The organism is Phocaeicola plebeius, from assembly GCF_003437535.1.
GTDB classification, from domain to species: domain Bacteria; phylum Bacteroidota; class Bacteroidia; order Bacteroidales; family Bacteroidaceae; genus Phocaeicola; species Phocaeicola plebeius_A.
This window is the reverse complement of sequence record NZ_QSQT01000005.1, coordinates 57672-115342: the sequence shown is the minus strand read 5'-3', so window position 1 is coordinate 115342 and position 57671 is coordinate 57672. Positions and strand designations below refer to the sequence as shown.

30 protein-coding genes (2 of these 30 cut by a window edge) are annotated in these 57671 nt (G+C 41.7%); 5 read left to right on the top strand and 25 right to left on the bottom strand.

Features of this window, described 5'->3' with window-relative positions; all coding sequences use genetic code 11:
* The 9 genes from DXD04_RS03970 to DXD04_RS03930 form a co-directional block, all read right to left on the bottom strand.
* A protein-coding gene (locus tag DXD04_RS03970) for a glycoside hydrolase family 97 protein (RefSeq protein WP_117671087.1) crosses the window boundary here: on the bottom strand, positions 1 to 345 show its beginning. 1596 nt of this gene lie to the left of the window's left edge; only the first 345 of its 1941 coding nucleotides appear in the window; it begins with the start codon at positions 343 to 345; its stop codon lies off the left edge, out of view.
* 166 nt (positions 346 to 511) lie between these two features.
* On the bottom strand, positions 512 to 1516 hold the full coding sequence (locus DXD04_RS03965) for an arabinan endo-1,5-alpha-L-arabinosidase (RefSeq protein WP_117671085.1): 1005 nt from the start codon (positions 1514 to 1516) through the stop codon (positions 512 to 514).
* Positions 1517 to 1604: 88 nt separating this feature from the next.
* Positions 1605 to 3542 (bottom strand): arabinan endo-1,5-alpha-L-arabinosidase, encoded by a 1938-nt coding sequence (locus DXD04_RS03960; RefSeq protein WP_117671083.1) that lies wholly within the window; start codon positions 3540 to 3542, stop codon positions 1605 to 1607.
* Positions 3543 to 3576: 34 nt separating this feature from the next.
* The gene (locus DXD04_RS03955) at positions 3577 to 5388 is read right to left on the bottom strand and encodes a RagB/SusD family nutrient uptake outer membrane protein (RefSeq protein ID WP_117671081.1); all 1812 of its coding nucleotides are present in this window, start codon (positions 5386 to 5388) and stop codon (positions 3577 to 3579) included.
* Between the two features lie 13 nt (positions 5389 to 5401).
* Entirely contained in the window at positions 5402 to 8599 is a 3198-nt protein-coding gene (locus DXD04_RS03950; RefSeq protein ID WP_373103771.1) for a SusC/RagA family TonB-linked outer membrane protein, read from the bottom strand.
* Between the two features lie 17 nt (positions 8600 to 8616).
* Positions 8617 to 10431, bottom strand: a complete 1815-nt coding sequence (locus DXD04_RS03945) for a RagB/SusD family nutrient uptake outer membrane protein (protein ID WP_259299511.1) — start codon at positions 10429 to 10431, stop codon at positions 8617 to 8619.
* A gap of 11 nt (positions 10432 to 10442) precedes the next feature.
* The gene (locus DXD04_RS03940; RefSeq protein WP_117671079.1) at positions 10443 to 13520 is read right to left on the bottom strand and encodes a SusC/RagA family TonB-linked outer membrane protein; all 3078 of its coding nucleotides are present in this window, start codon (positions 13518 to 13520) and stop codon (positions 10443 to 10445) included.
* A gap of 63 nt (positions 13521 to 13583) precedes the next feature.
* The gene (locus DXD04_RS03935; RefSeq protein ID WP_117671077.1) at positions 13584 to 15428 is read right to left on the bottom strand and encodes a LamG domain-containing protein; all 1845 of its coding nucleotides are present in this window, start codon (positions 15426 to 15428) and stop codon (positions 13584 to 13586) included.
* 196 nt (positions 15429 to 15624) lie between these two features.
* Positions 15625 to 19824, bottom strand: coding sequence for a hybrid sensor histidine kinase/response regulator transcription factor (locus tag DXD04_RS03930; RefSeq protein ID WP_117671075.1), 4200 nt, complete (start codon positions 19822 to 19824; stop codon positions 15625 to 15627).
* 238 nt (positions 19825 to 20062) lie between these two features.
* On the opposite strand from DXD04_RS03930, the gene DXD04_RS03925 reads away from it, so the two are divergent.
* Positions 20063 to 22042: an alpha-L-arabinofuranosidase C-terminal domain-containing protein gene (locus DXD04_RS03925; protein WP_117671073.1), complete on the top strand. Its 1980-nt coding sequence runs from the start codon at positions 20063 to 20065 to the stop codon at positions 22040 to 22042.
* A gap of 550 nt (positions 22043 to 22592) precedes the next feature.
* Here DXD04_RS03925 and DXD04_RS03920 read toward each other — a convergent pair.
* From DXD04_RS03920 to DXD04_RS03865, 11 genes are all read right to left on the bottom strand, one after another.
* Positions 22593 to 25940 (bottom strand): glycoside hydrolase family 2 TIM barrel-domain containing protein, encoded by a 3348-nt coding sequence (locus DXD04_RS03920; protein WP_117671071.1) that lies wholly within the window; start codon positions 25938 to 25940, stop codon positions 22593 to 22595.
* A 166-nt stretch (positions 25941 to 26106) separates the two neighbouring features.
* Entirely contained in the window at positions 26107 to 28332 is a 2226-nt protein-coding gene (locus DXD04_RS03915) for a GH92 family glycosyl hydrolase (RefSeq protein ID WP_117671068.1), read from the bottom strand.
* Between the two features lie 27 nt (positions 28333 to 28359).
* Entirely contained in the window at positions 28360 to 30633 is a 2274-nt protein-coding gene (locus tag DXD04_RS03910; RefSeq protein ID WP_117671066.1) for a GH92 family glycosyl hydrolase, read from the bottom strand.
* A 27-nt stretch (positions 30634 to 30660) separates the two neighbouring features.
* The gene (locus DXD04_RS03905; RefSeq protein ID WP_117671064.1) at positions 30661 to 32877 is read right to left on the bottom strand and encodes a GH92 family glycosyl hydrolase; all 2217 of its coding nucleotides are present in this window, start codon (positions 32875 to 32877) and stop codon (positions 30661 to 30663) included.
* Positions 32878 to 33023: 146 nt separating this feature from the next.
* Positions 33024 to 34790, bottom strand: coding sequence for a SusD/RagB family nutrient-binding outer membrane lipoprotein (locus DXD04_RS03900; RefSeq protein WP_117671062.1), 1767 nt, complete (start codon positions 34788 to 34790; stop codon positions 33024 to 33026).
* 19 nt (positions 34791 to 34809) lie between these two features.
* Complete coding sequence (locus tag DXD04_RS03895) at positions 34810 to 38232, bottom strand: SusC/RagA family TonB-linked outer membrane protein (RefSeq protein WP_373103767.1); 3423 nt, start codon at positions 38230 to 38232, stop codon at positions 34810 to 34812.
* 152 nt (positions 38233 to 38384) lie between these two features.
* The gene (locus tag DXD04_RS03890; protein ID WP_117671060.1) at positions 38385 to 39386 is read right to left on the bottom strand and encodes a FecR family protein; all 1002 of its coding nucleotides are present in this window, start codon (positions 39384 to 39386) and stop codon (positions 38385 to 38387) included.
* A complete protein-coding gene (locus tag DXD04_RS03885; protein ID WP_117671058.1) occupies positions 39379 to 39942 on the bottom strand; it encodes an RNA polymerase sigma-70 factor in 564 nt (187 codons plus the stop codon). Before DXD04_RS03885 ends, DXD04_RS03890 begins: the two co-directional genes overlap by 8 nt.
* A gap of 153 nt (positions 39943 to 40095) precedes the next feature.
* Entirely contained in the window at positions 40096 to 42201 is a 2106-nt protein-coding gene (locus DXD04_RS03880) for a glycoside hydrolase family 97 protein (protein WP_117671055.1), read from the bottom strand.
* A 260-nt stretch (positions 42202 to 42461) separates the two neighbouring features.
* Entirely contained in the window at positions 42462 to 43142 is a 681-nt protein-coding gene (locus tag DXD04_RS03870; RefSeq protein ID WP_117671140.1) for an SGNH/GDSL hydrolase family protein, read from the bottom strand.
* 22 nt (positions 43143 to 43164) lie between these two features.
* Positions 43165 to 45516, bottom strand: a complete 2352-nt coding sequence (locus tag DXD04_RS03865; protein WP_181977140.1) for a glycosyl hydrolase 115 family protein — start codon at positions 45514 to 45516, stop codon at positions 43165 to 43167.
* Between the two features lie 368 nt (positions 45517 to 45884).
* On the opposite strand from DXD04_RS03865, the gene DXD04_RS03860 reads away from it, so the two are divergent.
* Entirely contained in the window at positions 45885 to 48728 is a 2844-nt protein-coding gene (locus tag DXD04_RS03860) for a beta-glucosidase (protein WP_270526674.1), read from the top strand.
* Positions 48729 to 48738: 10 nt separating this feature from the next.
* Positions 48739 to 49788 carry a tRNA 2-thiouridine(34) synthase MnmA gene (mnmA, locus tag DXD04_RS03855; protein WP_117671051.1) on the top strand — a complete coding sequence of 350 codons (1050 nt, stop codon included), beginning with the start codon at positions 48739 to 48741 and terminating at the stop codon, positions 49786 to 49788.
* Here the strand turns inward: mnmA and DXD04_RS03850 are convergent, their stop codons facing one another.
* Together DXD04_RS03850 and DXD04_RS03845 are read right to left on the bottom strand one after the other, a co-directional pair.
* Entirely contained in the window at positions 49789 to 51285 is a 1497-nt protein-coding gene (locus DXD04_RS03850; RefSeq protein WP_117671050.1) for a DUF3843 family protein, read from the bottom strand.
* Positions 51286 to 51567: 282 nt separating this feature from the next.
* Positions 51568 to 52839, bottom strand: coding sequence for a peptidase U32 family protein (locus DXD04_RS03845; protein WP_007560223.1), 1272 nt, complete (start codon positions 52837 to 52839; stop codon positions 51568 to 51570).
* Between the two features lie 88 nt (positions 52840 to 52927).
* Here DXD04_RS03845 and dusB point away from each other — a divergent pair, with 88 nt between their 5' ends.
* Entirely contained in the window at positions 52928 to 53914 is a 987-nt protein-coding gene (gene dusB, locus DXD04_RS03840) for a tRNA dihydrouridine synthase DusB (protein ID WP_117671048.1), read from the top strand.
* Positions 53915 to 53929: 15 nt separating this feature from the next.
* On the opposite strand, the gene DXD04_RS03835 is transcribed toward dusB, so the two are convergent.
* Genes DXD04_RS03835 through DXD04_RS03825 form a run of 3 tightly spaced genes read right to left on the bottom strand, consistent with a single transcriptional unit; the run spans position 53930 to position 56818 of the window.
* Positions 53930 to 54904 (bottom strand): phosphatase PAP2 family protein, encoded by a 975-nt coding sequence (locus DXD04_RS03835; RefSeq protein ID WP_117671134.1) that lies wholly within the window; start codon positions 54902 to 54904, stop codon positions 53930 to 53932.
* A complete protein-coding gene (locus DXD04_RS03830) occupies positions 54901 to 55911 on the bottom strand; it encodes an NAD-dependent epimerase/dehydratase family protein (protein ID WP_117671046.1) in 1011 nt (336 codons plus the stop codon). Before DXD04_RS03830 ends, DXD04_RS03835 begins: the two co-directional genes overlap by 4 nt.
* Before the next feature lie 4 nt (positions 55912 to 55915).
* Entirely contained in the window at positions 55916 to 56818 is a 903-nt protein-coding gene (locus DXD04_RS03825) for a cation diffusion facilitator family transporter (RefSeq protein WP_117671044.1), read from the bottom strand.
* Positions 56819 to 56966: 148 nt separating this feature from the next.
* Here DXD04_RS03825 and rnr point away from each other — a divergent pair, with 148 nt between their 5' ends.
* Positions 56967 to 57671, top strand: the 5' end (the start) of a protein-coding gene (rnr, locus tag DXD04_RS03820; protein ID WP_022053793.1) for a ribonuclease R. The gene runs 1446 nt beyond the window's last position; the window shows 705 of its 2151 coding nt (coding positions 1-705); its start codon is at positions 56967 to 56969; its stop codon lies off the right edge, out of view.

Genomic DNA, 57671 nt, shown 5'->3' with positions numbered 1-57671 from the left:
CAGCTTCTTCTTGTCAGCATTTTCAAGGGTTACAGTCAGCTTGTTAGCAGAATAATTTACCGTAGAACACTTGATACGGTCCTGCGTGTATGTCTTTTCCACCTTATCCGCCTGCTGGCCGACAAAGCTCATCTGACGGCTGAAGTCGCCGATATTAGATACAAAGCCGAGGGGAGAGTTCTCCAGTACGGTCTTTCCGTCGTATGTCACCGAATAGACAGGCTTGCCATCCTGCAACTGAAAGTCGAGTTTCAAACGAGAATCAGGACCGGTAACCGCTGCCTGCTGGGCAAATGCCTGAGAGGCCAATAACGCCAATGTGCCAAAAAATACTTGTTTTTTCATAGGTGTTTTTCCAAATAATTACTAATCAAGGCAAAAATAGGGATTAGGTGTGAAATCAACAATAAAATTTTCGCTAAAAAGCTATCACAAATCATGCAATATCGACATAAAAAAGATGCCGCTCAGGAGAAAAATACTCCCTGCGGCATCCCTGCAAGCATCACTTTTAGAAGTTAACAACCGGCCATTCGTCAGGTGTCCAGGTCATTTCACGAATTATCAATTTGGGGGCTCCTTCTTCTGCCACAGAGTAGGCATGAGAGATAAAATAGTCCTTCCCGTCCAGATGATAGGCTGCATTATGGCCTACTCCGGCATAGTCCTTGTTGCCCTGAATCACTAATGAACCACCTCCCTTGTTCATAGCTTTTCCGTCTTTGTCTAAATAAGGTCCTGTGACAGTCTTCGAACGTCCAACCATGACTTTATAATCACTTTTCAAGCCCTTACAGCAATAGTCAAATGACACAAACAAGTAATAATAATCACCGTGCTTCATGATAAACGGCGCTTCAACTGCTCCATCACCTGCATTCTCTTCATCCAGATTAAAGGTACGTTGACGGCGAGAAAGTGAATACCACTCTTCCGGCTGAGCCACTCCATTCATATCAGGAGTCAGCTTTACCATCTTGATGCCATCCCAGAATGAGCCGAAATTCATCCAGGGTGTACCATTTTCATCAATAATGATATTGGGATCAATAGCATTCCACATATCCCGGTTAGGTACCGACTGAATTACTTTTCCATGGTCTGTCCATTTGAAATCAGGACTGGAAGGGTCGAGCGTAGGATTGGTTGCGTGACCAATAGCCGAAGTATTCTTTCCAAATGCCGAACATGAATAAAACAAATGATAAAGTCCATTGTGGAAAATAATATCCGGTGCCCACGTGTGCCCGTTATAGCCTTTCACAGTTTCCACTGCCCATTGAGGCGCTTTCTCAAATACCGGTTTTTCAAACTTCCAGTTCTTCAAGTCCTTTGAGGACATCACGGAAATTCCATGTCCGGTAGCGAAGAGATAATAAGTGTCACCCTGCTTAGCCAGCACTGGGTCATGGGTCATAACTTTACTGGTTGGGATGACCGACGACTTCTTAGGAGAAGAAGCGTAAGCTGCGCTTGCTGCAGCCAGGAAGATAAATGAGAAAATGATGTGTTTCATAATCCTAATCACGATATTATACACAAAAGAAACGCCTTGCAAACAAGAATTCCTTATCTACAAGGCGTCCAAACTAACATATTATAAGTCACTGTACTTTCTTTCCCCAATCTGTACGCCAAACACCGTTACTTTGATGATATCCAGCAAATACAATAGTCGGTGTACGAGGAATCATTTCCCAGTCTACTTCACGCTGTAAATACAGTTTTACGCCATTAGCTGTTAAAACCTGATTCTCTGCATCATAACTCCAGCTACCACCTTTCCAAGTACCCTCTGTAATTTTATGATCTGCAGAAAGAGTCATAATTGCAGAAGCATATTGCTGCCCCGGATGATTAGAAGACATTTGAATCATTTCCCAATCACCAATCAATTCTCCTTCTGTAATAGGAACCTGAGGAACAGCTCCATAGCGTTCAGGCATAACCAAAGGCCACCCGTCTTCCGTCCAACGGATACTACGTACATGTCCCATCATTACTGCATTAGATTCATAAACTCCCGGTACGTTTTCGGGTAAACGTCCTTGTGAAGAATAGAACCAGTTTCCATTGCCATCATCAAACACTGCACAGTGAGAAATACCCACCCATCCATAGCTATTACTGAATTTATAAGGATGAGTTACTACAGGCTCTGCCTGGATACCGTACGCTGCATCATTATTATTTATATCCAACCAAGGTCCATTCATACTCCGAGCACGTACTACTCGAGTGTTATATTCTACCGCTAATGACCCATAAGCAAGGAACATATAATAATAACCTGTTTCTGGGTTATACACAACTTCCGGACCTTCCGAGCCCTGCCAGCGAGAGGTACCACGGCGTGCTATCAACTTTCCGTAAGTATTTGTATTCCAAGTAGAAATCCCCCAAGGCTTTCCTAAACTTGTTTTAGGCAAACCCGTCTCCGGATTTAATTCCACTTCTGCAATACCACTATGCCAAGAACCATAAATCAACCAATGGGTGCCATCCTTATCAACTAAATAAGTAGGGTCAATAGCATTAAAATAGAAATACGCATCCCAGTTATTCAGGTTAGGCCGGCTCCAGTCATTCATTCCCCGGTCTGAAGATGAACAGACTACCATACCTTTGTCTTCCCATACATTAGAAGCCGGATCTGAAGTTTCCATCAAACCAATAAAAGCACGTTCTGTCCAAGAACCGTCAAAATTATCTGTTGTATTTGTTTTTCCAGTTTGAATATAATTATCTACAACAATACTATAATACATACGATACAAACCTGTTTTTACCTTACGTACTACAGGAGCCCAATAGCCATAAGAAGGAGACTCTATTGGCTCCAAACCCATTTCTGCACGATATGCATTCAGGTTTTCTTTTACCCATGCCGGAGCCTCCTGCATAGTAGCTCCCATGTACTCCCAGTTGACCAAGTCTTTAGAGCGACGACAATGGAAATGCCCATGTCCGTCATGTGCATTACCATACGAAGCGTCAGTCTGATACATATAATAATAGCCGTCATCAGCCAACACGACAGAAGGGTCATGTACATTAGCCAGGTTCCACTCATTCCGCTTATCCCATCCCGCAATAGAAGTATAATCGTCTTCATAATCAGGCGCTACATAGTCTGCTAGTTTATCATCCAAAGTAGCCGCAAGAGTAGTCACTTGTACCTCCTCCGAATACATGGGTTCATTATCAAGCACAGTTACAAAAGCACGTACATAATAAGTCGTACTTTCCGTCAATCCACTTAAGACAACATTGATATCACTACCGCTTCCTTCCACTTCTACAATTTGATTTTCAATGGTGGGAGAAGCTTCTGTTCCATAACATATTCCTCGTTTTAATATATAAGAGGAAGGATCTTTTACTTGAGCTGAAACATCTACCGACTTATATGTCACATTTGAAACAGAAGGCTTCTCTAAAGACATATTGCCAATGCTCACTCCATTTTCTTCGTCGCTACATGCACTCAATACACAAGCCAGTCCGACGAAAACATATTTCAATGCATTTTTTATATTCATATAACCATTCTTTTTATTAAAATCTTCATGCTGATTATTCTCCGGTTATTTCCCAGCCTGGGTTTTGCTTCAAGTTAGGAGCCATTTTGACATCAGAATCAGGTATCGGGAACAGATAATTTTTCGGGATATTGAACACACGTGTCTCTATTACCCCTCCATTCTGTGCAGAACGCGCTGGTCCATACTGGTAAACAGGAGCAGCTTCCGTTCCTGAGATTTCCACGCCATACAAATTCAACAATTGTTCATAATAAGGCTTAGACTGTTCTTCTGAAGCCGTTACATTATCGTATGCCCGCCAGCGGCGCAAGTCCCACATACGATGATCCTCAAAACTTAATTCAATACGACGTTCATTACGAATACGTTTCAGTAATTCTGTCTGGTCCGTATATTCATAATGAGGCATACCAGCACGATCACGAATTTCATTAATATATTGTTTTGCCTTGTCCAGATTACCAGCTTCACAATAAGCTTCAGCAGCATTTAACAGTACCTCTCCATAACGGAAAATAATCCATGAATGAGGATAGTTGGTAGGATTCTGACAAGAAATATTATTTACAAATTTCTTCAAATAGTATCCTGTACAAGTTCCTCCCATAGAGGCTGAATAATCTTTCCCTCCATCCGTACGCATGTCCAATTTACGTTGTTCATTATCTTTTGCACTACCCCATGTCATACCTTGATAGAAAACAATCTGAGCCAAACGTGGATCACGATTCACATACGGATTCTGTGCATCATAAGCATAATCACCACCTCCTTCATCAATTCGTTTTCCATCTAACATCTCAAAACAATCTACAAAGTTCTGAGTTGGACTTGTACGACCTGCAGCCGAAAATTTTCCAGTGAAACCAACAGGCAAGAATACTTGCTCCACTTTGTTTGTATTCCATACCGAACGAGACAAAATGATTTCATTGTTATACACCGGATTGGTAGTAAAACATTCATAATAATCATTTTCAGGATTTCCCGTAGCATATAACTGATAAGGATTAGACTGCTGCGCATTCTTATCAATAAAATCCTGCGCAGCTTGTGCGGCAGCCTGCCACCAAGACTGCTCTCCAGTAGGATTATTGAGAGCTGAAGCCTTATAAAGTAAAGCACGAGCTTTTAAAGCATAAGCTGTTGCTCCATTCACACGCCCCCAGTTTGTCGTTTCATTAGAGTATCGGAATGGTAAAGCATCTTTTACCTTGTCGCATTCATCTGCTACCCATTGCAAAACATCTGCCGCAGGAGTACGAGCCTGATTCATTTGTTCAAGATCTTCCATACTGAAAACAATATTCGTACCATCTTCATTCTCTCCTACAATCAGCATATCACCAAACCAGCACACCAAATCAAAGTGGAACAATGCACGTAACAATCTTGCTTCATTGCAATAACGTTCGTATAACTTATTATCATCACCCGACTTTTCAGCGTTACCAACAACAGAAGCCTGAGCATTATTTAAAAAGATATTGCATTTACGGATTCCTGCGAAATCTGTATTCCATTGCCCCAATAAAGGATGGTCTTTTGCTGTATACGAATCGGTAGCTACTTTCGTGTAATAATGTAACCCCCAATAGGAGGTTGCATTATCTGTCATACAATCACGAGAAGCACCTGTAAACTGATCATCATTTAAAGGAGCCAATCCATCAGGCAGATTTGTATAGATGTCTGTCAGGAACTCACGCGTCATAGTCTGATTAGTAAACACCTTTTCATCTGAAAGGGTTGCATCATACTCTTTATCCAAAAAGTCACTGCAAGCCGTACCAGAAAATAATAATACGGCTAACATTATATAAGTATATTTCTTTATCTTCATAATATTGCTTTATTTAAAATCCTACATTGATACCAAATGTAAACGATTTTGTTTTAGGATAATTCCAGATATAGTTCAATGGATTTTCAGGGTCAAAACCTTTCGGCAAATGACTCCAGTTACATAAGTTATAACCACTAAAATAAATACGTACTTTTGTCATATTGGCTTTTGCAATCCATTTTTTAGGTAAAGAATAACCCACTTCCACATTACGCAAAGAAAGGAAATCCCCGTTTACTACCCAGATAGTAGATTCATTATATGGATAGTTACGGTCGATATTACTAAATGAATTAGACAAACGAGGATATTTTGCATTGATATTACGCGGGTCAGTCGGATCGTCTGTATAATATCCCCATGTATTAACTACTTCGTGAGTAGAGGTACCTCCCCATCCAAAACCATAGTCCATATTCTCACGACAGCCTACCGTACGGTTCAAATAAGCAGTCAAAACTGCACGGGCATCCAATCCTTTCCACTCAAAACCGATATTTACAGTCGGAATCAACTCTGGAATCTTAGTATATCCCATCGGTTCTTTATCATAAGCATCTATAATACGGTCACCGTTTGTATCCTTAAAAATGGCATTACCCAACTGATATTTTCCCGCCGAATGCCAAGGATATTTTTCCGGATGGTCAATAGCATCCTGATGAGATTCAGGAATTAAGGCAGGATCACTTGCCCATTGTACCCATGTTAACAACTGGCTTTGGTTTATACGATTACCAGTTTTTGACTGGTATGCATAATCAGGTGCAACCTCATCCATTTCTGTAATCTTATTGGTATTGTAAGTCAACATACCCTGAATATGATAAGTAAAATCACCAATCTTATTCATGTGTCCCAATGTCACTTCAAAGCCTTTTGTTTCCGCTTTTCCATAAGAATCCAAAGGTACAGCTGCCCCAAACATTCCTGTCGGTATGGTAGAACGAGTCACAAGTATATTTGAACGCCATTCTTTAAATAAATCAATCTGTCCATACAATTTCTTATTCCAAAAATCAAAATCCATACCCACATTCACCATGTCGGAAATTTCCCACTTAATATTTCTATTTCCTACAGTAGATTCATAAATACCAGTGTAAGCAGACTGAGACGTTCCAAAATTATAACGGCCACCCGTTTCTGTATAAGCCCCTTGATAAGGATAACGAACAGAAGGAACTCCATCAGAAGTAGTATAAATATCAGACATACCGGCACGACCATAAGAAGCACGAATCTTCAGCAACTGGGTAGCCTTATTTTTAAACCAAGGTTCTTCTGATAAGACCCATCCCACAGAACCACCTGGGAATAATCCATAACGTTCTCCCGGTGCAAAATTATCATTCCCCATATAAGACAAATTACCCGATACAATATAACGGCTGTCATATACATAGGTAGCTTGTGCATTATAAGAAAGATAGCGATTTGAAGAATATTGTCCGCGTACTACATTCTGATATGAACGCATGAATGCTTTAGCATCTAACCAATGTTTTTTATTAAATGTATGGTTATAAGAAAGACCTCCGTTTATGTTGATATTATAATAATAATCACGAGGAGAAGTGCTTGGATTAGGCAAAGAAGCTGCTGTACGCATACGTTTGTATGTATACTGAGACACATCGCTCACATCATCACGGAAATTATAATAATATCCATCTATGTCTGCTACCTGAGTCTGACGGAAAGTTTCATAAGAATCAAAACTAAAAGTCAGATTTGCTTTCAAGCCAGGCAGCAATGAACCTAAATCCCCGTTAGCAGTCAATGTTGTATATAGGTTACGACGACGATTCTTCTCAATACCTCTTCCCGCAATCTGAGCCGCGCCATTCTTACTGTCGCTATCAGAAGGAAAGAACCAATTACCGTTAGGTGTAAAAACAGGGTTAATAGGAAGATTTTCACCAGCTCCCCAAGTAAAAATATTCCACGTATCAATACCGGGCTGACTAATATTATCAATACGACCACCTAAATCCAAAGATACGTTCAAAAATTTATTGACATCAATATCAATGTTTGAACGCAAATTATAACGATTCAACGTATGCTGTGTACTATATCCTTCATTATAATCAGTCCATTCTGTATTATACAAACCTTCCTGGCGCAAATAAGAGAAAGAAACATAATAACGAGCACGTGCATTACCTCCACTAATCTGCAAATTAGTACGATACTGAGGGGCTAAGTCTCTTAACATTGTGTCATGCCAGTTCGTATTAAAATACTTATACCGATCCATTCCCGTCAGCTGCTCGCCATTACATACACGACGATACATTTCAATATCATAGTCACTAAATTCAGGTTCTTTTCCATCCAGATAATTTGCCTGATTTTTCGTTAAGGCATAATTATATGAATTTTGACTTTCAGGAATACCAGATACAGTCTGGAAACCTACTTCTTGTGTAAAATCAATCTTTGTTCTACCAGCCTGACCACGCTTTGTAGTGACAATAATAGCTCCATTTGCACCACGCATACCATAAATAGCGCAAGCAGCAGCATCTTTTAAAATTGTAATGCTTTCTATTGGATATGCATCCAAGAAGGACAAATCTCGTTCCACATTATCAACGATAACCAAAGGTTTCTCCGCAATCTGTCCATCATTTGCCAAATTATTATTCATAGTACGTAAACCACGAATATAGAATAGGGTCTCACTCCATCCTGGTTCTGAGTTCTTTTCGTATGTTTCCACACCTGTTACTGTAGAAGTAAAAGCATTCTGTAACACAGTAACCGGATGTTTCTCCAATTCCTCACCAGTTACCACAGATGTAGCTTCTGTCATATATTTCATGGGCTTACGACCGAAAGGCACAGGTGCGGTATGCATATACACATCTGTATCTTCTTTCAATACAATCGTAAAACCACCATCAAGTTCAGAAGCAACTTCTGTAGCAGGAAGATATCCCACACATGTAGCATAAATTTCATCATTGGGTACTACCTTCTTCAATTGGAAATATCCGTTTTCATCGCTCAAGGCAATTCGGCTACCCTCAAGCACATTTACGACAGCACCTGGAATTGGATTACCCTCTACATCCACCACACGACCTTTTAATATGCCTTCTTGTGCCCACACAGAAAGAGATGCAGAGCTTAATACAGTAGCTAATAAGACCTTATTCAGCCCTGTACGTATTTTATTTTTCTTATTTATCTTATACATAACCATTGAATCTTTTATTAATTCCATCCTGGATTATTCTCAATATTGGTTTTCCAAACCTCGCCTTCCGGTATCGGATACAGATACATCTTATCTTCAAACACACGGGGCTGAGCAATTTTACGCACATATTTAGTCTGTCCATTTTCGCGTACTACATCTACCCCATAAATATCACGGGCTAATGCTTCTTTGGCCACACCCCAACGACGAACATCCCACGCACGATGATCTTCGAATGCCAATTCTATTGTGCGCTCACGGCGAATAAATTTGCGGGCAGCATCCTGAGATTGAAGATCTGCACGGTTTTCCAATTGCAATGTCATTCCTACGCGATCACGAATCGGTTGGATAACCGCCAATGCTTCTTTATAATTACTTGGACTCACTTCATTTATTGCCTCCGCATAATCAAGCAGGATCTCTGCATACCGAATAAAAATCCAGTTTCTGAAAGCTGTACCTCCATGATTATTAGCCAAAATTTCTTCTGGCATATATTTACGAAGATAATACCCTGTAGGAGTTACATTCGCATTACCAATAGGATTATCACGTTGCCCCTTAATTACGTTTATTGTTCCATCATTCCAATCTACTCCATGATACAAAATAGAGGCAGCCAAACGTGGATCACGATTATAACACGGATTAGCATCGTTATAACGCACTCCTGATTTCACTGTCGGAGCTGGCACTCCGTTAGATGTAGTTGAGTTATATACAGGAGCTCCGGTATCATCATATTCTGTAAATGGAGATGTTCCATCTGCTAAATCATACATATCCACTAAATTCTGTGAAGGACACATGCCTCCCTTTCCTCCTTCTCCTACAGGAGTATCATTCTCCACTGCACTCCAGCCAAACGTACCATCATTCCGCCAAAATATTATTTCCGTATTCTTACCGTTATCTGTTGCAGGTTTCAAAATCGCATTCGCATAATTAGCCTCCGCTGTAGCATTATCTTCTTGCCAAAGTTTAAACTTACCTGTATCACCAAAATCTGTAATAAAACTTTTGGCTGCATCAGCAGCATCTTGCCAAGTAATATCAGTCTGTCCAGCAAAGCGCGGACTAGCCATGTATAACTTTATACGACATGCTAAAGCACGTGCTGCAGGCTGCCATACACGACCGGAAAGTTTATCCAACTCGGCCTGTACTTCTTCAACTGTCAATAAATCACTTTCACATTCTGCCAATTCCTTCAGTATAAACTCTTGCACATAAGCTTTTGTCGTTGGACGTTCCTTGTAATCAGAAATCAAATCGCCATCTGGATCAAGTACTTTTGTCACTAAAGGTACCGGACCATATCTCAAAAACAATTCCCAATAAAAATAGGCTCTGAAAAAACGGGCTTCTGCTTTATAAACAGCCTTATCACGGAGATACACATCGTATGTATCTTCTTCCGCTTGAGGTACCTCATCTATTTTTTCCAGCAACATATTACATTTACGAATGGCACGATAATAATTTTCCCATACATCGGTCAGTTCGTTTGCAGCTTCTGCACTATAATAATTTCCAATATTGAAGCTTACACGAGTTCCGGCATTTGAATAGCTGGTTTCCCCTAAATCAGTGGCAGAATCCATCCAGGAATTGTTAATACGTCCTATACCATGGCGTAGAAAATTATAAGTATCATAATGAAACTCTTCCATGTTCGTCCATAAACTGAAGGTTTCTTCCTCTGTCAGTTCATTACTTGGCTGCTTATCCAAAAAGTCACCGAACATTTCTTCACAAGAAGTCAAGGACGTTCCTGAAAGTGTTGCAGCCAACAAGGTATATATTAATGTTCTATTTATTTTCATACTGATATTTTTTAGAATTGAATATTTACACCAAAGTTTACGGTTTTCATAATTGGATAACGGTTCGAACCATTACTTTCCGGGTCTGTCAAACCTCCCAAATGATCCCAAGTAACCAAGTTGCTAGCATTCACATATATTCTACATTCTTTCATAGCTGCTTTCTTAATCCAGCTCTGCGGCAAAGAATAACTAAGTTCAATATTCTTTAAGCGCAAGAAGGCGCCATTCTTCAGGAAGAATGAGTTCTGCCGCTGATTATGGTTTCCATAAGAATCATAATGTAATAGAGGATAAGTAGCATTTGCCAAGTTATATTCTTCGCTCATGGCCGGATTCCAACGTCCCAAATGATGCTCCTTTACCTTACCACCATTTACAAAGGCAAACATAGCTTCTGCATCATAAAAACGAGAAACATGATCTACTCCTTGGAACATCACACTAAAACCAATTCCTTTCCACTGAGCTCCGAGAGTCAATGCATACGTATTTTCTGGAATATCACTATAACCAATAAATGTTTCATCACGGTCGTCAATGAAGCCATCACCATTCATATCCCGATATTTCAAGTCACCTACTTGCACATTTCCATAAGTAGACTTCGGGAAATTCGGATTGTCTAAGTCTGCCTGAGTAACAAAACCATCACAAATCAATCCAAAATACTGATTAATCGGATGTCCTTCCTGTTTACGATAACCTGTTTTTGCATCAGGTTCATCCATATCAAGAATTTCATTACGTGCATGTGAGAAAGTAAATCCTACATTGTAATAAAAATCTTTACCAATCCGATTGTTATGTTTCAATTCAAGTTCAACACCCTGATTCTTTGTCTTTCCCAAATTTCCTGCAGCCATTACAACACCAACCCATTGTGGACGAGTCAAATATTGAGTCAGAATATCTGTACGGCTCTCATAGAAATAATCAAAATTACCAGTTAACAATCCATTCCACAAACCGAATTCCAAACCTACATTATATTTACGCGCACGTTCCCAAGTTACATCATAGTTAGGATACTGACTTTCGTAAATACCCGTTACCGTTTGGTTGCTACCAAAACGATATGCATTTGCCAATTGTGTCCATACCGGTTCATACAAGAAACGTTGCTGTACGCCATTTACCATATATACATCATTACCAACTTCACCATAAGATGCACGCAATTTAAGATTGTTCAACCAGCTGGAAACAGGCTGCATAAATTTTTCGTTAGATATACGCCATCCCAAAGAGAATGAAGGAAAGAAACCAAATCGTTTACCCTTACGGAAGTTTTCAGAACCATTGAAACCAAAGTTCACTTCTGCCAGATAACGATCATCATATCCATAAGTCGCACGACCAACTAATCCCTGATAGCGCTTAGCCAGGTCAGCCTGATAACGATAATCATTCTGGTTATACAACATCATAGCGGTCACATCATGCTTTCCAAACTTACGAGCGTAATTTAACTGCAACTCCATGTAAAGTTTATAGGTCGTAGTCTGATCATTACCAGCATAAGCCAACTCCGTATCATTGTTAAACTGGGTGTATCCGTCAATAGAGTTATAATTATTACGGTCTGTCAATTCATAAGTAGCAAAATCAGCTGTAAATTTTCGGTTGTAATATGCATCATAATCAAAAGATGCCATACCTTTTACAGAAAGTCCCGGAGTAATCTTATGCAAATCATAATTCACAATAAAGTTTGTTTCATTAATTGTATTGGTAGCACGTGTAAATCCAGCTTCTGCCAAACGACCTACAATATTATTCTGGTTCTGAGAGTTACCACCATACAAAATCTGTTTTGCTTCTCCTTCTTCACCAATATTATAACTTACAGGGAAAAGCCATCCCGGAGTATGATTCAACTCATAAAAGACTTCACTATATGAACCATCCAGACGTTCGTCAGAGTTCGGGCCACGACGTTCCTCAAAGCGGGTTCCAAAGTTTACAGAAACCGTCAAATCATCTGTCACCAAAAAGTCCAGATTTCCACGGAAAGCATAACGGCGATAGCTTGAATTCGAACTATTTCCATACTGGTCTGTACTAAAGTTCTTAAACAAACCCTGCTGATTATAATATTCTGCGGAAGCAAAGTAACGAACACGTTTTGTACCTCCTTGTACATTTACATTATAACGTTGAGCAGGAGCTGTACTGCGAAGCACTGTATCATACCAGTCGACATTCGGATAAAGCATAGCATCCAATCCCGACAACTGACCATTACGAGATTTTTTATACATCTCAATATCATAAGCTGAATATTGAGAACCCAGCCCATCATTGGCACGTGCTTCTTCCAATAAAACAACAGAATCATAAGAATCCAAATAGGTGTCTTTACGAGTCGGAGACTGAACCTGCCAGTTAGCAGTCAGACTCACGGTTGGTTTCTGATCCTTTCCTCGTTTTGTCGTAATCAACATAACACCATTTGCACCACGTACACCATATACAGCAGTAGCTGAAGCATCCTTTAACACAGATATAGACTCTATATCATCAGGTGAAATCTGTGAAAATTCGCGTTCCACGCCATCCACTAAGATAAGGGGCTGATTGTCTCCTGCAAAAGAGGCACGACCACGAATGTAGATTTGTGCATCATCCGCACCCGGAGCACCAGACGTCTGAGAAGTAATCACACCAGAAATCTTACCAGCCAAAGCCTGAGACACGTTTCCAGAAGGCGATTTTAATAATTCTTTTGAGGACACCTGAGAGATCGCACCTACAACACTCTCCTTTTTCTGTGCACCATAACCAACAACTACAACTTCTTCCAGAACTTCTGTATCTTCTTTCAAAGTTACAACTAAATTCTTCTTTCCTTTTACACTAATTTCCTGTGTCTGATAGCCGATATAACTGATTTGAAGCACTGCATTTTCTGACACAGTCAGCACAAAATTTCCATCAAAATCTGTAATAGTACCATTAGTGGTTCCTTTTTCCAATACACTGGCTCCAATTACAGTTTCTCCTGTTGGATCTTTTACTACTCCTTTTACTTCTTTGGTAGATTGGGCAAAAAGGCCCAGAGTCCACAACATGCAAAAGAAGATCATAAATAACCGAGGGAAATATCCCTCCGTTATTTTTGGATTTGTTTGTATGTCTTTCATATATTATTATTTAATGTTAGCAATAAACGGATAAGTTACTTGAGTAATAATATCCAGATACGAACCATCCACAGATAAATAAAAACCGACTTCATCTGCCACTAATTCTGGATATACCCATTTATAAGTTATTTCATTACCTGAACTTGGCATTATGGTTGCATCCATCGTAAATGTATCTCCCTCACGAGACAATACCATATTAATAGTAGCATCACTCATATCATTTAAAAAAGTATCCCAATTAAATGTACTTTCAAATGGATACTTAGAATTTGCAATAGCATGCCCATCATCATACAACTGATTACCAATCCATCCCCAATTGTCAGCACGGACAGAGGCATATTCCTCATAACCACTAGCCCCGCGTTCAATTCCATTACATATAGCCAAGAGCCAGTTATTCCAGTTCTGTCCTGTAGAAGAACGATGATTAATAAACTGACAACCTAATTTACAATCTCCTGCAACTGTCATTACTTCAGAAATGTCACCAAAGAAAGGCGTTGTAAAATCCTTATTTCCAACAATATTTTCATTCTTATCCCAAACATTTCCTACATAAGCCTCTTCCAAATCTATCTCAAGATATGAGCCATCCACTGTTAAAAAGACTCCTAATTCACCATTAGGAATTGCGCCATATGTCCAGCTATATGTCCAATTCAATTTAGACTTAGTCACAATGTCTGCATTCATCGTTAATGTAGAGCCTTTACGTTGAATAGTTAAATCAACAACTGCACCTTCCATTTCCTGACAGAATAGAGTCCAACCATTTGTTAAATCATAAGTATTTGACAAAGGATAGCCTGATTTGTCTATAGTATTATCACCATTTCCATTCAACCAACCCCAATTATCAGCACGAACAATCGCATATTCTTGATAACCTTCTTCATTAGGGAGTTTACCATTGGATATTCCTAAAACCCAGTTATTCCAAGCATTAAGCCCATTCGTATGGTTCACAAAACGATGATGGAAAATACAATCTCCATCAGCTTTCATAATAGGTGAAAACTCACTCCACCAACCTGTAGAACAATCGGGAGCTCCTAAAATATAAGGATTCTCATAAGTAGGGCCATCTCCTTCACCGCTATCACCTCCTTCACCAATTTCCGGCAACTCTGGTTTGGCTATTTCTTTTTCTGTTATTAGATTCTTATAAACAGACACTTCATCAATCCACATTTTTACAGGCTTTTCTTTTGAGCCATAACCAAAATATAATTTTGAAGCCTCAGTCATAAAGCTCATAACTTCTCCTGATGTTACAGCACGAGATACCGTTGCTACAGACTCATCATTCGTTATCGTTCCGTCAATTGCAACTCCATCTATATAAATAGCATAACTATCAGGTTTTACAGCAACTGAAAACCAATGCCACTCTCCAGCAGTAAGTAATAAAGAATTTGTATTTAGTTTTTCTTCATTATAATACAAATCTGAATTTGCAGTAAACATCAATTTTTTGCTTCCCGTCTCATCAGAAAAACAAAAAATCGGGGTATCTTCATCCGACTCATTTAATTTCACCCAGCCAGTTAATGAAGCTGCCTCTTGCAATGTATAAAACTGCAAAGGATTAGAATAAGACACATATCCCCCATCCAATTCTAATACCACTTCCAATTGTTTATCAACAACTAATTTCGGAGCTTTTCCTCCTTGATAAACACCAATAGACACATCTGATCCCAAATCGTCAAAAGTGTACGATGCCAGTTCTTTTAAGGTTGGCTTCTGCTGATTACCTGCCGGTGGATCCATCTCTCCCCAATCCTGACAAGACCACAGACAAAAAACAGCGAACAATGCAACTAAAAATTTAGTCCTCATAATACTGATTTTTTTGGTTATTTAATTTTATAGTTTATTTAGTAAGGCAAATGTAATGTTTATTAAATATCTTAGGGTAGATAAAAAGATTCAAAAGAGTGGATAAAAGTGTTTTCCACTAAAAAATCATTTATCCTCCAATAAGAGAAAAAACATTTAACTTACTTATAAACAACTATATACCAAATTATCAGTATTAATCTTCTAACAAACTACTCGGAGTTACATTAAAATGCTTTGTAAAACAACGAGTAAAATATTTCGGGTCATTAAATCCGACTTCGTATGCAATCTCAGAAATATTCATTGTACGGGTTACCTTATTCTTCAGCAGAAGTTCACGAGCCAGATTCAAACGATAATTACGAATGAACTGGCCGGCAGATTGTCCTGTCAGGCTCTGCATTTTTTTATTCAACAAACTCTTGCTGATGCCAACCGCCTCTATAAAATCACTCACCTCAAAGTCCGGATTCTTATAATTTTCTTTTACAACTGACATTGCTTTGTTCAGGAACTTCTTATCGCCAGAATTCTCATCCACCTCCAACGAATCAGTATTCATATCAATTGAGAACTTTTGTTGGAAACGTCTTCGATTCTCCAATATATTGGAAATACGGGCCAACAACATGTTCTCATCGAAAGGTTTCAGTAAGAATGCGTCTGCACCCATTTTATAACTTTCCAAACGTGCTTCGTCAGAAGTTTTGGCTGTCAACATCAAGAAAGGAATATGAGATATGGAGAAATCATTCTTTACACGACGAGATAATTCCATACCATCCATAACCGGCATCATCAGGTCACTAATAATAAAGTCCACATTATTAGAATGCAATATATTCAGGGCCTCTTCTCCCTGAGCGGCCTCCAACACATTATAATATTCAGCTAAGATAGAACGGATATAATCGCGCATATCTTTATTGTCTTCGACTACCAGTACAACCATCTTCCCATTACGAGGTACATCTATCACGGTATCTTCTTTTTCTATCTCAGAAGAATCCGGCTGGGATTGAGTCTCACCATATAAAGCTGGCAAGAGAATGCGGAATGAGGCTCCTTTCACCGGATTATTCTTCGCATAAATCTTACCGTCTAACATATCTATCAGCTTCCGGCATAAATACAAACCTATGCCGGTACCACTCTGACCACTGACCGACTCAAGGCTTCGGTTATCGGATTGATAGAACTGCATGAAAATACGCTCCATATCATTCTCAGGAATACCTTTTCCCGTATCACGAACACTAATGAACAGCTTCTTCTCATTTTCTTTGCCAATAACTCCTACATATATGCCTACCTTCCCTCCCTTTGGAGTAAACTTCAGAGCATTACTGATTAAATTTGTCATAATCTTACGCATCACATCCTCATCGAACATCAGAATCGGATCGGCAAGGTGAAGATACAGCTGAAGGTCAATGCCACGATTCTTCGCATAATCTGCAAAAGGTGGCACAATCTCGGCCATAAATTCTCTCAGATTCCCATAATTAGTGGCAATTTTGATACGCCCCTCCTCCACTTTCCGGAAATCCATCAACTGATTAACCAGCGAAAGAAGATATTTTGAATTACGCTCTACCAGATGCAACTGTTCTATTACCTGTGGATTATAGCTCAATTTCAAAGCGCGTTCGATAGGACCGACAATCAACGTCAATGGAGTCCGGAATTCATGTGTAATATTGGTAAAAAATGCCAGTTTGTCAATGGTCAGCTCTTCTACCTTACGCGACATCTCTAAAATCTGATTCTTTTGCGTAGTGATTTTCTCATTCTGATCTTTCAGTAACTGATTCTGTTCCGAAAGCTCATGCGTTTGATTGGAAAGCAGTTTCTTTTGCTCCTCCAACTCAGAAGTACGTTCTTCTACCATCTGATGCAATAAATCTTGCTGACGCTTCATAGCCTGATAACGCCACCTCAGGATACGATAACCACCAAACAGGATAATAAACAAGACAGAAAGTAGGAACCAGGGGGTCTTATAGAAATAAGGACGCACTACGATAACCAATTCCTCTGTATGCGCAAGCCAGTGTTTGCCATCAGGAGCATATCGAAGCTGGAAAACATATTTTCCTGGATATAGATTGGTATAAGTCGCATTATTTCGATTGGAGGGTACAGTTACCCATGCGTCATCAAACCCTTTTAAACGATATGAATATTGCGCCTGAGATTCTAACGCATAATCAAGTGCCGAGAACTCTATTGATAACGACTTGTCACTTTCATGCATGGCTATTTCCCCAGACTGAGGAAAGACTTCCTGTCCAAACACTCTACAGTGGGTAAAAGCTAAGGGGAACTTACGCTGATGCTCAGCTTCAATCATCGGATGTATCTCCGTCAGTCCTTTCTGACTACCAAAGAACAAACGTTCCTTGTCAAACGACAAAGCTCCGGCATTCCAATAAAACTGATCAGAGATTAGACCGTCAATCTGACTATAATTGCGGAATGACTCTTCTTTTACATTAAAGCATGACAAACCATTATCCGTAGATACCCAAATATTGCCGTACCAGTCTTCCAAGATACCTCGTACACTATTGCTCACCAAACCATCATTCTTCGTATAAGCTTGAAATTGGTAATCATTTCCTTTTTTCAATGCTTTATAAAATCCATTTCCGTTACTTCCTAACCAGATAGTCCCATCTTTTGCCTGAAAAATAGAAGTGATACGTTCCCGATGTCCGGAATCAGGGCTGTCCAATTGATAGACATACTTCTTGTATTTCAATTGTCCCTTTTCGTATGCAGAAAGATTTACTCTTAAAAGGCCAAACGGAGAAGAAATCCAAAGTTCCCGTTCGCGAGTAATACACATTCCTAATGCATTCTGATTGATAATTTCTTTACTTTCATTCAAGAAAGGCTCTGAAATACTTCCATCAGCCGGATTATATACATACACATTATTCATTGTACCAATCCAAAGTAAATGACTCACAGGGTCAAAAGCCAAACTTGACACAAAAGGATCATTCAACGGAACAGGCATATAACGTTTAGAAGCAGATGGTTTACGATTAATCCAACCAAGTCCACCGCCCCAGGTACCTACATACAAACGGTCCTCATCACCTAACATCAATACACTTACAGTATTATGTGCCAAACTGGCTGGTGTTTCAGTGGTATAATGCAAGAAAGAATCACTCCCCTTCAAACGGCAGTTTAATCCCCCTTCTACGGTACCTACCCAAAGTGTCTGATACTCATCTTCCACTATCGAATTGACCGGATTATGTGACAAACTACCCGAAAGATTCTGCTGATGATAATAATTAACTACAGACAAACGAGAAGAAAACATTTTGCTTATTCCTCCTATTTCAGTCCCAACCCACACAATATCATTTTCATCATCCGCATAAAGGGTATTGATAAAATTACAAGACAAGCCGTGCATCTCCATGCCCTCACTTGCCTGGATACGGGTAAAATCAGAAGTCGAAGCATTAAACACATTCAATCCTAACAGCGTACCAACTATCACCTGGTCATCTCGTGTAGAAGTAATGGATGTCACATAATTCTGCGACAAGGAAGAAGGATTTTGAGCATTATGTACATAATGCACACTGGTATCCGTAGTCAAATCATAACTATACAATCCATTACTTGTACCAATCCACACATTGTTCTGACAATGATAAATACAAAATACCGATTCAAAAGAAGAAATATTCAAAGAAACAGATACGGGCTGTGGCTCCTGACTTGTTTCCACGCTCTCGCTAATCCGGCACATTTTTCCCTGGTGAAAAAACCAGATATAGCCGTCAATTTCATACAAAACGCAGCCACGTTCATGTATTGGAATGTTCGAAATCCGGATAACCTTTTTCACGGCACCTGTGCTATTAAATATTACCTTATAAATCTGTCCGCGGCTACAAAACCATAAATTACCAGATTTGGCAGTCATCAAGAAACTCACCGGTTGCTTCATCAACTCAGCCATTTCTACCGACTGTAAAGACTCTGCAGGCAACAATTGCAAGTTATCTGTAGAAAGGAGCTCTATGCCTGCTTCTCCTGCCATCCAAATACGATGAAAAGCATCCTCCGCCAATTTCTCCACAAAATTACTTCGTAACAGTCTTTTTTTATCCGTTGTGCTGGCACTAAAAACCACAAACTCATTGCCATCATAACGAGCTACTCCTCCTCCATACGTAGCCACCCACAAATAGCCGTCACTGGATTTGATGATATCATCTACAAAATTATAAGGCAGTCCATCGTTTATCGTAATAGAAGCCAACGAGAAACGAGAAGAGTTTTGTACCGCATAGAGTAGCCCATTCGGGCAACATAAGCAAAAGACAAGAAGCAAGTATAGAAGTAAGCTGTTTCTTTTCATAGAAATTATTCTGTTTTACACAAAGGTAAACCGTTTTTCGAGTCTTTTTCTGAAAAAGAGGATAAAAATCCACTCAAAAGACAAATGTCCACCCAATAGAAGAATTTGTCCACCTCAGGAAAAATGATTGCTCCTAATTTTATGCCTAAATTTCATAAAGACAGATATTTCACTGTTTTTCCATGAATTTCTCGTGTTTATTTATAAATTTGTATCACATTAATTTAATAATAAAACCATGAACAAACACTTAACCTTTCTTTCTGCGCTTGCACTAACAGCAGGACTCAGCTTACAAGCACAGAATGTCAACCAGATGGTTATCCAAGCCAATAAAATTGGAGCAGAAATTCAACCGACCATGTACGGCCATTTCTTCGAAGACATCAACTATGGAGCAGACGGGGGACTCTATGCAGAATTAATCAAGAACCGTTCATTCGAGTTCCCTCAAAGTTTTATGGGATGGGACATTTTTGGAAATGTAACTCTGCAAAATGATGGTCCGTTTGAACGCAACCCACATTATGTACGCCTGGCAGACCCCGGACATGCACACAAACGCACAGGTATTGAAAACGAAGGATTTTTCGGTATCGGACTCAAAGCCAATGAAAAATATCGTTTTACCGTATGGGCAAGAGGAGAAAACCAGACAATACGAGTAGAACTTATCAACAATGCGTCTATGGGAGAAACTCAGGTCATCACTTCACAAAACCTGACAATTAACTCAAAAGACTGGAAAAAATATGAAGTTATCCTCACACCGACCCAGACAGAAGCAAAAGCTCATTTGAGAATATTCCTCGATTCACCGGGCACCGTAGACCTGGAACATGTTTCTTTATTCCCTGTAGATACTTGGAAAGGACGTGAAAACGGATTGAGAAAGGACCTGGTACAGGCATTGGCCGACACCAAACCGGGAGTATTCCGTTTCCCCGGAGGATGTATCGTGGAAGGTACAGACCTGGCAACCCGTTACAACTGGAAAAACTCTGTAGGCCCGGTAGAAAACCGTCCGCTAAATGAAAACAGATGGCATTATACTTTCCCGCATCGTTTCTTCCCTGATTACTTCCAGACTTATGGCATGGGATTCTATGAATTGTTCCTTCTGTCAGAAGACATGGGAGCAGAACCACTTCCTGTACTGAACTGTGGACTTGCCTGCCAGTATCAGAACGATGACCCGAAAGCACATGTACAAGTATGCGACCTCGACAGCTACATTCAGGATGCACTCGACCTGATTGAATTTGCCAACGGAGGAACTGATACCAAATGGGGAAAGCTCCGTGCCGATATGGGACATCCGGCTCCATTCAACATGAAGTTCATCGGAATCGGAAACGAACAGTGGGGACCTGAATATCCTGAACGTTTGAAATTATTCGTAGAAGCTCTCCGCAAAGCACATCCTGAAATCAAGATTATCGGTTCATCTGGTCCGAATTCTGAAGGAAAAGACTTCGATTACTTGTGGCCGGAAATGAAGAAACTGAAAGTGGACTTGGTAGACGAACACTTCTATCGTCCGGAAGACTGGTTCTTGAAATCAGGAAACCGTTACGACAATTACGACCGTAAAGGCCCGAAAGTATTTGCAGGAGAATATGCTTGCCACGGAAAAGGAAAGAAATGGAACCACTTCCACGCTTCTTTGCTGGAAGCTGCTTTTCTGACTGGAGTAGAAAGAAACGCAGATGTAGTACACATGGCTACTTATGCTCCGCTGTTGGCTCACGTAGAAGGCTGGCAGTGGCGTCCAGACTTAATCTGGTTTGACAACCTCCGTTCTGTACGCACCTGCAGCTGGTATGTACAGTCACTTTACGGTCACAATACCGGAACAAATGTAGTTCCTCTGACTATGGATAAAAAACCGGTTAGTGGTCAGGAAGGCCAGAATGGACTTTTCGCCAGTGCTGTATGGGATGAAAACACACAGACTTACATTGTCAAAGTAGCCAACGTGTCTGAAAAAGCACAACCCATCAGTCTGGAATTTAAAGGCTTGAAGAAGTCTGTAACTTTAGGAGACGGAAAATGCATCACATTGCATACAGAAAACCCGGATGCAGAAAATACACTCGACAATCCGAACCTCATCACTCCTAAAGAAAGTAGCATTTCAATTGAAGGAAATACGCTCAATACCGAAATAGGTGCCATGACATTTGCTGTCTACAAGTTTAAAAAAGAAAGCAAATAACTCATCGGCTTTTATTGCTAAAAAGGTGCGTCCGGAATCATCCAGACGCACCTTTTTTTGCTCTGCTAATAATACATGCACAATCTATATCCCAGATAAAACAAACAAACACATGCTATACATAGCATAGCCAGTGTAACCATCAACGCCTTCTGACGTTCCCTAACACTTAATTCCATACAAAGTCCTGATTAATTCTGTAACAAAGAACAAAAAAACATATTACAGAACCATGTAAAACACATGACTTTTAGATGAATGTTCTTTAAAGAACGATTCTTATTACCACTGTAGTTTTATTAATAAGTCTTTCAAACACGGTCAAAACTTCAAATTATGTTATAAAACACGTGTAAACGCACACAAAACTTGCATAATTCCAGAAAGTCCGTACCTTTGCATCGTGTTTTTCATAGTATTAGATTTAAGGTTAACAAAAGGTTGGAGTTCAGCGGAACTCCTTTTTTTATGTCCTTATCTGAACAAAAAAATTCCGGGCCTGAAAACAAGTCTTTTCAAGCCCGGAATTTTTATTTTATGCTTTTATCATTTACATCGGTACAATCGTAAATCCCCATTGATATTCCTTATTAGCAGGAATCAGATATTGAGGATCTGGCACAGCTCCCCAGCTATCAAAACCTCCTACACCCATCTGTCGCATATCCAAGCAGACTTCCACGAAATCACGAGGAGTAATATCATTGATATGTGTATGACGAGGCTTGATATTCTTAGCGGTACTTACATCATGTTTCAACTCTTCTGCATCACGATTCCCCCACTGATAGTCACGATGAGTAGCTTCCTCTCCATCAAAATCTTCTATAGAATTACGGAGTGAGTTAAATTCCAATGTACCATCCGCATACACAGCCAGTCCTTTGCCATTTCTCTTTTTCAGCATCAACCAACGTGTATCGGTATGATGTCCGTTTTCTTGTGGACGCACATAAGGGAAATACATTTGTTCTGCTGTCGCCTGATATTCACCTACCAATGTACCATTATTCCGGTCGCAATAATTCTCTTCCGGTCCGCGACCAAAATAAGTCACCTGTTCAATTTCGGCTGGCAAGCGGAAACGAACACCGATACGCGGAACTACCAGTTTGGAACTTTCCTTGCGGATAGCTTCGTTTCCAGGAGTGAACGTAGCCATCAGTGTAGCTTCCGAAGCTTCTGTCTTCGCAGCTTCCATTTCCGTAGAAGTAAATGTATAATTTGCTTTCACTACTCCTGAAGGATGAATACGATAAGTAGCAATATACAGATTACCTGCAGCCAACAGATAGCTGACTTTCAGTACCGCATCTTTTCCATCCATAGCCAATGAAGCATCTACCACATTGAAATTCTTGCTAGACTGCTTCCAGATTTGCAAGCGCTTCGGCATCTGGCTTCCATAGTCATTGTCATTCGGGGCACGCCAGAAGTTAGGCTGTATACCAAATCCCTCATGGAAATATTCTGTTCCCTTCACTTTATAAGAAGTTACCAAACCAGTCGACTTGTCAAATACAAAAGCTACACGTGAAGACTGCACACTCAACAAGTTGCCATTTTCACTGCACTGCAAAGCGGGCCCCTGTACAGAGAATGAACGTGAAGCAGGGTCTATCGGCAAGCGGAACTGTTCGTGCGCTATCTCATATTCTTTCGGTACAAGCGATTCAGATTCTAACGTAGTTACTGAAAAGTTCACAAAATATTCCGTACCCACTTTGGCTTTCAATCCACTAACATTCACCGCCAACTCTTTCTTTTCCTGAGGAGCCACATCCAGTGAAACCTTGCCACGACGCACCACCTTATCATTTTCCTTCACTTCATACGAAATCATATATTTCTTCAGGTTCGTGAAATAAAAGCGGTTCAGTACATTAAACTTACCGTTTGCCAAGTCTGTAGCTTCAAAAGCCACATTCTGGTGCGCATATTTCACTTCGCTCATAGCCGGATGAGGATTGCGGTCCGGGTTCACGATACCATTACAACAGAAATTACCGTCACTCGGCATGTTGGTTCCGAAATCACCTCCGTATGCCCAATACTCTCTTCCGTTTTCATCCTTCACTAAAATACCCTGATCTACCCAGTCCCAGATATATCCTCCCTGCAAATTAGGATACCGATAGATAGCCTTCCACTGGTCCCACAAGCCTCCGGTAGAGTTGCCCATGGCATGTGCATATTCTGAAGGCACTACCGGACGGTCACTTCCTAACCGACCTATTGATTCCAGCCAGGATGCGCTGGGGTATTGCGGCACGTACATGTCAGAGTTCCATTCCCACTGAGCACGTTCATAATTTACCGGACGGTCCATCAGTCCCTTGTCGGCCTGTTTTACCCACAAATAAGCTTCATAAAAGTTGTAACCGTTTCCAGCCTCATTACCTAACGACCAGAATGTAACCGAAGGATAGTTCTTATTCCGTTCAAACATATTCTCCACACGGTAAAGATGCGGTTTCAACCATTCCGGATTATTTCCCAAGGTTCCACCCTTACGCAAATCATAATACATTCCGTGACTTTCAATGTTCGCCTCATCGTACACGTAAATACCATATTCATCACAGAGTTCATAAAAACGACGGTCTTGCGGATAATGACACAAACGTACCGTATTGATATTGTTCCGTTTCATTAGCTCCAAGTCCTTACGCATCAAAGCCTCATCTACATAGTGTCCTGTCAACGGATTATGTTCATGAATATTTACACCCTTCAGTTTTAAAGGCTGTCCGTTGATAAACAACACATGGTAATTCTTTCCATTGGTACCCTTTTGGTCTATTTCTTTGATTTCAATGCGACGGAATCCTACATGGTAAGGAATCACTTCGGTTACCTTTCCATTTTCCTTAACAGTCATCAACAGCTTATACAGATTAGGAGCTTCCGAAGTCCAGGTCTTCACTTCAGGCAGTTCCTTGCTGAACGATACGGTACCTTCTTTACCAGCAAGTACATCTACGGCTTCTTCACCATTGGCTACTACCTTTCCGTTATTATCGAGCAACTCATATCCAATACTCAACCCAGCCGTATTGGTACGATGATTCTTCAGCTCCATATCCAAACGGAAAATACCGTTACGGTACGAATCATCCAAAGTAGACACAATCCAGAAATCCTGTACTGAAGCTTTCGGCTGTGAATAAAGGAATACGTCACGTTCTATACCGCTGATACGCCAGAAATCCTGACATTCCAGATAAGAGCCTGTACTCCAACGGAAAATTTTTAAGGTCAATACATTATTCCCTTCCTTCAGATAATCATTTATCAGGTATTCAGCCGGATTCTTGGAGTCCTCATTATAACCGACTTCCTTTCCGTTCAAATACACATAGCATCCTGATTTTGCTCCGGCAATGTGAAGGTAAATATCACGGTCCTTCCATTCTGAAGGCACGGTAATATCACGCCGGTACACTCCCACTGGATTCTTCTCCGGCAACAAAGGAGGTTGAGGGTTACGAGGCTGAAACTCATATCCGTGATTCGTATAAATAGCCGTACCGAATCCTTGCACTTCCCAGTTTCCCGGCACCTTAATATCGTGCCATCCCTCTGTACTCACTTCCGGAGAGGTAATGTCTGCAGGAAGATTCAGGTACGAATCCGTATAATAAAATTTCCACGTACCATTCAACAACTCATAATAAGGGCTATTTTCATATTTTCCAGTCAAGGCCTGAGTCTTGTCAGCATAAGTCATAAAAGCCGACCTCGGTGCCTCCCGATTTACTGATACAGTCTGAATATCCTTCCAATAAGGCAAGGATGCATTTTCCGCATACAACTGCTGAGGAGCCCCACTAATCGTCAGCACTCCCGTCAATGAACAGCAAATAGTTTTGATTGCTTTAGTAAGAGTCTTTTCCATCTGTCCTTTTTTAAGGTTAATTATTTCCAGGGCGCAAGTTAGGAAGAAATTTTCATATTTCTTCCTAACTCCTTTATGAATTTTATTTTCTTAAAAAAGAAAGCCCGCCACCAAACTATAAACTCGATGACGGGTTCCCAATATATAGTCAGACTTACATTTTATTTTAATACCATACTACCGGCTCATCTCCCATCAGGAACTTCAATTCTCCGCCTTTCATAATATCAGCGTATTCAATCCAGGGTTTCTTATATTCAGTTCCATTGAAGACAATACCTTGTATGTAATTGTTCTGCTGGCCTTTGTTTTCACGTTCTATGACGAATTTACCAGCAGGAACGGCAATCTCTACTTTATCAAAGTTCGGATAGCCAAATACAAACTTGCCACCGGCAGGTTCTACCTGATAGAATCCGAAAGAAGAAAGGATATACCAAGCCGACATCTGTCCTACATCCTCATTACCAGACAAACCATCCGGCTGGTCTGTATACATGGTATGAAGAATCTCCTTAATTCTATCGGCCGTCTTCCAAGGCTGACCTACAAGAGTGTACAGGTAAACTGTATGATGACTCGGTTCGTTACCATGCGCATACTGGCCAATCAATCCGCTAATATCCGGAGAAGAAGCTTCTCCCATATCACCGTTTGCCAGGAATAAAGAATCCAGTTTGTTCACAAACGCTTCTTTACTGCCGAAGCATTCCACCAGTCCTTCTACATCGTGAGGTACCAGCCATGTGTACTGCCATGCATTTCCTTCACAATAATCATCGTCTCTATGAGAAGATGCATAAGGACTAAACGGAGTACGCCAAGAACCGTCGAGCATCTTTCCTCTCATGAAGCCCGTAGAAGCATCAAAATAATTCTTATATGACTTGCTACGTTTCAGGAAATATTCATAATCTTCCTGCTTGCCAAGCTTCTGAGCTGCCTGTGCCACTGCCCAGTCTGCAATAGCATATTCCATATCGTACGCAATAGCTTCCGTCATCTTGTCTGCCGGAATGAATCCGTATTCAATGCGATGTTCCATTCCGCGTTCAGGCAACATCGAAGATTCTTTCAGTGCCTTGAAGGCCAACTCTGTATCAAATCCTTTGATGTCCTTCAAAATGGCATCTGCCACCACCGGTACGCCCGGATTACCTACCATACAATTGGTTTCACACCCCATCAGATGCCATACCGGAAGCTTTCCTTGCTGCTGATGGATGTGAAGCATGGTATTGATAATGTCACTCATCTTTTCAGAATGCAGAATTGTCATCAACGGCTGTGCCGCACGATAGGTATCCCACAGTGAGAATGTAGTGTAATTTACAAAACCTTCGCCCTTGTGCATCTGTTTATCGGCTCCATAATAATCACCGTTCACATCACAGAATTCAGACGGAGCAAATAAGGTGTGATACAGACTTGTATAAAAAATCTTCTTTGAAGCCTCATCTGCAGTATACACTTTTACCTTATTCAATTCCTTATTCCAAGCAGCCTTAGCATCTGCAATCGTCTTCTCAAAGTCCCAACCACTCAGTTCTGTCTGCATATTCAGTTGTGCACCTTCTTCTGAAGTAGGAGACAATGCCACCTTCATATACACTGGTTCCTGATTTCCTGCAGCAAAATTAACTCTGGCAAACAGCTGTGCACCTTTTGCCATATCACCTTCCTTTACAGAATCGTTGACAATAAATTCTACATTATCAAACTTACGTGAGAATTCTGCACGGAAAAATACACGCTGGTCGTCGGCCCATCCCTTTGAATAGCGATAACCGCTCACGGTACTATCGTTTACTACTCGTATCACGGCTTCTGTGGTTTTATCCCAGCAGCCTCCGTTTACCATATCAAATACAATCGCCGGACTTTCATTTCCCAAGAAGGTGTATTTATGGAAGCCGACACGTTTGGTAGCTGTCAATTCTACATCCACATTGTATCTTGACAGGTGGGTACGATAGTAACCCGGAGTCACAACTTCTTTCGAACGGTCTGAGTAAGACCACAGACCCGTTTCATACGATGAAGCATCTCCTCTTGAATAGGTCACTTCTCCTACTACCGGCATTACATTGATGTCATGCAAGTCGCCTATGCCAGTGCCGCTCAGATGCGTATGCGGAAATCCTATCACCGTAGAGTCTGATACATGATAACCCGATACCCAGTCCCATGACTGAGGAATGCTTGTCGGACCCAGCTGAATAAATCCGTAAGGCACATTGGCTCCATAAAACACATGTCCATGTCCGCCAGTACCGATACGAGGGTCTACAAACTGTGTCAAATCTTCCATCTCCTGCCCTTTCTGGCTACTTCCACAAGAAGCCAGGCACAAAGACAAAACCGGAACAAACAATAATGATTTCTTATTCATGGTTTTAAATTTAATATATGAAGGTTCTTATTTCTCATCCACTGAAAACGAGTAAGGAGCATCTTCTGCAGCTATACCTCTGTTTTCGTTCGGCAAGTTACTCATTTCTATTTGTATTTTCGCTCCATTCACCAAATCTTCATGTGAAAAATAGTTATGAGTATAAGATTTTCCATTCAATTTCATCTCTTTGATGTACAAATTCTCCTCACTGTTCAACGGAGCTTCAATCGTTACGTCCTTTCCATTTTCCAGATGAATAGTCGCTTTCTTAAACAAAGGAGCACCCACCACATATTCATTACTTCCCGGACATACCGGATAGAATCCTAAAGCTGTAAATACATACCATGCAGAGGTCTGTCCATTGTCCTCGTCACCACAATACCCATCCGGAGTCGGTGTGTACATCTTGTTCATCACCTGACGCAACCAGTACTGCGCTTTCCACGGCTGTTTGGCATAATTGTACAGATAAATCATGTGCTGGATAGGCTGGTTTCCATGTGCATAGTTACCCATGTTCATCACGGTCATCTCACGAATCTCATGGATTACAAAACCATAATAGCTGTCATCGAATACAGGCGGTACAGAGAATACAGAATCAAGCATAGACACAAAGGCTTTGTCTCCTCCCATCAGGTCAATCAGTCCCTGAGGGTCATGGAATACCGACCAAGTGTAGTGCCAGCTGTTTCCTTCAGTGAAGGCATCCCCCCATTTCAACGGAGAGAAAGGCTTCATGAATTCACCGTTTTCCTTCTTGCCTCTCATCAGTTTGGTTTCCAAATCAAACAGATTCTTATAGTTCATGGCACGCTCTGCAAAAAGCTTGACTTCCTTTTTCGGGCGCTTTAGTTCTTTAGCAAGTTTATAGATACACCAGTCATCATACGCATATTCCAGTGTACGGGCTGCATTCTCGTGTATCTTCACATCACAAGGCACGTAACCTAGTTTATTATAATATTCATATCCCAAACGTCCGGTAGAAGATACCTCCGGATGCACGTTCTTTGTTCCATGGAGCAATCCTTCATACAATGTCTTCAGGTCGTCCACTTTTACCCCTTTCATATAAGCATCTACTAACACGGACGCAGAATTGTTGCCCACCATACATCCGCGATGTCCGGGACTGGCCCATTCAGGGAAGAATCCACTTTCTTTGTAAGTATTGACAAGACCTTCCTGTATCTCTTTATTAATTGACGGATAAGCTAAATTCAACAAGGGGAAAAGACATCTGAATGTATCCCAAAAACCTGTATCCGTGTACATGTATCCCGGAAGTACCTGTCCGTTGTAAGGACTGTAATGCACTACCTGTCCGTTGGCATCTATCTCATAGAACTTACGAGGGAACAACAGCGAACGGTACAAGCAAGAATAGAACATACGATACTGGTCAAGATTACCACCTTCTACCTCTATTCTGCCCAATGCTTCATTCCAGGCTGTTTTACCTTTTTCTACCAACACATCAAAACTGTCATTACCCAACTCCTTCAGATTTTCTAAAGCCTGTGCCTGACTGATGAAAGAAGAAGCCACTCTGGCGTGTACCTTTTCACCTTTTCGAGTAGCGAAACCGATAATAGCTCCTGCATGATTTGCCTCCTGTTCAGCTTTGCCTACAGAGATACAGCTGTCGGCCACTGTAGCCTTGTATGTAAAAGGCTTGTCAAATTCAATTACAAAATAGTTCTTGAAGTTATCAGGCACACCACCGCTGTTTTTGGTAGAATAACCGATAATACGGTTATTTGCCGCATCAATCTTCACATAAGAACCCTTGTCAAACGCATCAATCACTACGTAAGAATGCTCATTTTCAGGGAAAGTAAAACGGAACAGAGCAGCCCGTTCAGTCGGAACCAGCTCTGTCACTACATCATGTTCTGCCAGATATACCTTATAATAATATGCCTTTGCTTCTTCACCTTTATGCGAAAACCAGCTGGCACGTTTGTTTTCATCAAACACCGGCTCTCCTACCACCGGCATAATGGAAAACTGACCGTAGTCATTAATCCACGGGCTGGGCTGATGGGTCTGCTTAAACCCTCTGATTTTAGTCGCAGTATACATATACTGCCATCCGTCGCCCATTTTCCCAGTCTGAGGAGTCCAGAAGTTCATACCCCATGGACGTGCAATAGCCGGATACGTATTTCCGGAAGAAAACTCATAAGTAGACTGAGTACCAATCAGCGGATTTACATAGTCTGCATAATTGGTGGCCTTACCGTGAAGGGCAAAGCACATTATCATAATTAACAATACTAATTTCTTCATAACGAATTCCAAGTTTAAGATTTTCAATTAATACCATATATGTCCAGAGTCATTACACATCTCCAGTTCCAATGTTGCACCCGACAGAATCTGCTCATGCGTAATAAAACTCTGATGATAGTCCTTACCGTTCAATTTCACAGCACGTATGTACCTATTTTCCTTATCAAGGTTCTTTGCAACCACAGTAAATACTTTACCATTTGCCAGCTGCAATTCAACCTTTTTAAATTTCGGCTTTCCAATTTCATATTCACCTGAAACAGGATTTACAGGATAAAAGCCCATAGCACTGAACACATACCATGCCGACATCTGTCCGCAATCCTCATTTCCACACAAACCAGCCGGGGTGTTCAGATACAGTTCATCCATAATCTGCGACACATATTGCTGCGTTTTCCAAGGCTGATTGACTTTATTATACAGATAGACCACATGATGGCTCGGCTCATTTCCGTGTGCATACTGTCCAATCATACCTGTACTAAAGATAGGCAATTCGTGGTCGTCCGTCGGGTGATACGTAAACATGCTGTCAAGCTTCTCGCTAAAGCGCTCTTTTCCTCCCACCAGACTAATAAGACCATCCACATCATGCTGTACAGACCAGAAATAATGCCATGCATTGCTTTCACAAATATGTGGCGTATATTCCTCGGCATGGAAATCCTTGATAAAATTACCTTTATCATCTTTAGGCTGCATAAAAGAAGTAGCCGGATTGTACACATTCCGGTAATTCTGCGAACGGGCATAGAAAGTATCCGCAATGTCCTTCCGTCCCATCTTGGCAGCCATTTCAGCTATACAAAAATCATCGAACGCATATTCCAGTGTTCTTGACAACGACCAGTTCTCGGAATTATATTCATCTGTGACATTGTAAGGGATATATCCCTTTTGCTTATAAAAGCCAATGCCTCTATACTCATCAATATTCGCCGTAGCTACACAAGCTTCCAATGCCTTTTCGGCATCAAAATCACCGATACCCTTCAAATACGCATCCACAATAACTGGCACTGCGTGGTAACCAATCATCATGTCTGTTTCACTTCCATAGAAGTTCCATACCGGCAAACGACCATTCTGCTCATAGAATGCCAAGAATGACTTAATCATATCATTGGTCCGTTCCGGCTGCGTATAAGTAAACAGCGGATGTGATGCACGGAACGTATCCCAAAGAGAGAACGTACTGTAATTGGTCCAATTCTCTGCCTGATGTACCTTCTGATCTGGTCCGTAATATTGTCCGTCTACATCCGAATAAATAGTAGGAGCCAGCATACTATGATAAAGTGCGGTATAAAACACGGTCTTGTCATCCTTGTCTTCCGACTCTACCTTTATCTTCGACAATTCCTTATTCCATGTTTCCTTAGCCAGTAACCGGTACTTGTCAAAATCGTTTTCAGGAACTTCTGCCTGCAGGTTCTTGGCTGCACCTTCCATACTCACTCCTGAAATGGCGGTAGAAACAATTATCTGTTCATCTTTTTTCGTCGAGAAATCAAACCGGGCAACGTATGCAGTACCCATAAGAAGATTGTCCTTCAAGATAGGAGTCGTATCCATTTGTACATTCTCAAAAGGAACAGAGAAACGGGTTTGGAAGAACACCTTCTGCTTTCTGGCCCATCCGTCCGAAAAACGGTATCCACGGATAGTCACAGAGTCTACTACTTCCACATAGCTGTCCTGAGTGGCATCCCAGTTCATTGCCTTTTTCAGGTTCAGGATAATGGCCGACTTTGCTTCTGGGAAAGTATAGCGTTGAATTCCGCAACGCTCCGTCGCCGTCAGTTCCACATTGATTCCATAATCATCCAAAAAGACCTGATAATAGCCCACTGATGCACTTTCCCTCTCATGTGAAAACTTGGAATGTACCCCTAGAGGAGCTTCTGCCTCTACGTATGGCAGGGTCACTGGCATAAAAGAAATATCGTACAAATCGCCTGCTCCTGTTCCTGAAAGATGCGTATGACTAAATCCGGCAATGGTACTATCCGGATAGTAATAGCCTGCGATTCTGTCCCACCCCGGAAGGCCGTTGTCCGGGCTTAGTTGAACCATGCCAAAAGGCACTTGTGCACCCGGATAAGTGTTTCCGGTAAAGTCCGTCCCAATAAAAGGATTTACATACTGCGTCAAATCCTCTTCCACGGGAGCCACAGGACTGGAACAAGCCCACGTAAGACCTGCCAAACCCATAAAAACCCATAGTGAATTTTTCATATTATTATAATAGTTAAAAGATAGTGCAAATCAACAGCGACTAAAGTTAAGAAAAAATAATGATTAAAAAGCCGTTTTAGCCATATAATGTATTTAAAACCAACACCAACAGGCTAAAACGGCTTTCTTTTTTCATTTAAAAGTTATTATCTGAAATTGTGCGGCGTCTGCCATTTACCATTGTCATCCATTGTATCAGCTACATCCCACCAAACGCGATCACCTTGTGTTATATCAGGTCTGTTCGGATTCTCTTCTTCTCTATCTGGATAACTAATTCGTTTAATTAGTTTCGTATCATATATTTCTCCGCCAGAGTTATTTCCACCTTCGACAACCAATAAATAACGTGGATAATCTGTACGGCGAACTTCAGCCCATCCTTCGTTTCCATTCGGGAATACAGCAATCCATTTTTGCGTAATAATCTGTTCCAAAATTGCCTCTTTATCTGTACCATCAAAAGCAGACAAACCGTTCAAGTGATCAATATAAGGCTGATAATCAGACGATGAAATTTGATAATATTCCATTGAAGCCTTAACTCCATCTAAATAAAGTTGTTTAGCTTGAGCTATTGATCCTCCATTCCATCCTCTTAATGCAGCTTCAGCTTGTAAAAATAAAGCTTCAGGATAACCCATCCATACATATTCCGTGCCTTTATACCACCACGCATGAGTTGGATCCATTGCATCATCTGCAACACAACAACGAGCAGATGAATATGTAGTCAAGTAACTTCCTCCAATATTTAAAGCTCCGTTTCTAACTCCATTAAAAGATTTTTTTGACTGCTCCGGAATTGCTTGATTCAAATCAGCGTATGAAGAAGGACGAAACCACAACATTTCACAACGTGGATCCAGATAACATTTACTTTCTTCTGTATTAAACTCCTCCGTAAAATTACCAGCACCTTCTTTTAAAGCTTGATTTTTAAACGCCCATTCCATCTCTTTTGTAAGCAGAACCGTTGATCCACTTCCCCAACTAAAGAATTCTGCAAATACATTTTGATTTTCAGACGGATTATTACGGTACTTAGGAATAAGAGCCAGTCGGTCTTCGTGACTTTGCATTACACCACCATTTAAAGCTGCCTCACCTTGTTTTTTGGCTTCTTCTGGATTTACATTCGAAATACGTAAAGCTAAACGTAAACGAAGAGTATTAGCGAAACGTATCCATTTATCCACATCTCCACCATAATAGATGTCATTTGTTGAATTTAAGCCGTCCCAATTATTGCTCCTATTATTATTTAATTCTGTGATAGCCTGATCCAACAAATAGAAAATAGCAGCATATACATCTTCCTGTTTAGTATATGACACTTGCTCACTAACAGGAGCAGCTCCCTTGATATAATATTCCAAAGGAATATCACCATAAGTATCAGTCTGCATTGACAACAAGAATGCATAATAAATACGGCTGATATAAAAAGCAGCATGATATTTATTTTTATCACAGAACCAAAATGTCCTGATTAACTCACTATATTCAGCATTACTTCTTTTATCATAAAATTGATTCCAACGATTAGCAGACCAACCTTCTGTATATGCATAAGTAGGAGCTTGTGTTAAAAAACCATTTACATTATTCCCAGTATATCCAGCATAAATATCATGGGTAAGATTCGTTGTTGTTTGGTAATTATCCCATGCCCCGTCATAGAAGAAACCATAAAGAGTACTTCCGATACCGGACTCTCTTTCTTTCAAAGAAGCCAATGCTTTCTCTGAAAGCTGATAATCAATATCATACCCATTTGGACTAACATTTTCTGTAGCTTCTGGAATATATCCCGGCTGATAAGGATTCGTATTCATTTCCTCAAAATCGTGACATCCTGCAAGAGCTACTAACGAGCATACAGCAATAGATTTATATATATTGAATTTCATAATACTTTTGTTTTTAGAATTAGAAACCTAAACTTACAGAAAAACCGAATGTGCGTGTAAATGGTATAGCCGCAAAGTCAATAGCTTGAGAGAACATAGTCGTGTCATAGCCTCCCTCTGGACTTGTACCCGGAGTGTGTTTCAACAGATAACACAAGTTACGTGCCACAAATGAAACATTCAATGCAGTCAACGGAGTTTTTTTCAACATTTTTGACGGGAATGAATACCCCAAAGACAATTCTTTCAGCTTGATAAATGACGCGTCATACAAGAAATCTTCTGGCAGCAAATTTCCGTAATAGTTTGAAGCTGTAATCTGTGTCGTATTCGGAGTTCCATCTGCATGCACGCCTGGGAATATCATCATATAATTATTGTCCTCTCCACGGTTTTCTGTCCGTTTTGCCAGACCACTTCCTGTTGCCAAAGCTTCTGAATAAGAATAAATGTCACCACCAAATCTCATATCAAACATAGCAGACAATGAAATGCCCTTATATGTAAACGAAGGTGATACAGACATCGTAAGCTTTGGTTGAATATTTCCAATCGGGTTTGCAAGACGATCTGACAATTTACGACTTCTCATCGGTAAACCATTTGCGCCCACAAGGATATTTCCGTTTTCATCACGCATATAGACTTCTGAAGCATAGATTTCTCCCAATTTATGACCTGCACGAGTTCCAACTTTTATCGGGAAGCCAGAATCACCATCAAAGAATAAATAATCAACACCTTCTGCCAATTCTTTTACCATAGATACGTTATGAGCCATGTTTACATTCAAATCGAACGTAAAGTCTTTTGTATCCACGATAGTAGAATACAACATCAATTCAACACCCTGATTTGAAATCAAACCGGCATTTACCCATTTACCTCCTGACCATGGAGCAGCAGCAGGAACTTTCATGATTTGATTTTTTGTTTTACTATAATAATAAGTAAAATCAAAGCCTAAACGGTTATTAAGGAACTTCATATCCAAACCAACTTCATAAGATGTGGCTATTTCCGGCTTCAACTGATCGTTCATTTTCACGTTAGACATATTGGCTGTCAATTTACCACCGTTTTCAAAGATATAATCGTAAGTATTGTATAGCTGGTAAGGGTTAGTATCCTTTCCTACTTGAGCGGCAGACAAACGTAGTTTAGCAAACGTCATCCAGTCAGGCAATGTTTTATCCAAAGAGCGAACGAAATCAGAGATTACAAAACTCAAGTTAGCAGACGGATAGAAGAATGAATTATTTTGCTTTGGCAGAGTAGATGACCAGTCATTACGTGCAGTCAAATCCAAAGATAGATATTCTTTCCATGCCAACTGTGCAGACCCAAATACAGAGTTCATTGCACGTTCATATCCAGATTCTTTAGCAGTATTCAATATATTTGCTGCGTTTAGCATCCACATATTCTTGTTAAGCATATCTCTTACACCTGCTCCCAATGTTTCAAATTTTTGATACATAAAATTGGCTCCAGCTGTAAAGCCTAAGCGGAAATTATCTGTTAGCTGTTTATCACCCATCAATAAAAACTCAGCATTTGATTCAAAGAAATTTTCTTCTGAACGATTCATTTCATCAGTATGAATGTCTGATAAAGTAGTTTCTGTAAATCCGTCACCGAGATTAGTGTCCTCAAGACGTGTACGATAATAGTCAAATGCATATTTTGCAGAAAAATGCAACCAATCAGTAAAATTGATTTTTGCATTATAGTAACCAAATGCACGCCAACGCTCATCAGAATTGTGACGCTGATTCAATACATAATACGGGTTTCGGATAGATGCAGATGGTTTCACCCAGTTTACATGTACTTGATTTTCATTTGAATATTCTTTCAAATCATCCAAACGTACATTATTAGGGATTCCTATTAACTGATTGATAGCACCATAAACACCATAATATGGACGGTCTGTCCCTTTTGTACGGGACAACGAAATTTTACCTTCCATAGAGAAGTATTTGTTCAGCTCAGTTCCTGCATTCAGGTCTATATTTACACGATTTAATTTTTCAGTCGGGAATACACCTTTACTATCTGCTGCTCCAAAAGAAGCACGATAATGTGATGTTTCTGTAGTATTACTTACAGAAACATTGTGCGTCTGAGAAAAGCCTGTATCAAAATAGTCTTTCAACTTATTGCCATAATTTGAGAAAGGCATTTCTTCTCCATTCCATGCAGTATACATATCACCGTTTAATACAGGTCCCCAACTTCCACTATCATCAACACTATATTCCACACCTCCTGTGGGGTTGATATGACCTTGTCCATAACGAGTCTGCATATCCAATGTTTCTGCAACCTTAGACCAAGTAAAGTTCCCGCTATAACGAACACCAAAACCTTCTTTTTTAGAACCTTTCTTTGTAGTTACCAAGATAACACCATTACCGGCACGGCTACCATAAAGAGCTGCCGCATTCGGGCCCTTTAACACAGAAATACTCTCAATATCATCCGGATTGATATCTAAAGAAACACTACCACGGTCAACACCACCAAACATAGATGCATCCGATGTATTATTGTCACTAAAAGGAACTCCATCCACAATCCACAACGGTTGGTTATTGTCGCTCAATGAAGAGTTACCACGAATAGTAATCTTAGTAGAACCACCCAAACCTGTAGATGAAGTATTCATTGACAGACCGGCTACCTTACCTTGCAAAGCACTGGTTACAGAAGGGTCACCCGTTTTGTTCAATTCATCACTCTTCAATTCCTGTACAGCGTATCCCAGCATTTTTTTCTCACGCTTGATACCCAAAGCAGTAACGACAACCTCATCCAATACCTCCGTATCTTCATGCATAGTCAGATCAATCACTTCTTTGCCTTCTACCTTCATCTCGACACTCTTATAGCCGATATAAGAGAACTGAAGCACCGCATTTCCCGGTACACTCACAGTATAATTTCCATCGTAATCGGTAATGCTACCATTGGTAGTTCCTTTTTCCATGATAGTCACACCAATCAATGGTTCACCTGTCGCATCTACTATACGTCCGGTAATCGTCTTCTTTGCAGCACTCTGTGCAGGTGACTTCTTTACCGTGGAATTATCCATAGACAGATAAACGACTCTATCGTCTATTTTATAGGAAATATTTTTCCCACTCAAAGCCTTGCTCAATACTTCCTGTAAAGAAGAATCAGTTACATTCAAAGATTCAAGTTGAACAGAAGCAAGCTTATCGTCATAGAAAAACTGATAATCCGACTGAGCCTGGATTTCTTTAATTACACTCCCTAAATTAGGATTAGTCAGTGAAAGATTAAACTGCGCCGAAACCCACTGAAAAGGAGCTGCCGACAAGCCTAAAAAAACCAATGTCCTGAGATATTTTCCCGAACATAAGGATTGCATTTTCCCTTCTAAAAATAAATTCTTTTTAAGGTTAAACATAATCTTGTTATTTTAAATTATTACTACAATTTCCAATAGTACATATATAACAGCCACCCTATATAAAACACTTACTCAAATTCATTATTTTTTTCGGGAAATATAAAAAAATCGGCAAACACCTCATAAATGCGTGTTTGCCGAATCGGATTTTACTCCATGGGTTCAATCAAAACCTTATCACTCTCTATCTTGTATCTTATCGGAATGCTATTCTGTAGGGTCTTCATCACATCCTCCAGCTTTTCTTTTTTCTCTATCATGCCTGAATAGGTATGTGTCAAGTCTATATCTTTACGGACCTCAATCTTGACATGATATAAATCTTCCAGCACCTTGGCAATATCTTGAATCGTTGCATTCTGGAAAGGAACCATGTTATTCCGCCAAATCCCATCCATAAGCGAATTGGTCTCTTTGACAACCATCTTATGGCTGCTTTCTTCCACAATGGCTTTCTGTCCGGGAAGCAAAATAATTTTCGAATCATCATCACCCGACTCCACGAGCACCTCTCCTTCAATAAGAGAAGTTTCTGCGACGGTAGCTTGGTCATAACTTTTCATATTGAAAATCGTACCATGCACTACCACGGTCATCAATTTGCTCTCTACCGTAAACTTATGCTTTCCAGTCTGACGAGCGACTTCAAAATAAGCTTCCCCATTCAGTCTGACTTTTCGGTTATCGCCTGCAAAGTTTTCCGGATATTCAAACACGCTTCCCTTATTCAACCAAACTTTCGTCCCATCTGCAAGTTCAATCTTTCTTATCTTATTGTCTGCGTAAACCCTTATCATATCCTCGCTTGTCAACCCCCTAAAGGACAGCCATCCTATAAGCACCAGCACAAGCACGGCCGCTGCATATCGAGTCCACAAAAAGAGGTGCTTCATCTGTTTTTTCACCTTCTTTTCCGAAAGCACAGACATCTCAACAGGCTGTACAACCGATTTCAGTCGTTGCATGGCTGCGTTTATTTTATCTTCTTCGTCGTATTTCCACCTTCCCAGATGATACAACTCCTCTATGGAAAACAAATACTTTTTGTTATCGGGAGAAGCACTGATATATTCATTCAGCGCCTCCATATCTTCAGCTGTTGCAATTCCCTGAAGATACCTCCATATAATATCGTCACTAATGTTATTCATATATACCTAAAAAACAAATTAATAATAAAAGCAGATGACTGAGCTTTACACGCAGTATCTTCAAAGCCTTATACATATGGGCTTCTACCGTTCTCAGGGAAATACCAAGTATGTCGGCAATTTCCTTATTCTTCATCTCGTAGAGATAGCTCATCTTAAATACTTTTCGGCTCTGATCCGGCAAATCATTGATGGCAGACAGAATTTCCTTCTTCAACTCCATATTCTCCAACCGTGCCATTACCTCAGAGTTTTCATAATTGTAATAGGCAATCTTCTGGGCAAAAAATTCTTTTTCCTCCGAAGTATAACTATCCACTACCGATTTATGCTTCAGAAAATTGATGGACCTTGTATAAACAGACTTATATAAAAAAGACTTGATGTGGTCATCAAAATCAATCTTGCTTTTATTGTTCCACAATTCAACAAATACATCCTGAACAATATCTTCCGCATCATCCTCACCTACCAGACGGGTTGCATAAAACAACAATTCAGAATAATGCTGTTTAAACAAACCATAATATATTGTTTCAAAATTATTTACAGACATAAGTGATCAGATTTGGTATTTATCACAAAGATAAATTTTAAAATCTATTTCAACAACTTTTATGCAAAGTCATCCACTAATACCTGTTCTTTATAATTATGCCGACAATTCTATCAAAGAGCTACCTTTATTTTCCTGAAAACAATCTTCTACCTATAATTCCTTTATACTGATGGCTACCCCGCCACTGGGGGCCAGCTTTTGTCTGAGTTTAGTCTTATGACTTACCGTCCGTGTTTCTATTACATATTCCTTCGGATTTGTCCGCCAGTCGGCTTTTTTCCCGTCTGCATAGATAACGGCCTGATATTTCTTGCCTTTCGGCAAAAAGCTGAAGTCGATAAGGGCTTCACGGCTGTTTTCATCCGTAATACCTCCTATATACCATTCATTTTTCCCTTTAGCCTTACGGGCAATCGTGATGTAATCTCCCGGTTCCGCCTCTAATATATAGGTATGATCCCAGTCAACTGCCACATCCTTAATAAACTGAAACGCATCCGGATATTTCTCATAATTCTGATACAAATCGGCAGCCATCTGAAGCGGACTGTACATCGTGACATACAAAGCTAATTGTTTTACTAGTGTAGTACCCAACTTTGCCTTGTTACTGCCATACACTGACAAGTCTCCCTCAAAAATACCCGGGGTGTAATCCATCGGTCCTCCCATCAGACGGGTAAACGGAAGTATGGTCTGGTGGTCCGGACGAATGCCGTTGAATGATTCAAACTCTGTTCCTCGTGCCGACTCTTGTGCAATCCAGTTAGGATAAGTACGACATAAACCGGTCGGACGAACCGCTTCGTGCGAATTGACCATGATCTTATACTGGGCTGCCTTTTCTGCCACACGGTTGTAATGGTTCACCATCCACTGTCCGTCGTGATGCTCACTACGTGGAATAATCGGGCCTACATATCCAGTTTTCACCGCATCGTATCCGTTATCTTTCATGAAACGGAACGCATCATCCATCTGACGCTCATAATCAGCCACAGACGAGGTGGTTTCATGGTGCATGATAATCTTTACCCCTTTGGAAGCCGCATACGCCTGTAACTCCTTCACGTCAAAATCTGGATAAGGAGTAGTAAAGCTATAGATAAATTCTTTGGCATACGCATAGTTATCTTCCCATCCTTCATTCCATCCTTCCACCAGCACGGCGTCAAATCCATGTTTGGCTGCAAAGTCGATGTATTCTTTCACATGAGCCGTATTGGCTCCATGATGCCCGTTAGGTTTCAGTTGCTTGTAATCAGTTTGTCCTATCACGACATCCTGCGTGTCGGTATAGGCCCATGTAGAACCTCCACCCGTGAAATATTCCCACCATACACCAACGTATTTAGTAGGCTTTATCCATGAAGTATCCTCTATCTTACAAGGTTCATTCAAATTCAGAATCAAGTTGGAAGCCAGTATATCGCGGGCATCGTCGCTCACAATAATCGTACGCCACGGCGTCACACTTCCAGTCTGAATGTATCCCTTGTTTCCATTCTTATCGGGCGTCAAGTGTGCACTCATAAGATAAGTTTCTGCATCCAGGTTCAAATGCATGGCCGGATAATTTACCAGTGCAGCCTCATGAATATTAATATACAGTCCATTGTCAGACTTCAGCATCAGCGGAGTCTGCACAGCCAGATTCGGAGTCGGTGATTTACAAGCCAAAGGCTCATTGCGGGCCTCATCAATTAAAAGAGGTACCTCCGAAAGGCGGGAAGTAGTTATCTGAAACTCATTGGTATCGTAGTCAGCCGGAATCCAGAAAGCTTTATGATTGCCAGCCAGCTGAAATTCTGTCAATTCTTCTTTTAGGGTAAAATGACGCAGATTATTTTGCACAGGGAATTCATAACGGAAACCCAGACCGTCATTAAACAACCGGAAGCGGATATTCAGAAGTCTGCCGGATTTTTCTTGTTTCAGTGCCACCCACAACTCTTTATGGTGGTCTCTGATCTCACTGTTCTGTCCCCAGACTGTTTTCCAGACCGTATCGCAACTATCTATCTTCGTTTCCACCACACTAAAGTTACGATCAAATGCAATCGAAGGACTTATCTGGAGGCCCATTTTGCTTTCATTTATCACTTCTTTTTCTTTGTACATTAACGAATAGACTGGTTTGCCTTCGTCTGATAGATGAAACTGCATCTTGAAGTTTCCGTCGGGCGAGGTCAATGTCTGTGCATTCACCGTTACAGATGCCGCCAGCAACCCAAGCAATACAAAAATCGTTCTCATCGCTGTATATTTTTTATGTTTGTCATATATATAACAATCATACAAAAAAAAACACTTACTGCATGACGCACAATATGAAAATAAAATACCCCTTCTATATTCCCGAGAATCCCTTTATCGATTCTCTGTTTCACACCGTGGGATTTGTATCCCACAGTGTGAAATATGTATCCCACACTGTGGTTTTTGTATTTCACAGTGTGAAACAGAGAATATGCCACAGCAAAATGACTTATATACAGAAAGGAAAAGATGTTTTATCAATATTGAAGCAAAAAAGCTTCCGCACAAGGCAAGAAACGGTCATGTCCTTTCGCATTCAAATGAGCTGTATCGTTTACGCCTTCATTCTGAAAGTAAATCTTGCGGAAAGCATCGCTTTGCGCAAAGATATTTCCCTTACGTGCTGCATCAAAAACAGGAATACTGTAACGCCCGCACACCTCCAATGTCGCATCCACGACTTTCTCGGCTGCACTGCCTGAAAAATTTTTTCGTGTCCAGCAGGTAAAGAAAAACAGTTTGGCAGAAGGATACTTTTCAATCAGCCCCTCACACAATATGCCCAGTTTTTCCTTGTAATTATCAATACCGATAGAATCGAGGAGGGAAGCATCATTGTGTCCGGCAATGACCACCACATAATCCAATGAATCAGTCATTTCTTTATAACGTTTATACATCGCCTCGCCGAAACGAGCACGAGGCATGGCTACACAATTCCCATTACGCCCGTAATTGAAATATTGCATTCCATGCTTTTTCGCAAACTTATAATGCCATGTATATTCCACCGGCTCACGATGATTTCTTACATAGCTGTCGCCTATGACTCCGATACGTTTTCCATACAACGGATCAGACGACGTACTCACCTGTCCCCAAGTGGTATGGATACAGACCCATGCCATAAGGATAAAAAAGAATCTCAACTGTTTCATATTGTTATCTCTGTTTACATAATTAATCCTTCCATTCATATACATACAACTGGTCTAATACCACTCCCTCATCCAATGCCTGAATCGTAATTCGATGGGTTCGATTTCCACGCAATGGAAATTTCAAACGAAGCACAGCCTGATTGGACAACACATTTTGTTTCCATTCTTCACTACGGCCATAAGTACGATAAGACACAGGAAGCGACTGCACCTCATCTAAAGAAACTTGCACGCGCAATTCATTTCCAACCACTGGATGTGCCGGAAGAAGACGAAGTTCCACTTCTACCGAGTCTGCCGGACACCCGTCAAAGTGAAACACCACTGAGGAGTCTTTTGAAATACCAGCTGCCATACCTTCGTACCCCAATCCCTCGCACGGCAACAGATTACCTTCCATAGCCTCCAGACCATTCCATTTAAAGAGACAGGAGCGAGTGGATTTCAAAGAATCAGTAGCCGTACTTTTCGGAATCCGTTGATATACAGATAAATTACGAGGTTTATAATCCATAAAACCTTGCCATTTCCCCTGGTTGTACCTATGTGTCAGCGATACAATACTGTCGAACGCTTGTTCACTCAATTGCCAGTCAGCCTTTCCGTGACGGGCCAACTGTGCATACAGACATTTCTTATTCATCTGTGAAGCTCCCTGAACGGGATACTGTACCAAATGAAAATAAGCAGTACGCTTTGTCTCAGGCATTCTTCTGCTCCATACCTCCGCACGGTCTTCGAGAGCCTGGTAAAGCGACAACCGCTTCCGGATTTCTCCCTCACTCCAAGGAAGGTCAGTAACGATTTTGTATTTCGGATCTTTCTCTTCGGTTCTTGTATGCCCCATAAACTCCGGTTTACGGATGTATGCCAACCGGTAATGCTCCTGCAACAAGGGTAACAAAGCAGAAGCCGAAACAGCTCCAAACTCCCTAGACAGAAAATGAGAAAGATGTCCGGTGACTCCAGTCTGCTGCACCCGACCGATATTCCATGCCATATCCATAAACAACTCCGTCTGATACTCTGCCGGCTTTATATCCCCCACATTCAGAATCCACATCTGGCGGATACCTTTTTCGTATGCCTGCTTCATCTGCTGATAAAGCAAATAAGGACTCGCCGTAGAAAGCCACAGGTAATCATGCGGACGCCCCCAATAAGACACATGATAGTAAATGCCATTCCCTCCGGGACGAGCGGCCTCTTCGGCAGTAGGGAAATGGGTAATATATCCATAATTGTCGTCACACCACATCAAAGTTACATCCTCAGGCACCTGTAGTCCTGCCTGATAAATATCCAGCACCTCCTTATACGGAATCAGCACTTGTGGCACTTTTGTCAAATCCTTTCCTTTATATTTTGCCAGCATACGCCGCTGGTCTGCCAGAATCTCCGTAAGAGCTTTCTTCTGTTCTTCCAGTGTCTTGGCTCCCTGCATCTTTCCATCGTGTACACCGCGCATACCTAAGGTGTAAATATCATCCGAGTAGCAAAGTTGCTTTACACGTTCCTCCCAGAAAGACAAGACATTTTTCCGGTTGTGTACATAGTCGTACTCCCCCTTCCCGGCCGTTTTCCACTCGCCGTTAGTATTGCGCATCATCGGTTCACAATGAGAAGTACCCAGATAAATTGCATACTTATCGGCCATTTCCTTATTCCCTTCGGTAAAAAAGAAAGGAATGGAGCACTCATGCATGGCCGGCCAGAAAGTATTGGCCCGCAAGCGAAGCAACAGTTCAAAAATACGTGCATGCGTTTTCGGCCCTATCTGTCCTTTCCGCTCGGAAGGCTCATAATGTTTCCAACTCCAGGGAGTCAGTCCCCAATCTTCATCATTAATAAATATTCCCCGATAAGCTACCTGAGGATACTCCAGTTTCCGGAAACCTGCAGGCAAACAAAATTCCTCTTTTTTTTCGGGTACCGCATCAGCCCACCATTCCCATGGAGAAACTCCCATCATACGAGAAAGTTCAAGTACTCCATAAGCCGTTCCACGCTTATCACTTCCTGCCACAACCAGTCTTCCGTCAGGAAGTACATTCAATAAAAAAGCCTCTCTATGCTCGTCGAGCTGAGCTACATCCAGCTGGCGAGTATCAGCTAACGCTTGTAGCACGGAGCTTTCTCCCCATGTACCGACATAAATGTTTCCGGTATTCTCCGAACGAGATATTTCTCCAGAAAGTACCGACCGGCAATCACGTTTCAACAAATCAAGCGCAACTTTCACCACCGGAGCTTCTGTAGTATCACACACCACCTTCATATTCTGCCCCGATTTCCAGACAAAATCTTGTGCTGCCCAACCAATATGACAAGAGATACAAATCAATAAAACAACAGCTAATTTTCTTTTCATACGTATTTTCATAGATGATTTGGTTGCAAAAAAACACATTTCCTGCATTTTCCTCCATGTAGAATAATATTTTTATATGGAATTTTGTATAAAAGGTCTGAATAAGCCCTATTCTTTTCTTAATTCATGTTATAAAACATATTTCACGCTTGCTATTTCCCTGAAAAGCCTTACCTTTGCAACGTGTTTTTCATAGTATTAGATTTAAGGTTAACAAAGGTTGGAGTTCAGCGGAACTCCTTTTTTTATGCCCTTAACTTAAATAAAGACGGAAAGTTCATTTGAATGGACAATTTTATCACCATTTATTTTCTGAATAATTCTATTTTTGAGGTCAAGTAAAACAACCCTAATTCTAGCTGTATCACATGAAAAAACAATTATTCTATTGCCTTCTTTCTTGCACATCGCTTTGCAGTATAACAGGTCATGCATTGGAGGTTTCCAAAACGTATGTTCCCAAAAAGAAAAGCATGTATCATAAAGAATGGATTGACTTCAACAAAAATGGTCGGAAAGATATTTACGAAGATCCTAAAGCACCATTAAACGACCGAATTGAAGACTTGCTTTCCCAAATGACTATGGAGGAAAAGACCTGCCAGATGGTCACGCTTTATGGATATCAAAGAGTTTTAAAAGATTCATTGCCTACTCCCGACTGGAAAAACCAGTTATGGAAAGACGGTATCGGAGCTATCGATGAGCATCTGAATGCGTTCCGAGGATGGGGTGTCCCTCCAATGCAAAATGAACTGGTATGGCCAGCTTCGAACCATGCCTGGGCTCTGAACGAGGTACAACGCTTTTTCGTAGAAGAAACGCGCCTGGGTATACCGGCTGACTTTACCAATGAAGGTATCCGGGGAGTAGAAAACTATATTGCAACCAACTTCCCAACCCAACTGGCACTCGGACACACCTGGAACAGGGAACTGATACGCCAGGTAGGCTACATCACAGGACGAGAGGCCCGCTTACTGGGGTACACCAACGTATACGCCCCTATCCTGGACGTAGGCCGCGACCAACGCTGGGGACGCTACGAAGAAGTATATGGAGAAAGTCCTTATCTGGTAGCAGAACTGGGCATCGCCATGGGAAAGGGACTTCAAACCGACATGCAGGTAGCTTCTACAGCCAAACACTTCATCGCCTATAGTAATAACAAAGGCGCCCGCGAAGGTTTTGCAAGGGTTGACCCGCAAATGTCATGGAGAGAGGTAGAAAACATACATGCTTATCCTTTTACAAGAGTAATCCAGGAGGCTGGTATCCTGGGAGTAATGAGTTCCTACAATGATTATGACGGATTTCCTATCCAAAGTAGCTACTATTGGCTGACACAACGCCTAAGAGGCACCATGGGATTTAGAGGCTATGTAGTATCCGACAGTGACGCGGTAGAATATCTCTACAGCAAGCACAAAACGGCAAAAGACATGAAAGAGGCAGTCCGCCAGAGTGTAGAAGCAGGACTGAATGTACGCTGTACGTTCCGTTCACCAGAATCATACGTACTCCCGTTGCGTGAGCTGATTCAGGAAGGAGGACTCAGTATGGAAACCATTGACAACCGGGTAAGAGATATCTTACGTGTCAAATTTCTGACAGGTCTGTTCGACACACCTTATCAGACAGACCTTGCTTTAGCTGATAAAGAAGTCAACAGTGAGGCACATCAACAAGTTGCCTTACAGGCTTCCCGCGAAGGGCTCGTGCTGCTGAAAAATGCAAACAACCTGCTTCCTTTGGATAAATCACAAATCAAGCGTATTGCCGTATGTGGTCCAAATGCTGATGAAGCATCCTTTGCACTTACCCACTACGGTCCCGTAGCAGTAGAAGTAACCACCGTACTAGAAGGTATCAAACAACAGGTTAAGGAAGGTACAAAGGTAACCTATACCAAAGGATGTGACCTTGTAGATACCAATTGGCCGGAATCGGAAATCATTTCTTATCCACTTACCGCAGAGGAAAAAACCGAAATTCAGAAAGCTGTCGATAATGTCAAAGAAAGTGACGTAGCTGTAGTTGTATTGGGAGGAGGCATCCGCACTTGTGGAGAAAACAAATCGCGTACCAGCCTGGATCTCCCCGGCCATCAGCAGCAACTTTTGGAGGCCATAGTAGCCACTGGAAAACCAGTGGTACTGGTACTAATTAACGGTCGTCCGCTCAGTATCAACTGGGCAGATAAATTTGTACCGGCCATTCTGGAGGCCTGGTATCCTGGTTCGCAAGGAGGAACAGCCATCGCCGAAGCTCTCTTCGGAGATTACAACCCGGGAGGAAAGCTGACTGTTACCTTCCCTAAAACCGTAGGTCAGATACCTTTTAATTTCCCGGCCAAGCCTGCTTCACAAGTAGACGGCGGACAAACACCTGGCATGAAGGGTAATCAATCGCGTATCAACGGTCCACTCTATCCGTTCGGATACGGACTGAGCTATACTACTTTTGAATACAGCAACTTACAACTCTCCTCTCCTGTCATTACCGACAAAGAGCCGGTCACCGTGACTTGTAAAATTAAAAATACCGGTACACGAAGCGGAGATGAAGTGGTACAGTTGTACACACGCGATGTCGTCAGCAGTGTGACCACGTATGAAAAGAACTTGCGCGGCTTTGAACGCGTACACTTGGAGCCGGGTGAAACCAAAGAGGTCAGCTTCCAGCTACTTCCACGTGATTTCCAACTACTCAACAAAGACAATCACTGGGTTGTAGAGCCGGGTATGTTCCAGATTATGATAGGGGCTTCTTCCGAAGACATCCGACTGAAAAAAGGACTTGAAATCCGAGCTTACGGACAGGCATCTGCCAATGAAATAATAGAATCGGACCCGCGTGACTTTATCAGTGCCAGCAAAAACAAGAGTCATATCATTCATGTGGTTGACGGAGACTATTCCACTACCTGGAAAGGTGAAAAAGGAGAATACATCTCCTTCGAGCTGGCAGAAAATGCCAAGGTAGACCGTATCAATGTAGCCTGGAAGAATGCGGAAGCCGGAGCACGCTACGAGATTCAGATTTCCAGCGGAGGCGGACAATTCCTTCCGGTACAACGCGGAGAAGTTACTCCCAATCAGGAAGAAACCATTCGGTTCAACAAGACAGGAGGCAGTGACCTGCGTATCCTGATAACTAATGGAAGTGCAGAAATTGCAGAAATCAAATTGCCGGAACTGAGAAAAGAGTAACTTTGTCCCGATGAAAGAAAATAACAAAGTTCTATTGGGAATGAGCGGCGGCACCGACAGTTCGGTTGCCGCCCTTCTATTGCAAGATGCAGGCTACAAAGTGACCGGCATCACCTTTCGCTTTTTTGAAAAAGACGGAAATACAGAATACCTGGACGATGCACGTGACCTATGCTGTACGCTAGGCATACCTCATTTGATTTACGATGCACGGAAAATGTTTCAGGAAAAAATCATACACTATTTTATTCAGGAATACATGGCCGGACGTACCCCGGTACCCTGTACACTCTGCAACAACTACCTGAAATGGCCCTTACTGCAACAAATAGCTGACGAAAAAGGTATCTATCATCTGGCTACCGGGCACTACGTCAACAAACAAAAAATAGATGGATACTGGTACATTACCTGCGGAAATGACGCAGACAAAGACCAGTCTTTCTTCTTGTGGGGACTTCCACAATCCATTCTGGAGAGAATGTGCCTCCCTATGGGCGGACTGACCAAGACCCGTGTACGCGAAATCGCTGCCGCACGCGGATTCCTGAAAGCCGCCAAGAGGCGTGACAGCTTAGGTGTGTGTTTTTGCCCGATGGATTACCGTACCTTCCTGAAAGCTCATGTACCCGAAGGAGAAATCATCCCTGGAAACTTTTATGACGAGCAAGGACAGAAAATCGGGAAACATGAAGGCTATCCGTTTTACACCATCGGACAGCGGAGAGGGTTAGGTATTCACTTGAACAAAGCGCTCTTTGTCAAAGAAATCATTCCGCAGGAAAATAAAGTAATTATCAGCGACAATCTGCACGCACTGGAGAAAAACGAAATGTATCTCACCCACTGGAACCTGATCAATCCTGATGTAGTGCTTGGACACGAAGACGTCATTGTTAAAATACGCTACCGGAAACAAGCCAACCGATGCACTGTCACCTTACTGGACGACCAGCGACTGCATATACAACTGCATGAACCGCTGGCTTCTATTGCCAGCGGGCAGGCAGCTGCATTTTATCGGGGTAATACCGTATTGGGAGGAGGGATTATTGAGTAATCAACAATCCTTCTCTCTACATTTTTCAAAGAAATAATCTGTAAAGAAACGCGCGTTTCTCTTCATTGTTTCCCGTCCGTGTTCCTCACCCAACGCACTGTTCAGGCAAGCATCCGGAAGCGTATCGGCATCCTGCAAAGCACAACTCAAATCGTAAGGTATCACATTGGGATTCAATATAAACATGGCCGCCTGCTTCTTAGCAGCTTCGGCATCATAAAATGTATTATCCGGTGAAGAAATGCATTCACACAACTGCATTTGAACATGTATGCCGGTATGTGGAGAAACCATCAGAACCAATCCGTGTGTGGCATCCATCTTCGGCAATTCTATTCCTTCTTTTTCCTTATATCCCAATTTCTGAGAAAGGAAGTCCTGCACTTCTTCTTCCGACTTACAGAACACAAATTGTTTGCCACCAGATGCTTTCATAAATTCATCAAATGTTTTCTTTATGCCTTCACGTGCGGCAATTCGCTGTTCAATCTCTTCCTTCACTTTCTCCTGTAAATCAGATACAACCAGCATACCGTCTTGCCACCAGGCTCCTCCGTACTGTACCAGTCGGCAACTTAATATGGTTACTCCTTCCTTACGGGCTTTCAAGGAATCCATATTCAAAGAGTCTTTCCGAATACTCAGCTGTTCTCCTTCTTTCTTCGACAAATCTTTCACAAACAGGAATTTTTCATCTTCCCCTTCATAAAGATACATTTCCTGAGGAAGAGCTTTTACTTCCGCCCACAAAGCTGTTTCAGGATGACTCTTTCCTACCAAAGCCAGCCATTCTACCGATGTCAAGGAAAGCAAGTTCTTGCGTCCTTCAAACAGAATGTTCTGCTTTACATCGTACGACAAAATATGCGGATTGACATTCTGTCCCATTCGTGCAACCGTATCTACCACTCTCTGATACTCACCTCGGTTTTCAAAGCCTACATAACTGCAGAAATGGAACCACTCCAGTACACTACGATAACGCATGTAATCGTTTTCTCCAAAGGCCTCCCCATATAACATCGCATGCAGCCGCTCATTCTCTGGAGCTACCTGAAACTCTTCCGACAAATAATCATAGATTTGATTAGCCAATTCCTCAAAAGCCGGATTCTCTGGATTCAATACGCCACCAGCCTGTTTCTCCATGCATTGAAGATAATGCCATAGCAGAAACTGCAAATCTTCCGGATTCACTTCTCCCGGATAATAATCTTTTTCTTTTTCCGGAGTCATAAAAGGAACAAGGCAGCCATACCGCTTACGGCATTCTTCAGAGAATGCTTGCCAAATTCCGGTCTGTGAAATCACATCCTGAAACCAGAGCGTCAAATAAATGGCAATTCCATGCACTGAATGTTCTGGATAACGTCCTCCAACAAAATCCTTTAAACATCCAGCTATATGATTGGCAACGTTTACATAGTACGTGTCTACTTCATCCTGTCGTTCGTATGGTTGAAATAACATCCACTCTTTTACATATATCTTTTTCATATTACATAAGATTTTAAGTTCTGGAGTGCAAATGTAAAATAATTATGAGAACAAGCAAGCTATCCCAAAGAGACTTATTTATTATTCACAAGTAATTCACAACCTGTTAATTTACACATCATGCTGATAATCAATAAAAAATTAGGATATCAACAATTATATTCACAAGTCTTTCAACAAGTAATTAACCGAGGTGTTTATATCCTATTCTCATAAAAAAATCCTGTCAAGGCTCCTTTTTAAAAGCCCTGACAGGATACTATCGCTATTCTTCAAATAAACTTACTCTTTCCGTTTTGCCTTCAACTCTTCGGCGGGCACCATGCGGTACAAACGATCGCTGGGACGGATACGGTCGGGCACTTTAAATGACACGTGCACACCCTTCTTCACCACATCCACCGGCTTCAAGTCTACACGAGCCTCGTCCAAGGTGACATACATGGCACCGGTAGTAGGACCAGTAATCAACAATTTATCGCCAACTTTAATTTCTGAGGCTTCGATCAGGAATTCAGCTACTCCGATATTAGAGAAGTACTTGATTCCACGTCCGGCATATACTTTACGCTCCGTTGCTTCCGAACCGTAGTTCTTGCTCCATTCACCCAAACGCTGTCCTAAATAATAGCCGTTCCAGAAACCACGATTGAATACTGTCTTCAGACGTTCATCCCAGTTGGCCACCTTTTCATCGGAGAATGTACCGTCAATGTACGACTGGATAGCTTCCTTGTAGCATTCTACTACTGTACGTACATACTCAGGACCACGGGCACGACCTTCAATCTTGAATACCCGTACACCCGCTTCAATCATCTCGTCCATAAAATGAATGGTCTTCAAGTCTTTCGGCGACATGATGTACTGGTTATCCACTTCCAGTTCAATGTCACTTTCCTTATCCTTTACCGTATACGCACGACGGCATACCTGCATGCAAGCTCCGCGATTGGCCGAAGCATTCAGCTCGTTCAGGCTCAAATAACACTTTCCGGAAACGGCCATACACAAAGCTCCGTGGCAGAACATTTCGATACGCACCAGCTCACCCATCGGACCCTTGATTTGCTGCTCCTGAATAGCATCGTAAATCTTACGTACCTGTTTCAGATTCAGTTCGCGTGCCAACACCACCACATCGGCAAAGCGTGAATAAAATTTCAATGCTTCTGCGTTACTGATGTTCAACTGAGTAGAAAGGTGTACCTCCTGTCCCACTTCATTACAATAAGCCATTACTGCCACATCGGCCGCAATGACCGCACTGATACCAGCTTCTTTTGCGGCATCCACTATTTTACGCATCAAAGTAATATCCTCGTCGTAAATAATGGTGTTAATAGTCAGGTAACTCTTTACTCCATGTTCATCGCATATCTTGGCGATTTCACGTAAATCGTCTATAGTAAAAGTGCTCGCCGAACGCGCACGCATGTTCAAGCTTTCAATACCGAAATAAATGGAATCGGCTCCGGCATGAAGGGCAGCCGCCAATGACTCACGTGAGCCTACGGGCGCCATGATTTCAAAATCTTTGATTGTATAACTCATTTCCGTGATTGTAATATTACGGTGCAAAGGTAGCGTTTTTTCAGGATATAATAAAATTTCACTACCTTTGCGCGACAATATCAAGGCAATGAAAATTAGAAACATAGATTTAGGAGAAAAGCCAGTATTACTGGCACCGATGGAAGACGTCACCGACCCTGCATTCCGCCTGATGTGCAAGCAGTTTGGTGCCGACATGGTGTACACGGAATTCGTATCGAGCGATGCCCTGATTCGTTCGGTAGGGAAGACCATGCTGAAACTGAACATCAGTGAAAAGGAACGTCCGGTAGCCATCCAGATTTACGGAAAGGATACGGATACCATGGTGGAAGCAGCCCGCATCGTAGAACAGGCCAAGCCTGATATATTAGACCTGAACTTCGGTTGCCCGGTGAAGCGGGTGGCAGGAAAAGGTGCTGGCTCCGGCATGCTGCAGAACGTACCTAAGATGCTCGAAATAACCCGTGCGGTAGTAGATGCCGTAAAGATTCCGGTTACCGTGAAAACCCGCCTGGGATGGGATGCAGAACACAAGATTATCGTAGAACTGGCGGAACAATTACAGGACTGCGGAATTGAAGCTCTGACCATCCACGGACGTACCCGTGCACAGATGTATACCGGTGAAGCCGACTGGACCCTGATTGGGGAAGTCAAGAAAAATCCGAGAATGCATATTCCCATTATCGGAAACGGTGACATCACTACCCCACAACGTGCCAAAGAATGTTTCGAGCAATACGGAGTAGATGCCATCATGATTGGACGGGCCAGCTTCGGACGTCCCTGGATTTTCAAAGAGGTAAAACACTATTTAGAAACAGGTGAAGAGTTGCCGCCTCTTTCTTTCAAATGGCGGATGGATGTATTACGCCAGGAAGTACTCGACAGCGTAAACCTGCTGGATGAACGAAGAGGTATCCTGCACGTACGTCGTCACTTAGCCGCATCTCCTCTCTTCAAAGGGATTCCAAATTTCAAAGACACACGCATTGCCATGCTTCGCACAGAAACATTAAATGAACTGAATGGTATATTAGACCATATAGAAGCTACTTTCGGTAAGGAGTAATCCTTACCGATTTTTTTAATACATCCGTTTAAAGACCGGAGAAATAAACCAGCGCTTATACATCAGCGTGGCCAGCTGATAGACGAAGAAAGCGGTAATAAGTCCTACCAGCGAATCAATCAGGTAGTGCGCCTGAATATACACCGTGGCACAGCACAGCAACACATAGAACGGGAACAGAATGTAGGCCAATTTTCGGTTCACACGCCAGGCCATAATCATCACAATCGTAGAGATTCCCACATGTGAACTGGGGAAAGCAGCCGTAGGACGTTCACCTACTTCCTGTGAAGCTTCTACCAGATTATAGAAGAATCCGTGTTCATATCCCGGACCAGGAAGCAAGAAAGTATTGTCATTAAAATAATCTCCTATTGCCGGAAAATCACAAGCGTTCACTTTATCCATTCCAATGGCAGGGAAATAGAATTGCGGTCCGGCCACCGGCACCAGAATGTAAAACAAATAGTAAATGAAGAAAGAAGTGACCAGTACGAAGCAAATCTTCTCAAACCATTCAAAACGGGTCAGGAAATAATATACCACCACAATCAGCATCATGGGATAGTAAAAGAAATACCCCATATTGAAAGGCTCACTGAACCACATGGAAGGACACAGCTTGCTAAATTCCACCGAAGGCTGGCAATGGAAAATTGCCTGTTCGACAGAAGCAAACACGTAATCCAGGTTCGGGAACAAGCGGTTAAATTCAAACGTATCCGGATACCAGTATGCCAACAGTGACATTTGCACGACCATACGGATAAAAGCCGTCAAACGACAGGGGAATGCCTGATACAAATATATCAGTACGAACGTCAAGGCCACAATGCCCAGACGCTCCAGCAACATCATCCCGGGATGATCCATCCGGGGATACAAAAGCAAAATCAAAATAGTGGTCAGTGCATTGTAAATCAAGCTAATGCTTTCTACTGCAAACAAGCCCTTTCCACTTTCTACTCGTTCAAATAACTTCAGTTCTATAGCCATCCTTCTTTTTTATACCAGGCAATGATTTCTTTTACTCCTCTTTCCAACGGATATTCGGGAACATATCCTAATTCCTTTTCCAGCGGTGAGATGTCACACCGCCAGTTGCGCTGTTTCATAATACGGTATTTATCACAGTTCAATGTACTCGTCTTACGGAGTATTCGTCCTACATTCTCTGCCACAAATGAAATGGCTTTCAAAAGAAACAACGGACAGACGAAACGAAGCATCCACGGATTTCCCAATTCTTTCCGAATCAAGTCGGAAAACGTATGACTACTGTATACCTTTCCGTCGCTCACAAAATAAGCGCGGCCTGTGACATTTTTTTCAATAGCCAGATAAATGGCCTGTACCAAGTCCTTCACAAACACAAACGTAATATCCTGACGTTTGAAACCTGCTGCAAAATCCACATGCTGCTGCACGGACTTCGCCATCAGAAAATAATCTCGTTCCCGTGGACCGTAAACTCCCGTCGGACGGAAAATCACATACGGGAAATTGGTGAGGGATTTCAAATATTCCTCGGTATGCAGTTTACTCAGTCCATACGCCGTATTAGGCTGGGGAGTGTCCGTTTCACAAATGGATGAATAGTCTTTTTCCCGAATCGGTCCAAATATACTTAACGAACTTATGTAAATAAAGTTCACGGGAAGCATGTCTAATCGCTTCAGGGTCTCAATAAAATGTCGGGTAGCCCAGTAATTCCCGATTTCAAAATCGGCCTTGTCCAGGCATTTGGTCACCCCTGCACAATGAATAATGTAATCCCATTTCCCATGCTGGCGTTTCTGTTCCTCCAACTGACTGGCCAGACGATCGGAATCAGTAAAATCCAGTACGGCAAAATGGATACGTGAATCCTGCAAATATTTCCGGCTGCTGCTCTTCCGCACACCGGCCCACACCTGCATGCCACGCTCCAGCGCACCTTCCACTAAAAAGCTCCCGATGAATCCACTGGCACCGGTAACTAATATTTTTTTCTCCATAAACTTATTTTTCCGGTTCTACATGGATACTGATGTAGGTATCCTCTCCAAAAGTATCCCGCAACTTCTGCTCAATGGCAGTAGCCTTTTCATGTGCCTCATGCAACGAGATACTTCCGTCCATCCGCACGTGCATGTCTATCGCATAATGACTTCCTATACGGCGGGTACGCAAATGATGCGGCTGCGACACGCCGTCCAGTGACAATACCGTCTGCGTAATTTCCTGCTCTATATCGTCGGGCAACGAGCGTTCCAATAATTCATCAATGCAAGCCTTCAGCTGCTTCACCGCCACCTGCACAATAAAGAAACTGACAATCACTGCCGCCAGAGGGTCGAGCACACGCCAGCTTTCTCCCAACAGGATAGCTCCTCCAATACCTACGGCCGTACCGATGGAAGAAAATGCATCGCTGCGGTGATGCCAGGCATTGGCTATCACTGCCGGACTATTACAGCGTTTTCCCACCAGCCGGGTGTAATGAAACAAAATTTCTTTCGATACCACGGATACAATGGCAGCAGCCAGTGCAATCCAGCCGGGCGACTGTAATGCCTCTCCTTTTGCAAAACTGATGATTGATTCTATTCCACTCCAGCAAATTCCTACTCCTACAGCCAGCAAAGCCGCTCCAATCAAGAGCGTAGCCAGTGTTTCATACTTTCCATGTCCGTAATCATGTCCCTTATCTTCCGGTTTGCTGGAAATACGCACAAACACGATGACAATCAAGTCCGTTATCAAATCCGACAAAGAGTGTACCGCATCGGCAATCATCGCCGCACTCTTTCCACCGAAACCTGCTGCAAACTTACAGACTACCAGCAGAATATTGACCAGACTACCCACCAGGGTTACCTTGTAAATCTCACGTTCGCGAACGGATGTTCCAATCTCATTCATATCTTACTTTTGTAAAAAGAATGTGGCAAAGATAATAGTTTTTCAGCATCTTAACAGAAAAAACCACGTTTATTCCCCGGAAATCACTTTCTTTGTATAAAGATAATCTTATCAACAGCAGAGAGCTGTTGATTTAAAACAAAACAACATGGCTAAAAAGAAAAAAGAAAAGAAAGGCGGAAAGCACCTGAAGAAAAAAGAGCTCGTAGAGATACTGCTCAACTATTTCCGTACAAAGCCGAATGAAGCATTCAGCCTCAAGCAGTTGTTCCAAGCTCTAAAACTTACAACCCATCCAGGAAAAATGCTCTGCATCGATGTAGTGGAAGAAATGTTGGAAGACAACTTCCTGATTGAAATCGAAAAAGGGCGCTATAAAATCAATGACAAAGGACAGATTCTGACCGGAACCTTCGTACGTAAAAGCAATGGAAAGAACTCGTTTATCCCTGAAGAAGGAGGAGAACCCATTTTCATTGCGGAACGCAACTCTGCCCATGCAATGAACAATGACAAGGTGAAAGTTGCCTTGTGTGCCAAACGTAAAAAGCATCAGCTGGAAGCGCAGGTAATCGAGATTTTGGAACACGCCAACGAAACCTTTGTCGGCGTATTGAAAGTCAGTAAGAATTATGCGTTCCTGCTTACAGAAACCAGCACCCTGGCTAACGACATCTTTATCCCGAAAGACAAGCTGAAAGGCGGGAAGAACGGTGATAAGGCTATTGTCCGCATTACCGAATGGCCGGAAGAAGCAAAGAATCCGTTTGGCGAAGTGATCGACATCCTCGGAAAAGCGGGTGACAACACAACTGAAATGCACGCTATTCTGGCTGAGTACGGCTTGCCGTAC

Coding starts and splice junctions, on each gene's coding strand:
- DXD04_RS03965 (WP_117671085.1), bottom strand. CDS start 1,516: ATGAAACACATCATTTTCTCATTTATCTTCCTGGCTGCAGCAAGCGCA.
- DXD04_RS03960 (WP_117671083.1), bottom strand. CDS start 3,542: ATGAATATAAAAAATGCATTGAAATATGTTTTCGTCGGACTGGCTTGT.
- DXD04_RS03955 (WP_117671081.1), bottom strand. CDS start 5,388: ATGAAGATAAAGAAATATACTTATATAATGTTAGCCGTATTATTATTT.
- DXD04_RS03950 (WP_373103771.1), bottom strand. CDS start 8,599: ATGTATAAGATAAATAAGAAAAATAAAATACGTACAGGGCTGAATAAG.
- DXD04_RS03945 (WP_259299511.1), bottom strand. CDS start 10,431: ATGAAAATAAATAGAACATTAATATATACCTTGTTGGCTGCAACACTT.
- DXD04_RS03940 (WP_117671079.1), bottom strand. CDS start 13,520: ATGATCTTCTTTTGCATGTTGTGGACTCTGGGCCTTTTTGCCCAATCT.
- DXD04_RS03935 (WP_117671077.1), bottom strand. CDS start 15,428: ATGAGGACTAAATTTTTAGTTGCATTGTTCGCTGTTTTTTGTCTGTGG.
- DXD04_RS03930 (WP_117671075.1), bottom strand. CDS start 19,824: ATGAAAAGAAACAGCTTACTTCTATACTTGCTTCTTGTCTTTTGCTTA.
- DXD04_RS03925 (WP_117671073.1), top strand. CDS start 20,063: ATGAACAAACACTTAACCTTTCTTTCTGCGCTTGCACTAACAGCAGGA.
- DXD04_RS03920 (WP_117671071.1), bottom strand. CDS start 25,940: ATGGAAAAGACTCTTACTAAAGCAATCAAAACTATTTGCTGTTCATTG.
- DXD04_RS03915 (WP_117671068.1), bottom strand. CDS start 28,332: ATGAATAAGAAATCATTATTGTTTGTTCCGGTTTTGTCTTTGTGCCTG.
- DXD04_RS03910 (WP_117671066.1), bottom strand. CDS start 30,633: ATGAAGAAATTAGTATTGTTAATTATGATAATGTGCTTTGCCCTTCAC.
- DXD04_RS03905 (WP_117671064.1), bottom strand. CDS start 32,877: ATGAAAAATTCACTATGGGTTTTTATGGGTTTGGCAGGTCTTACGTGG.
- DXD04_RS03900 (WP_117671062.1), bottom strand. CDS start 34,790: ATGAAATTCAATATATATAAATCTATTGCTGTATGCTCGTTAGTAGCT.
- DXD04_RS03895 (WP_373103767.1), bottom strand. CDS start 38,232: ATGTTTAACCTTAAAAAGAATTTATTTTTAGAAGGGAAAATGCAATCC.
- DXD04_RS03890 (WP_117671060.1), bottom strand. CDS start 39,386: ATGAATAACATTAGTGACGATATTATATGGAGGTATCTTCAGGGAATT.
- DXD04_RS03885 (WP_117671058.1), bottom strand. CDS start 39,942: ATGTCTGTAAATAATTTTGAAACAATATATTATGGTTTGTTTAAACAG.
- DXD04_RS03880 (WP_117671055.1), bottom strand. CDS start 42,201: ATGAGAACGATTTTTGTATTGCTTGGGTTGCTGGCGGCATCTGTAACG.
- DXD04_RS03870 (WP_117671140.1), bottom strand. CDS start 43,142: ATGAAACAGTTGAGATTCTTTTTTATCCTTATGGCATGGGTCTGTATC.
- DXD04_RS03865 (WP_181977140.1), bottom strand. CDS start 45,516: ATGAAAAGAAAATTAGCTGTTGTTTTATTGATTTGTATCTCTTGTCAT.
- DXD04_RS03860 (WP_270526674.1), top strand. CDS start 45,885: ATGAAAAAACAATTATTCTATTGCCTTCTTTCTTGCACATCGCTTTGC.
- mnmA (WP_117671051.1), top strand. CDS start 48,739: ATGAAAGAAAATAACAAAGTTCTATTGGGAATGAGCGGCGGCACCGAC.
- DXD04_RS03850 (WP_117671050.1), bottom strand. CDS start 51,285: ATGAAAAAGATATATGTAAAAGAGTGGATGTTATTTCAACCATACGAA.
- DXD04_RS03845 (WP_007560223.1), bottom strand. CDS start 52,839: ATGAGTTATACAATCAAAGATTTTGAAATCATGGCGCCCGTAGGCTCA.
- dusB (WP_117671048.1), top strand. CDS start 52,928: ATGAAAATTAGAAACATAGATTTAGGAGAAAAGCCAGTATTACTGGCA.
- DXD04_RS03830 (WP_117671046.1), bottom strand. CDS start 55,911: ATGGAGAAAAAAATATTAGTTACCGGTGCCAGTGGATTCATCGGGAGC.
- DXD04_RS03825 (WP_117671044.1), bottom strand. CDS start 56,818: ATGAATGAGATTGGAACATCCGTTCGCGAACGTGAGATTTACAAGGTA.